The following is a 57,671-nucleotide window of genomic DNA, read 5'->3' as shown; positions in this document are numbered from 1 at the left end:
GTTGACGTACAGCCCCGAGTCGCCGTCCTGCACCGAGTGGAACAGCATGCCCTGCTGCATCGGCGACAGTGGATAAACGTCGTCCACCTCGTCTGCCGTCAATGCCAGCGCCTGATATTGCGCTGCGCTCAGCTCGATTTTCAGCGCCGGCGCAGCAACTACCGGCGCGGCTTCCTCGGCTTCCACAGCCTGGGCGACGGTCGCCAGTTCGGCGATGGTCGGGTGACTGAACACGTGCTTCGGCGAAATGCTCAGGCCGGCCTTGCGCGCACGGCTGACCGCCTGGATCGACACGATGGAGTCACCGCCCAGCTCGAAGAAGTTGTCCTGAATCCCGACCGGCACTTCGAACAGCGCCTGCCAGACCTCTTGCAACGTCGCCTCCACGGCATTGCGCGGCGCGATGTATTCACGAACCTGCTGATCGGGTTGCGGCAACGCGCGGCGATCCAGTTTGCCGTTCGGCGTCACCGGCAGTTGCTCCAGCAACATCACATGACTCGGTTGCATGTGCTCGGGCAACGCGTTGCGCAGGTGCTGTTTGATCCCGTCGAGCACCAACGACTGGCCGACCACGTAAGCCACCAGTTGCTTGGACTTGCCGACATCCAGCGCGATCACCACCGCCTCGCGCACCTGTGGATATTCCAGCAGGCAGGCTTCGATTTCACCCAGTTCGATACGCAAGCCACGGATCTTCACTTGATGGTCGATGCGGCCGACGTATTCGATCACGCCGTCATCGCGATAACGCGCCAGGTCGCCGGTGCGATACAGACGCTCGCCCCGTGTACTGAACGGGCTGGCGACGAAACGCTCGGCCGTCAGGTCCGGACGGCGATGGTAACCCCGCGCCAGACCGATGCCGCCCAAGTACAGCTCACCGACGCAGCCCGCCACTTGCGGTTGCAGGCTGTCGTCGAGGATGTAGGTCACCAGGTTGGCAATCGGGTAGCCGATCGGCACGCTGATCGAGCCGTCATCGACGCACGTCCAGTGGGTCACGTCGATGGCGGCTTCGGTCGGCCCGTACAGGTTGTACAACCCAACGCCGGGCAGCACGCGGAACAGGCTGTTCTGCAAATCCGCCGACAACGCTTCGCCGCTGCACATGATCTGCCGCAGGCTGGCGCAGCGTTCAAAGCCCTCGCCCTGAACAAATGCCTGCAACATCGACGGCACGAAATGCAGGGTGCTGACCTGATACTGCTCGATCAAACGCACCAGCTGCGCCGGGTCGCGATGGGCGCCCGGTTCGGCCACCGCAAGGCGCGCACCGACCATCAGCGGCCAGAAGAACTCCCACACCGACACGTCAAAACTGAACGGTGTCTTTTGCAGTACGGTGTCGCGACGGTCCAGCGGGTACGCGCCCTGCATCCACTCGATGCGGTTGAACAACGCATCGTGACGGTTGGCCGCACCCTTCGGTTTACCGGTGGAGCCGGAGGTGTAAATCATGTAGGCCAGCGATTGCAGCTCAACCACGCACGGCAGGTTTTCGTCACTCAAGCCTTCGACTAACTGAGCGCTGTCGTCCAGGCAGATCGCCGTGGTCCCGGCGGGAATCGGCAATTGCGCCAGCAGATGACGCTGGGTCAACAGCACGTGCACGCCGCTGTCCTCGAACATGTGCTCCAGGCGCTCGCGCGGGTAATCCGGGTCCAGCGGCACATAGGCGCCACCGGCCTTCATGATCGCGAGCAGACCGATCACCAGTTCCAGCGAACGCTCGGCGGCAATCCCCACCAGCACTTCGGCGCCGACACCTTGGGCGCGCAGGTAGTGCGCCAGTCGATTGGCCTGCTGGTTGAGTTGACGATACGTCAGGCTCTGACCGGCAAACACCAAAGCCTGGGCGTCCGGGGTTTTCAGCACCTGGGCTTCGAAGCACAGGTGGACCGGGCGCACGTCGGGCCAGGTCACGGCGGTGTCGTTGAAGACTTGCACTTGCTGTGCGGTCTGCGCGGCGTCGAGCAGGCTCAGGCGGCCCAAGGCTTGCTGCGGTTCGCGCACCATGGCATCGAGCAACGCCACCAGACGATTGCTCAGGCCGTCGATGGCCTCGGCGGTAAACAGCGCGGTGTCGTAATTGAAACGCAGGTCCAGGCACTCGCCCAGCTCGGCGGCGATGGCCAGCGGGAAACTGGTCTGATCGTGATTGCTGATGCCGGAGAACTTCAGCGCACTCGGATTACCGCCCTCCAGCGCCTCGGTGACCGGGTAGTTTTCGAACACCAGCAGCGTGTCGAACAATGCCTCGCCGGAATGCCCGGCCCAACGCTGCACATCCGCCAGCGGCGTGTATTCGACATCGCGCAGTTTGAGATTGAGCGCCTGCACCTCGGCCACCCATTGGCTGACCGTGCGCTCAGGATGCGGCGTGGCGATCACCGGCAAGGTGTTGATGAACAGGCCGACTTGCTGCTCGATCCCCTGCAACTCGCTCGGACGCCCCGACACCGTGGCGCCGAACGCGACGGTGCGCTGGCCGGTGTAGCGCTGCAACAGCAACAGCCACGCCGCTTGCAGCAAGGTGTTCGGCGTCACGCGGGCCTGCCGGGCAAACCCGCTCAGGCGTTCGCTGGCCGCCCGGTCCAGGCTCAGGTGAACGGTGCGATGACCGTCGCCCTGCCCTGCGACCGGTCCCGGCATCGCGCCGGCCAAACGTGTCGGCTCGTTGAACGCCTGCAATTGCTCCAGCCAGAACGCTTCGCACGCAGCGCGATCACGCCCGCCCAGCCACGTCATGTAATCACGATAACGACCGCCGCTCGCCACCGGCATCACGCCGGAGTAACGCTGCAACACTTCGCCGAACAGCTGCGAGGTGCTCCAGCCGTCCAGCAGAATGTGGTGGTTGGTGAAGATCAGGTGATGGGTGTCGTTTGCGGTCTGTACCAGGGTCAGGCGCAGCAACGGCGCGGCTGTCAGGTCGAAACCGCGCAGGCGATCGTCTTCGGCCAGACGTTCCAGGGCGCGTGCCTGATCCGCTTCATTGCGCCAATCAAGCACGGTCACCGGCAACGTGGCGTTGGCCAGAATCACTTGCAGCGGCTGCGAGCCAAGGCTCTCGCTGAAGAACGCGGCGCGCAGCACTTCATGGTTTTCCAGCGTCTGCTGCCAGGCGCCGCGGAACGCTTCGACGTCAATGCCCTGCACGTCCACGCGCATTTGCGGGATGTAGGCGCCGGCATCCGGGGCAAACAGGCTGTGGAACAACATGCCTTCCTGCATCGGTGACAGCGGGAAGATGTTTTCGATCTCACGCGCCGCCAGCGGCAGTGCATCGAGCTGCGCCTGATCGACGCTGACCAGCGGCACATCACTCGGCGTCAAGCCACCGGCACCGCTCAGGCAGTGTTCGATCAGCTGTTGCAGTTCGCCAGCGTAGGCCTCGGCCAGACGCAGCACGGTATCCTCGGCAAACACGTCGCGGCTGAAGGTCCAGCTCAGGCGCAATTGCCCGGCGTAAACCTGACCGTTAATGCTCAGGCCACGGTCCAGCGTGGCCGAAGCGCCCTGCTCGGCGCCCCCGCTTTCACGGGCCGGGCGCCACGGTGCCTGTTCATCGAAGCTGGCATCGAACTGACCCATGTAGTTGAAGGTGACTTGCGGTTGCGGCAAATCCTCAAGACCGGCCTGCGCCAGATACCGCAGGATGCCGAAACCGATGCCTTTATCCGGCACGGCGCGCAGCTGTTCCTTGACCGCCTTGATACTCCCGGCCAGATCGCTGGCCGGGGTCAACTTGACCGGGAAAATCGAGGTGAACCAGCCCACGGTGCGGGTCAGGTCGATGTCGTCGAACAGGTCTTCACGACCATGCCCCTCCAGTTTGACCAGGGTCGAAGGCTGGCCGGTCCAGTCCCCCAGCACCCGCGCCAACGCCGTCAGCAACAGGTCGTTGACCTGCGTGCGGTACGCCGCTGGGGCGTCTTGCAGCAGTTGGCGGGTGAATGTGCTGTCGAGCACGGTTTCCACGCTCACGGCGTGTTGGCTGGCGAGGCTGCCTTGGGGGTTATCGGCGGGCAGGTCCACTACCACGTCGTGGTATTGGCGCTGCCAGTAAGCGGCCTGACTCGCCAGTTCGGGACTTTGCGCATGGGTTTGCAAACGCGCCGCCCACGCTTGATAGGCGCTGGATTTGGCCGGCAGGCGCACAGGTTGAGCCTGACGCGCCTGGTCGTAGGCCGTTTGCAAATCTTCGAGCAACAGACGCCAGGACACGCCGTCCACCGCCAAATGATGCACCACCAGCAGCAAGCGCTGACCGCCCGCGCCCATGTCCACCAGCAAGGTGCGCAACAATGGGCCATCGTGCAAGTTCAGGCTGGCCTGTGCGGCGTTGCAGTGCTCAAGCAGCTCGTCGGCATTCGCAGCCTGACGCTGCCACAGCAGTTCGGCGTTGCTCCAGTGCTCGGCCTGAGCCTGTTGCCACACGCCATTCACCTGATGCAAACGCAGGCGCAACGCGTCGTGATGTTCCAGCAACGCGGCCAATGCCTGTTGCAGGCACGCGCTGTCGAGCGGCTCGCGAAGTTCCAGCAGCACCGATTGGTTCCAGTGGTCCCGGGCCTCGATGGACTGCTCGAAAAACCAATGCTGGATCGGTGTCAGCAGCACATCACCGCGCACCGGGCCCTGATCGATGACCAGACCGGCGCTGCGCTGCGCGACCTTCGCCAGACTCTGCACGGTCTGGTGTTGAAACAGGTCACGCGGGGTGATGCGAATCCCGGCCTGACGCGCACGGCTGACCACCTGAATCGAGATGATCGAATCGCCGCCCAGCTCGAAGAAGTTGTCGTCGATCCCCACGCGCTCAAGCTTGAGCACGTCTTGCCAGATCACCGCCAACTCGGCTTGCAGATCGTCCACCGGCGCCGTGTAAACCTGCTGCGCCAGGGCAGCATCTGGCTTGGGCAACGCGTTGCGGTCGAGCTTGCCGTTGCTGGTCAGCGGCCACTGATCAAGCTTGAGCAAATGCGCCGGCACCATGTAATCCGGCAGACCGGCCTGCAAATGTTCACGCAGCGACTGACGCAAATCGGCGACGTCCTGGGTGACGGTGAACCAGGCGACCAGTTGCTGGCTGCCATTGATCTCGGGCGCCAGCACCAGCGCTTGTTCAATGGCCGGGTGACTTTGCAGACGGTCCTGGATTTCCCCCAGTTCAATGCGGAAGCCACGAATCTTCACTTGATGGTCGATGCGTCCGGCGTACTCGATGCTGCCATCGGCGCAATAGCGCGCCAGATCGCCGGTGCGATACAGGCGTGCACCCGCCTCGGCGGCGAACAGGTCCGGGACAAACCGCGTGGCGGTCAGATCGGCGCGCTGGTGATAACCCCGCGCCAGACCGGCACCGCCGACGTACAGCTCGCCGACGCAGCCCTTGGCCACCGGGTTCAGGCGTGGGTCGAGCACGTACCAGCGCAGGTCGGCAATCGGCTCGCCCAGTGGCGAGCTGTTGGCGCCGTCGAGGTCGGCGCGGGACAACGGCCGGTACGTCACGTGCACCGTGGTTTCGGTAATGCCGTACATGTTGATCAGCAACGGCTGTTGCTCATCGAACGCGTCGTACCACGGACGCAGGCTCGCGACGTCCAGTGCCTCGCCGCCGAACACCACATAACGCAGGGCCATGCCCTGGGCATTGGCGCAGGCAAACGGCATCAGCTGACGGAACGCAGACGGGGTCTGGTTGAGCACCGTGACCTGCTCATCACACAGCAGGCGGGCGAACTCTTCCGGGGAACGGCTGATGGCGTGCGGCACCACCACCAACTTGCCGCCGTAGAACAACGCGCCAAAGATTTCCCACACCGAGAAGTCGAAGGCGTAGGAATGGAACAGGCTCCAGACATCGTCCGCGTTGAAACCGAACCAGTGTTCGGTGGCGCTGAACAGGCGGGTCAGGTTGCTGTGCGGCAACAAGGTGCCTTTGGGTTTACCGGTGGAACCGGAGGTGTAGATGACGTACGCGAGGTTTTCCGGGCAGGTCAGGTTCGGCAGATTCTCGACGGACGCCTCATTCAGCCAGTCGCTGGCGTGGTCGAGGCAAATCACTTCGATGCCTTCGGACAACGGCAGGCGCGGCAGCAGCGCGGAGTCGGTCAGCAGCAATCGCGTGCGGCTGTCGGCCAGCATGTAGGCCAGACGATCCTGCGGGTATTCCGGGTCCAGCGGCACGTACGCGCCGCCGGCCTTGAGGATCGCCAGCACGCTGACGATCATTTCCAGCGACCGCTCCAGCGCGATCCCCACCAACACGTCCGGCCCGACACCGCGCTCGCGCAGACGCTGGGCGATGCGGTTGGCCTGTTGGTTCAGTTGCGCGTAGCTGAGGGTCGCGCCGTCGCAGGTCACCGCGATGTTGTGCGGGTGCGCGGCGGCCTGGGCTTCGATCAGTTGATGCGCGCACAGCGTGTTCGTGGCTTGCGAAGCGGCGCTGCGGTTCCAGTCCAGCAACGTGGCGTGCTGCTCGGTTGCGGCGAGCATGTTCAGGTCGGCCAAGGCGACCGAGCCGTCGGCACAGATCGCCTGCAACAAGTTCAGCCAATGCTGGCCGAGACGCTCGATGGTCGAAGCGTCGAACAATTCGGTGGCGTACACGAACGAGGCGTGGATGCCGTCGTCGCTCTCCACGGTGTCGAGCATCAGCTCGAACTTGGTGGTCTTTTCATCCCAGATCAACGGCTCGACGCTCAGGCCCGGCAAGTCCCAGCGCTGTTCGCCGCCGGCTTCGCGCTGGTGGTTGAACATCACCTGGAACAACGGCGTGTGGCTCAGGCTGCGCTCAACATCCAGGCCATCGACCAACTGTTCAAAAGGCAAATCCTGATGCGCCTGCGCGCCCAGTGCCGCCACCTTGACCTCGGCCAGCAACTGCAAAAATGGCTGGTCGGCATGGGGTTGGGTACGCAGCACCTGGGTGTTGACGAAAAAGCCCAGCAGGTTTTCCACGTCCTGACGGGTACGGTTGGCAATCGGCACGCCGACGCGAATGTCCCGTTCGCCGCTGTAGCGATGCAACAGGGTTTGCAACGACGCCATCAACACCATGAACAGCGTGCAGCCTTCGCGACGGGCGAGATCTTTCAGAGCCGACGCCAGGGCCGCCGGCACGTTCAGCTCGACGCTGGCGCCCTGCTGGCTCGGGATCGCCGGGCGACGACGGTCGGCCGGCAGGTTCAGTGGCGGGTGCTCGCGACCCAATTGTTCACGCCAGTAAGCAAGCTGACGCTCGGCCTCGCCGGCCTCAAGCCACAGGCGCTGCCAACGGGCGAAATCGGCGTACTGAATGCCCAGCTCCGGTAGCTGCGGCGCTTGCCCGGCACTGAGTTGCGCGTAGAGCTGGGTGAATTCCTGCAACAGAATCGGCAGCGAACCGCCGTCGGTGACGATGTGGTGGAACGTCAGCACCAGCACATGCTGCTGCGCGTCGAGGCGGATCAACCGGCAGCGCATGAGCGGGCCGTGCTGCAAGTCGAATGGCTGCTCGGCGTTGAGGCCTACCTGGCGATGCAGTTCGGCCTCGTCGGCGGCGTTTGCCTCGACCAGCGGCGCGTCCATCTGCGGGTGAATTTTTTGCAGCACTTGCTGCTCATCGAACACGAAAGTGGTGCGCAGCACTTCATGACGCTGCACCAGCGCAGCGAGGGTTTGCGCCAGCGCGGCGCGGTTGAGTTCACCGCTCAGGCGAAAGGCACCGGTCAGGTTGTACGCGGTCGCCTGTGGCTGCATCTGCCACAAAAACCACAAGCGCTGCTGCGCGTACGACGCCGGCAGCGTGTCGACCGCCGGGTCCCTTGGCGGGATCGGCAGCAGCTCAAGGGTCAGGCCTTGCGCGTGCATCTTTTCTTGCAAGGCACGCCGCGCATCCAGGCTCAAGCCGCAGAAACGCTGGGCCAGGGTCATCATTCTGTCCGGTGCAGCACTCATCGCGTGTGTTCCTCATCCACTTCGTCGAACAACGCTTCCAGCGCGTCTACATCGTTTTCTTTGTGTTCACTGTGCTGACGGAACTGCTCGATTTCCGCCGCCAGGCGCTCCAGGGTGTCGCCTTCAAAGAACAGCTTCAGCGGGATCGCCAGGTTCAGTTCCTCCTGAATCCGCGCACGAATCCGCGTTGCCAACAGCGAGTGGCCGCCGAGTTCGAAGAAACTGTCGTGCACGCCGACCCGCTCCACGTGCAGCGCTTCGGCCCAGATCGCCGCCAGGACTTTTTCCAGGTCGGTGCGCGGGGCGACGAAGGCACTGCGGCGCACGTCGAGGTCGAGCAAGGCCTGGCGGTTGAGTTTGCCGTTGGGCATCAGCGGGAAACGTTCCAGCACCTGCAAGCGTGCCGGCTGCATGTGTTCCGGCAGCGCTTCGCTGAGGTGGCTGCGTAATTCGTTGAGGCGGATGTCGGCGGTGTCGGCCGGGGAAATCACGAAGCCCAGCAGTTGCGGACCGGTCGGCGTTTCACGGGCGATGACGGCGGCGTCTTCGATACCGGGGGCGCTGCGCATGGCGGATTCGATCTCGCCCAGTTCGATGCGGAAACCACGGATTTTCACTTGATGATCGACCCGACCGAGGTACTCCAGCACACCATCGGCGCGGTAGCGTGCGAGGTCGCCGGTGCGGTACAGGCGTTGACCGGCCTGCTTCGCAAACAGATCGGGAACAAAACGTTCGGCGGTGAGCGTGGCACGCTTGAGATAGCCTCGGGCAATGCCCGCGCCGCCGACATACAGCTCACCTTCGACACCCACGGCCACCGGCATCAAGTCCGGGCCCAGCACATGAATGCGCATCCCCGGAATCGGCTGGCCAATCGGGATGGTGTCGTCATCCTGACCGAGCGGCAGTTCCCACGCCGAGCACCAGACCGTGCCTTCGGTCGGGCCGTATTCGTTGACCAGTGCCACTTGCGGCAAGGCCTCGCGATGGCGTGCGACCAGGGCGTTGCTGCACGCTTCGCCGGCCACGATCACGCACGCCAGGGCATGGCTGTCGAGGTGCTCCAGAATCTGTGCGTGGTAAGACGGCAAGGTCAGGTAGTGGGAAACCTCCTCACGCTGGATCAGCGCCGCCAGCAGCGCCGGGTCCTTGTAGCTGCCTTCGTCCGGCAGGCACAGGGTCGCGCCCTGCCCCAACGCCCAGAAAACCCCGGCCACCGAGCTGTCGAAGGAGAACGACGAGAGCATCAGGAACGCGCGCAACGGCTGACGATAGAACGCGCTGCGTGCAAGGGTCGAGGCCACCGCGTTGGCATGACTGATCATCACGCCCTTGGGCTTGCCCGTGGAGCCGGAGGTGTAAATCACGTACGCGAGATTGGCGCTGTCGCCCAGCGGGGCTGGCTGTTCCTGCGATGCGGACCAGACTTCGGCCTGCGGCATCAGCGAAATCACCCGCTCGCCGTGCAACGCTTCCGGCAGCGGCTGACAGGCCAGCACCTGACGCGCAGCGGCGTCCTGCAACATGAACGCCAGACGCTCGATCGGGTAGTTCGGATCGAGCGGCAGGTAAGCGGCGCCGGCCTTGAGTGTGCCGAGCAGTGCGATGACGATTTCCAGCGAACGCTGACCGTAGACCGCAACGATTTCATCCGGCGCCACGCCTTGGGCGCGCAGGGTATTGGCGACTTGGTTGGAGCGTGCATCCAGTTCGGCGTAGCTCAGGCGTTGACCATTGACGCTGACGGCGATGCGCTGCGGATGCAGGCGTGCCTGTTCGGTGAACAGGTCTTGCAGGTAGCGATGCGGCAGTGCCTGCTCGGCGGCCAGCGGGTTGAAGTCTTCGATCAAGCGGGTCAGTTGCACCGCGTTGACCTGAGTGGCCTGGCCCAGGGTCAGCTCGGGCGAGGTCAGCAACTGGCGGCTGAATTCGACAAACTGTTCCAGCCACGCCGCCAGCATCGACTCGGGCACCGCGCCGGCCAGGCACGACAACTGCAACTGTTCGCCTTGAACCCGCAGGCGCAGGACTTCTGGATTGGCATCGTCCACTTCGATGTTCACGTCGGCATCGGCCTGATACACCAGGCCATAACGCAGCGGCGTTGCGACTTCAGCGCTCAGTTCGAACTCGTTGAGGCAGTCGAGCCAGGACAGCGATTGCTCGACGTTGCCAGCAAACGAGGCCAGCGCTTGCGCCAGGGTTTCGTGGCTGCGGTGATCAAACGCTACTGGCAAACGGCGGGCGAAACGCCCAAGGGTCGCTTCGGTCTGCTCGTTGCGCCCGGCCACTTCCCAGCCCATCAGCAACTTTTCCTGATTGCCGATGCGTGCCACAAACGCGCTCCACAACAGCAACGCCACGCGCTGCGCTTCGACGCCCTGAGCGGCGGCCAGCCGTTGCACATCAGCCAGCCATGCCCCGTCGTCGAGCGTCGCCTGATGGCGAGCCAGCGTCACTCCAACGGCCTTTTCGAAAGGCAGATGATGGGCCTGCGCGAACTGCTGTTGCAGGTTGCGCCAGAACGCAGCGCCTTGATGGCCGATGTCTTCTTCGCGCAGTTCTTCCTGCCATGCGGTGTAATCCAGGTACTGCAAGTCTTCCTGATTGTCGGCCAGTGTTTCGCCGCGCAACAGGCTCGCCAGCTCCGCCGACAGCACCCGCAGCGACGCTGCATCGAGGCTGCTGGCCAGCGCCAGCAAGGTGACGAAACGCTGACCGTCCGTGGTTTCCACTGACGCCACCACCAGCACCCGATCCGACGCCTTAGCCAGGGTTTCGCGGCTGCGACTCAGCGCTTCATCCAGGGAAGACACGCGCCCCAACAACGCGACCGGCAACTCATCGCACAAGCTCTGTACCGGCCATTTCATCCCCGGCAAACGGCGATAGACCGTGCGCAGGGTTTCATGGCGCAGGCCCAGTTCATCCAGTGCCGCACGCAATGCCGGCGCCTCCACAGCCTGGGCGACCGGCACGGTCAGGGCGGCGAACAGCGGCTGTCCGCCCAGCTCCTGAGCGCGCAAATAAAAGGCCTGCTGAGCCGAAGTCTGGAAAACGTCTACCGAAGGTTCGAGGGCGGTGGTGTTCATGTCGAGGGTCCTTATTCCTGATCCAGGTCGGCGCTTTTCTGCGCGATGGCCATGGCCGTGAGGATTTTTCTGTAGCCAGTGAATTCGTTGCGCGCATGCACGCTGAGGATGTTGTCCAGCAGGACCACGTCGCCCTTCTCCCAGGCGAACTCGACCATCACGTCGCGATAGATGCCTTGCAGGTGGCGGATGACGTCGTCGGGGATGGCCGAGCCGTCGCCGAAGAAGGTGTTTTGCGGCAGGTCCAGCGGGCCGAATTCACGCAGCAGGTTGTCGCGGATGCTGTCCGGCAGGGTCAGCGCGTTGAAGAAGGTGCCGTGGTTGAACCAGATGCGCTCGCCCGTCAGCGGATGGCGCACGATGGCCGGGCCGTTTTGCCGGGTGCGCAGGCGATTGCCGGACTTCCACTCGGCCTGAATGCCGATCTTGGCGCAGTAGGCTTCGACTTCGCCGCGATCTTCGCTCTGGAACACGGTCTGCCATGGCAGCCCCATGCCGTCGCCGTAGTTGCGCACGTACATGATGCGTTTACGCTGAAACTCCTCGCGCACGGCCGGGTCGATTCGCGCGAGGATTTCGCGGGTGTCGCCGAACGGTGTTTCGCCGCCGGTGGTCGAGGGCGTGTCGCAGTAGAAGTACAGGTGACGCGGGAACACCGGCGAATAGGAATGCTCGTTGTGCGGGAAGATTTTCTCCGCCGCCGGGTAATCGGTGGAGCTGTAGATCTTGAACTGACCGGTGATCTGGGTCCGTGGCGAGGCGCGGAACAGGTACTCCAGGGCGCCGTCGGAAATCGCCGCCACACAGCGATTGAATTCGGCGATGTCGGCCACCTGGAAGCCACGGAACAGAATCACCGCGTGATCAAGCAGCTTGCTTTCGATCAGGGCGCGATTCTCCGTCGCCCATTCCACCAGGCTCACACCAGGCACTGCCGGGCGGCACACCAGCGGCATGCTGGCGCCGTCGAACATCGGCGCAAAACTCACCAGCCGGGTCGGGTCGGTGGACAGGCTCTTGCGCGCACCGCGGCCGATTTTGGGAATGGACTTGGTGGTTGAAACAGTCATAAACCCCTCCAGAAAATGATGACGGCGGCGCCCGGTTGGCACCGCCGCAATGAATCAGTCCGCCGCGCCTTGCGTTGCCGGCGTGCCGCGACGACGCTTGATCGCCATGGGCCCGCCCAGCAACGCCTTGCGCTGCTCGTTCAATCGCGCATCGGCACGGCGCTGCACCTCGGTGGCCAGTTCCAGCAGATCGCTGACCGTCAGCTCGTCGGCGCGCAACAACGCTTGCAGTACCGCCTCGATTTGTTCGAACAGGCTTTGCAGCGTGCTCGGCAAGTACTGCCCGGCGGGTGTTTCGAAACTCAGGTGAATGTGTTCGGCCTCGTTGTAGAACGCAGCGACCATGCCGATCTCGGCAGCTTGCCGGCCCGACGGGAAGTCCTCGACCAACAAGCCGTCCATGGAGGGCAAGCGACCGACGCCTTCCTGATAGATCAACTTGATGTCGAACAACGGCGAACGCCCGGCCCGACGCGGCAAGCGCAACGCTTCCACCAGTCGCTCGAACGGCAAGTCCTGATGGTCCGAAGCCTCCAGAACCGCACGGCGACAGGCTTGCAAAAGTTGCCCGGCAGCCTGGTCGGCATCGACCTCCACTTGCAGCACTAATTGGTTAACGAAGAAGCCGACCATTTGTTCAAGCTCAACTTGATTTCGGTTGGCGATATCGGTGCCGATGCGCACGCGGCTGACCTCGGTGCGCTGGCGCAACACCAGGGTGAAGCCGGCCAATAGCACCATGAACAGCGACAATCCACGCTGTTGGGCGAAGTCGCGCAACTGCTGACTCAAGGTCGAATTCAAGGTGAAATGTTGGCTGGCGCCTTCCTGCGCCTGACGCTGATCGCCGTCGCTCGGCAGCTCCAGCACGGCTTGCGGCTGACCGAGGCGCGCCTGCCAGTAATCGAGCTGACGTTGCAGCTCGCCGCCCTGCTCCAGCCACTGACGCTGCCATTTGGCGAAGTCTGCGTATTGCACGCTGTGCTCCGGCAACTGCGCGACACCACCCCGGTTGAGGGTCGGGTACAGCGTGACGAATTCATTGATCAGAATCCGGAACGACCAGTCATCCGCCGCGATGTGGTGCACCGTCAGCAGCAGCACATGCTCCTGATCCGCAACCTGCAACACCCGCACCCGCAGCAAAGGCCCGTTGCGCAGATCGAACGGCCGGGCGACTTCTTCACGGGCCAACTGCGCGGCTTCGACGTCCGGGGCCGGCAAATGCCGCAGGTCGCTGATGGCGAAATCCAGCGGCAGTTCGGCGTGTACCCGCTGCCAGGCCTGGCCGTCTTCCTCATAGAACGTGGTGCGCAACACGGCGTGGCGTTGCACCAGGGTTTCGAAGGTTTGCTGCAACGCCGACAGGTTCAACGCGCCGCGCAACCGCAAGGCGCCGGGCATGTTGTACATCGAGCTGTCGGGTTCGAGGTTCCACAGGAACCACAACCGCTGCTGGGCAAAGGACAACGGCTGGCGTTCGCCGGAGTGGTCCGCCACCAGCGCCGGGCGTTCGCAGACATTGGCGGCGTGCCGCAGGCCTTGCACCTGCGCCGCGAAATCCTGCAGGCGCGGGTGCTCGAACAGGCTGCGCAAACTCACCGACAGGCCCAGACGCTGACGAATCTGCGAAACGATCTGCGTGGCCAGCAACGAATGACCGCCCAATTCGAAGAAGCTGTTTTCGCGATCGACGCGGGCCACCTGCAACACCTGCTGCCAGATCTGCGCCAGCTCGATTTCCAGCTCACCTTGCGGTGCGGTGCCGGCCACGGCTTCCCAGACTTCGGGTGCCGGCAGCGCCGCACGGTCAAGTTTGCCGTTGCGGTTGAGCGGCAATGCGCTCATCACCACCAGTTGCGCCGGGAGCATGTAGTCCGGCAGACGCTCGCCCAACGCCTGGCGCACGGTTTCAGTGAGTTGCCGGGACTCGGCGCTCGGCAACACCGGCACCACATAACCGATCAATTGCTTGCCACCGACACCTTCGTGCACCAGCACCGCAGCTTCGCTGATCATCGGCAAGCCTTGCAGGTGCGCTTCCAGTTCACCGAGTTCAACGCGGAAACCGCGAATTTTCACCTGATGGTCGATGCGTCCCAGGTACTCCAGCGCGCCGTCCTCGCGATACCGCGCCAGGTCGCCGCTGCGGTACAAACGTGCGCCCGGCATGGTGGAGAACGGATCGGCGATAAAGCGTTCGGCACTCAAACCCGGACGCTGGTGATAGTGCTGGGCAATGCCGGCATCACCGCCGATGCACAACTCGCCCACGCAACCGGTTGGCAACAGATGGCCCTCGGTGTCCAGCACGTACAACGCCCGGCCGGGCAAGGCGCGGCCAATCGGCACGCCGATCAGGTTTTGCGTGTCGGCCAGGGTGCACAGGTGGGTGCTGGAAACCACCGTGGCTTCGGTCGGCCCATAGGTGTTGAGCAGGCGTACGTCGCCGAGACCGGCGGCATGCCAGAGCTTCAAGCCCTCCAGCGACATGGCTTCGCCACCGACGTGAACCTGCCGCAACCGACCTTTGTCGCGCTGAGGCTGCGCGGCCCATTCCTGGGCCAGCAAATACCAGTAGGCCGCCGGCAAGTCCGCCAGGGTCACGCCCTGTTCGATGATCTGCCGGTACAAGGTGTCGGTGTCCCACAGCTCATCGCCGCGCAACACCAGCGCCGCGCCTACGCACAGTGGCGGGTAGCACTGCTCGACAAAGCCGTCGAAGCTGAACGTAGCGAATTGCAGCACGCGGTCGTCGGCGCTGAGTTGCGAATAGTCCGCCGCAATCACGCAAAACTCGCGCAGTGCGGCGTGGGCCAGGCACACGCCTTTCGGCCGCCCGGTGGAACCGGAGGTGTAAATCAGGTACGCGAGGTCTTCGGCACAGGCGAGGTTGACCGGGTTGGCCGTGGAATAGCCGACCAGCGACGCCGTCGTCAGCGCCAGGCGCGGCAAGCCTTCGGGCAGCGCGACATCGTTCAGCAGCTCCGGTTGCGCCAGCAGCAGGTCCATGCCGCTGTCTTCGATCATGTAGGCCAGGCGTTCGACCGGGTAGTCCGGGTCCAGCGGCACATAACCGGCACCGGATTTGATAATGGCCATGAGGCTGACGATCATCTGTGCATTGCGCCGCACCGACAGGCCGACCCGTTGTCCCGGCGCCACACCGTGTTCGCGCAGGCGATGGGCGAGCTGGTTGGCCTGGGCGTTGAGCTGTGCATAAGTCAGTCGCTCGTCGCCGACGATCACGGCCCATGCATCGGGCGTGCGGGCCGCTTGCTGCTCGAAACGCTGATGCGCCAACAGCGGACTGTCCAGCAACGGCGCGGCGGGACGTGAGCCCAACAACACCTGGGCTTTTTGCTTCGCATCCAACAGACTGACGGCGCCCAACACCTGCTGCGGCTGCGCAACGAATTGCTCCAACACATGCAGTAGGTTCGCACTCAAACGCTCGATCTGCGCAGCGCTGAACAAGGCCCGGTCGAAACTGAATTCCAGACGCAGGCTGGCGCCGACTTCGATGCCGAGGGTCAGCGGGTAGCTGGTGATTTCGTGATTGCGCATTGCGCCGAAGGTCAGTCCCGCTGGCGCCCCTTGCTTCAGCGCTTCGGCCACCGGGAAGTTTTCGAACACCAGCAAGCTGTCGAACAGCGCGTTGCCCTGCTGCCCGGCCCAGCCCTGAATGTCGTAGAGCGGCACATGCTCGAACTCGCGCAGGCTCAGGTTCAGCGCTTGCAGTTCATTGAGCCATTGGCTGACCGGTTGCGCGGACGAAGGCGTGGCAATGATCGGCAAGGTATTGATGAACAGCCCCAACTGTTGCTCGATACCCGGCAACGGTGCGGATCGCCCGGCAATCGTCGCGCCGAACGCCACGCACGATTGGCCGGTGTAGCGCTGCAACAGCAGGCCCCACGCGCCCTGCAAAAAGGTGTTGAGGGTGATTTTCTGCTGCCGGGCAAACTCTGTCAGACGCTGCATCGCGGCGCTTTCGAGCGTCAGGTGATGCTCGCCCATGCCGCGCCCTTCGATCGGCGCCGGCAAGGCTTGCGCCAATAAAGTCGGCGTTTCGAGCGCGGCCAGCGCCTGTTTCCAGAACTGTTCGCCCGCCGCCGGTGGCTGCTGCTGAATCCAGCCGAGGTAGTCGCGGTATTGCCCCAAAGGTTTCGCCAGTGTCTGCCCGGCGTAATGCTGAATCACCTCGCCAAGCAACTGCGCGTTGCTCCAACCGTCCATGAGGATGTGATGACTGGTGTAGATCAAGTGCCAGGCGTCGCTGCCCTGGCGCACCAGCATCAGGCGGAACAGCGGCGCGGCACTGAGTTCGAAACCACGGCTGCGCTCTTCGGCGGCCAGTGCATCGAGGTCGATATCAGCCGCTTCGATCACCTGCAATTGCAGGTCGATCTGGCGATGAATCACCTGATGCGCAGCTTCCAGGCCCAACCAGTGGAAGCTGCTGCGCAGAATGTCGTGACGGTTGATCGCCGCCTGCCACGCCCGACCGAAGGCCGCCAGTTCCAGCCCCTGAATCTCCAGGCGCAGTTGGTTGATGTAGGCCTCGGCCTGCGGCTCATACAAGGTATGGAACAGCATGCCCTGCTGCATCGGCGTCAACGGATAAATGTCTTCGATGGTCGGGGCTGCGACGGGCAAGGCGTCCAGCTGCGTCTGGTCGATGCGAGCCAGCGGGAAGTCCGACGGTGTGACCTGGCCCGCCGGCGTTACGCAGCAGTGTTCGATCAGTGCGGTGAGTTCTTCGGTGTAGGCGTCGGCCAGTTTTTGAACGGTGCTGTCGGCGAACATGTCGCGACTGAAGCCCCATTGCAGGGAGAGTTGACCGCCATAGACCTGGCTTTCCAGCGTCAGCCAGTTGGCCAGCGGCGCATCGTCACCCTGGGCCTGGCCGCCGCTTTCCGCTGCGGGTACAAACAGTGCGTCTTCATCGAACTGGCGGTCGAACTGGCCGAGGTAGTTGAAGGTGATGCGGGGCGCCGGCAACCCTTGCAACGCGTCACGCTGGGCCGGTTCGCCGAGGTAACGCAGCAGGCCATATCCCAGGCCTTTGTCGGGGATGGCGCGCAGTTGTTCCTTGATCGCCTTGATCGTGTTCGCCGTTTGCGCACTAGGTTGCAGGCGCACCGGGAACAGGCTGGTGAACCAGCCCACGGTGCGCGTCAGGTCGAGGTCGTCGAACAAGTCTTCACGGCCATGACCTTCGAGCTGGATCAGCGTCGAGTTATGCCCGGTCCAGCGGCAGATCACCCGCGCCAGCGCGGTCAGCAGGAGGTCGTTAACCTGAGTGCGATAGGCTGCCGGCGCCGTTTGCAACAATTGCCGCGTCAACCCGGCGTCGAGCTTCGATTCGATTTTTTGGCCATGGCGATGCTGCAAGCTGCCCAGCGGATTTTCACACGGCAGGTCGCGGGCATCGGCGTGTTGTGCCTGCCAGTACGGCAGTTGCTGATCCAGCGTGCGGGCATGCGCTTGCAGGTGTTTGGCCCAGTGTTGATAAGCGCTGGTTTTGTCCGGCAACGTCGCGGCGCTGCCATCCGCCAATTGCGCGTAGGCCTGCTGCAGGTCTTCGAGCAGCACCCGCCAGGAAACGCCGTCCACCGCCAGATGGTGGACCGCCAGCAGCAGGCGTTGCGTGCCATCGTCGAGGCTGACCAGCAGCGCGCGCAGCAACGGCCCTTCGGCCAGATCGAGGCTGCGTTGCGCTTCGTCGCACAGGGCCGTCAACGCCTCGGTCGACGCCGCGTGCCGCTGCCACAACCCGGCCGTTTCGACCTGTGGTCCATGAGACTGCTGCCAGCCATCGACACTCGCGGCAAACCGCAGGCGCAAGGCATCGTGATGGTTAATCAGCGCAACCAGCGCGGCTTCCAGTGCTTGCGGGTTCAGCGCCTCGCGCGGCGTCAACAGCAAGGACTGGTTCCAGTGTTGCGGTTGCGCGATGGCCTGTTCGAAGAAGTAGTGTTGCGCCGGGGTCAGGATGACCTCACCGCTGACCGGTCCTTGGTCGATGGCACTGCGGTTGTCGAATGCCGCTACCAGCGCCAGGCTGCGCACGGTCTGGTACTGAAACAGGTCGCGCGGGCTGAGACGGATGCCGGCCTGACGGGCGCGGCTGACCACTTGAATGGAGATGATCGAGTCACCGCCCAGCTCGAAGAAGTTGTCTTCGAGGCCCACACGTTCCAGGCCCAGGACGTCCTGCCAGATCTGCGCCAATGCCATCTGCATCGCATCTTGCGGCGCGACGAACGCCTGTTGTGGCGCCGCGTCCGGTTGCGGCAGGGCCTTGCGGTCCAGTTTGCCGTTGGCGGTAACTGGCAACGCGTCCAGCGGCATCAGGTAAGTGGGCACCATGTATTCCGGCAGGCTATTGAGCAGCCAGCCCTTGAGGGTTTCCGGCCACTGCGCCTCGGCGTTTTCCAGCACCAGGTACGCCACCAGATGTTTGCCGCCCTGCACCAGGACCACCGCCTCGCGCACCAGCGGATGCTGCATCAGGCGGGTTTCGATTTCCCCCAGTTCGATACGCAGGCCGCGCAGTTTCACTTGATGGTCGAGGCGGCCGAGGTACTCGATCACCCCGTCGGCACGCTGGCGCACGCGGTCGCCGGTGCGGTACAAGCGTGCGCCGTCATGGAACGGGCACGGCACAAACCGCTCGGCCGTCAGCCCCGGACGCCGGTGATAACTGCGCGCCAGGCCGGCGCCGCCCAGGTACAACTCCCCCGCCACGCCTGCCGGCACCGGCAGCAACTGCGCGTCCAGAACGTGGGTGCGCAGGTTGGCAATCGGCCGGCCGATGGGCACGCTGTCGGCGCCCTCGTCAACGCACGTCCAGTGGGTCACGTCGATGGCCGCTTCGGTCGGTCCGTACAGATTGAACAATCCGGCGCCCGGCAGCTTGGCGAACACTTGAAGCTGGGCATCCAGCGGCAGGGCTTCACCGCTGCACGCGATGCGTTTGAGGCTGGTGCAGGCTTCAACGCCCGGTTCGTGGATAAACGCCTGAAGCATCGACGGCACGAAGTGCAAGGTGCTGATGCCGAACTCGCCGATGAGGCCGATCAACCGCGCCGGCTCGCGATGCGCGCCCGGCGGCGCCACCACCAGACGAGCACCGGTCATCAATGGCCAGAAGAACTCCCAGACCGACACGTCAAAACTGAACGGGGTTTTCTGCAACACCGAGTCGCTGCCGTCCAGCCCGTACGCCTGTTGCATCCAGCACAAACGGTTGACCAGCGCCGCATGGCTGTTGCCGGCGCCCTTGGGTTTGCCGGTGGAACCGGAGGTGTAAATCACATAGGCCAGGTTCAGCGGATTTACCGACACCTGCGGGCAATTTTCGCTGTAACCCGCCAGCCAGTCCTCGTCCTGATCCAGTGCGATGACCTTGATGCCCTCGGTCGGCAGCGTGTCAACCAAGGAGCTTTGGGTCAGCAACACGCCAATTGCACTGTCTTCGATCATGTAGGCCAGGCGTTCCGCCGGGTATTCCGGATCGAGCGGCACGTAAGCACCGCCGGCCTTGAGAATCGCCAATAGGCCAATGACCATTTCCAGCGAACGCTCAACGGCAATCCCCACCAGCACATCGGGACCGACACCCTGCTCGCGCAGGTAATGCGCCAATTGACTGGTGCGCGCATCGAGCTGTGCATAAGTCAGCTGACGGTCGCCAAACACCAGCGCCGGCGCCTCGGGTGTGCGCAGGGCCTGGGCGTGGATCAGTTCATGAATGCATTGCTCGACGGGATAGGTTTCGGCGGTGCGGTTCCAGTCATGCACCAGCACCTGTTGTTCATCCGCCGCCAGCATCGGCAGCTCGCCGACCCGCTGATGTGTGTCGATCACCATCGCCTGCAACAGCCGCGTCCAGTGCTGCGCCATGCGCGTGATGGTCGGTGCGTCGAACAGGTCGCTGGCGTAGGTCAGCGCGGCGTGCAGCTTGCCGCTCTTTTCATAGGTGTCGAGGGTCAGGTCGAACTGCGTGGTGCGCCCTTCCCACTCGATCGCGCCCAGCACCAGGCCGGACGCGGTACTGATGCTGGACATGTCCGCAACCTGCGGCTGGTGGTTGTACATCACTTGGAACAACGGCGTGTGGCTGAGGCTGCGCTCCAGTTTCAGCGCTTCGACCAGACGCTCGAACGGCAAATCCTGATGGGCCTGGGCACCGAGCGCAGTCTCCTTGATGGCACGCAGCAGATCGTCAACGCGGGTGTGGCCATCGAGCCGGGTGCGCAGCACTTGGGTGTTGACGAAGAAGCCGATCAGGCCTTCGATTTCCGCTCGGTTGCGGTTGGCAATCGGCACCCCGACACGGATGTCGGTCTGTCCGGTGTAGCGATGCAACAATGCGTTGAACGCCCCGAGCAACAGCATGAACAGGGTGATGTTGTGTTTCTGCGCGGTGGCGCGCAGTTGCTCGGCCAGTTGCGTGTCGACGGCGAATTCGTAGCGCGTGCCGCGATAGCTCGGCATCGCCGGGCGCGAGTGGTCGGTGGGCAACTCCAGCACCGGGTGCTCATCGCCGAGTTGCACTTGCCAGTAATCGAGTTGGCGCGCTTGCTCGCCCGCCTCCAGCCAGCGGCGTTGCCACAAGGCGTAGTCGCTGTACTGGATCGGCAGCGGCGCGAGTTGCGGTTGTGCACCGGCCTCGAAGGCGTCGTAGCAGCGGATGAACTCGTCGATCAGCACGTTCATCGACCAGCCATCGGAGACGATGTGGTGCAGGGTCAGCAGCAGGACGTGTTCCTGCTCGGCGAGTTTGAGCAAGGTCACCCGCAGCAGCGGGCCGATGGACAGATCGAAAGGCAGTACGGATTGCTGTTCGGCCGCTTGGGCGACGGCACGTTCGCGCTCCGTTTCCGGCAAGGCGCTGAAGTCCACGTGCTTGATGATCAGCGGCGCGCTGGCCGGCACTTGCAGCAAGGTGTCGTCGGCCTGGCGCTGGAACACCGTGCGCAGGGTTTCGTGACGCTCCACGAGGCTGACGAAGGCTTGTTCCAGCGCCGACAGGTTCAACGCACCAGTCAAACGCACCGCGCCCGGCAGGTTGTAGGCGCCACTTTGCGCGTCCAGTTGCCAGAGAAACCACATGCGTTGCTGGGCATACGACAGCGCCTGGCGATCCTCGGCCTCGACGCCGGCAGGAATGGGGAACCGGGCGAAATCAATGCCTTCCTTTTGCAAGGCCGCAAGGAACATCTGGCGCTTTTCCAGGGGCAACCCGATAAACCGGCGAGCAAGTTTCAAGGAGTCATCAGCATTCATTTCTAAGCATCCGGATCAGTGGCGGGAAGCACAAAGGCACGTCGTCCCTATAAAACGAATGCAGACCGGAAAAATTAGCGAATGAGAATAAGTGTCAGCGGGGAGATGGATCGAGGTCTGTGGACCGCCAAAAATCATTGTGGGAGCGAGCCTGCTCGCGATTGCGGTCCATCATTCAACATTGATGTTGACTGAACCACCGCAATCGCGAGCAGGCTCGCTCCCACAGGGGGATAGGTGATCTTGAGATTGTATTAGGCAGTGGCGGCCATGGCGTGCCGGCGATGGTGGACGTCGAGCTGGTCCTTGATCACGCGCAGCACCTTGGCTTCGTGCTCATGGATGAAGAAGTGACCGCCGGCCAGCATGTCCACGGAAAAACTGCCGTGGGTCTCCTTGCTCCAGCCGATCAACTGTTCGGTGGTTGCGCGATCCTCTTTGCCGCCGAGCACGTGCACCGGGCATTTCAGCAGCGGACGCTGGATCGGCTCGAAACGGCCGCACAGCAGGAAGTCTGCGCGCAGGATCGGCAGTGTCAGGCTCATCAGTTCTTCATTGGCCAGCACTTCTTCGCTGGTGCCATTGAGGGTGCGCAGTTGCTCGATCAGCTCGGCATCGGTTTTCGGATCGGCGAAACCCTGATCGTAATCAGCCCGCATCGTCGGTGCAGCGGTGCCCGAGGCGAACAGCGCCACCGGTTCCGGGCAACCCAGCGAGCGCAAGGCATGGGCCATTTCACAGGCCAGCAACGCACCGAGACTGTGGCCGAACAGCGCGTACGGCGCCTTGAGCGTGGCTTTCTGTTCCTGGGCGAGTTGCAGCGCCAGGCGCCGCATGTCGGTGTGCAACGGTTCGCCGAACCGCGCGCCACGGCCCGGCAGTTCCACCGGCTGCAGCTTGAGCCACTCCGGCAGCTTGCGCCGCCAGCGGCTGTAAACCATGGCGCTCGCGCCTGAATAGGGCAGGCACAGCAATGTCAGCTGGGTCACCGGGCTTACCTCGAAAAGTTGTCTGTAAAGAGAACGGATGAGGTCCGCCGGGAATTAGTACAGAGCCCCCTGTAGGAGCCGGCTTGCTGGCGATGGCGGCGTATCAATCGACATTGATGTGACTGACACACCGCTATCGCCAGCAAGCCGGCTCCTACACAGGTAAAACATCATTTCAAATGGCGATAGGTTGGGACCGCGGAACCAAGCACCACCGCCCCCGCCGCAATCGCCACCCAAAACCCGCTGCGCGCGCCAAACGCATCCACCAGCCAACCCGAGCTGGCCGCGCCAATCGCCACGCCGATGCTCATCCCCGTCACCAGCCAGGTCAGGCCTTCGGTGAGTTTGGCCGGCGGCACGATGCGTTCCACCAACGCCATGGCGACAATCAGCGTCGGCGCAAAAGACAGACCCGCGACGAACACGGCCAGCGCCAACCCGACAATATTGGTCGCCAGCAGCAACGGCAACGTGGTCACCGCCGTCGCCACCCCGCCGTACAGAAACAGTCGCGGCAGCGGCACTTTCGAGCGCAACGCGCCGAACGCCAAACCGGCCAGGCATGAACCGATGGCATACACCGACAACACAATGCTCGCCGCCGCCGGTTGCCCTTGATGCTGGGCGAAGGCCACGCTGACCACATCCACCACGCCGACAATGGTGCCCATGGCGACCATCAACAGCATCAGCAACTGAATTTCGCTGGAACGAATGATCGAGCCCTGATGGTGTTCTTCATGGGGATGTATCGCCGGTTCGGTGTCCCGTTGCAGAACGAACGCCGTGACGCCAATCGCCAGCATCAACAGTGCCGCCAATGGCCCCGCTTCGGGGAACACCACCACGCACAAGCCCACCGACAGCGGCGGCCCGACAATAAAACAGACTTCGTCGAGCACAGATTCCAGGGCGTACGCGGTTTGCAATTGCGGCTGGCCGCGATAGACCTCGGTCCAGCGCGCCCGCACCATCGCCGACATGCTCGGCATGCAACCGGCCAGCGCGGCGAACACAAACAGCGTCCATTGCGGCGCCTGCAAACGCGTGCACAACAACACCAGCAACAACGCGCCGCCACCGATCAGTGCCGACACCGGCAAAATCCGACGCTGCCCGAAACGGTCCACCAGCCGCGAAACCTGCGGCGCGCAAAACGCCGTGGCCAAGGCAAACGTCGCTGCCACCGCACCGGCCAATCCGTAGCCGCCCTGCAATTGCGAGAGCATGGTGATCAGGCCGATGCCGGTCATGGAAATCGGCATGCGCGCGATCATCCCGGCCAGCACAAAGGCTCGGCTGCCCGGGGCTTTGAACAGTTCGCGGTAGGGGTTGGCCATGGCTCGGCTCTCGACAAGGGCCTGCAAGTTGCCATAAGGCTGGTTGAGGGGAAAGCGGGTAATTGTTGGTTGAATGTGAAGGCCCCATCGCCGGCAAGCCGGCTCCTACAGTGGACCGCGATCAATTGTAGGAGCCGGCTTGCCGGCGATCGAACGTTAACGCGGTCCACCTGCTTAAACACCCAGGCCCCGTAGGCCAAACACCTACAAGCACCAAACAAAACCGCACCGCCCCCGAAAAATCGTTTGTTGCCGATCATTACATCCCCACCTAACATCCCTCCTCAACGGGTACAGCGGAGCTGTCCAACAAAACCCGAATTCAAGGAACCTGAATGAGCCAGCGCATCTACCGCAGCATCGACACCCCACTCCGATCCGGCCTGAACCGCGATGAACTGTGGGAAGGCCCCGACAAAGGCCTGATCAAATGCTGGGAAATCGGCCGCCAACGCGCCGCCCGCTTTCCCGAAATGGCCCGACAATGCCTGGCCAGTGAACTGCCGGTGCTGGGCTGGAAAGGGGGCGTCAGCCGCAGCCTGAAGAAACTCGAAAAGTACGGATCCCTCAAATACCTCGCCCAGTGGCAAGGTTTGCGCGGGGAAGACCTGGACGTTGACCTGGCTGAAGAACGGGCATTGACCTGCTCGCGAACCGGGATGGTGGTGACGTTTACGCCGGATCGGGCGAAGTACTTCAATCAGGTCATGGAAACGGAGGTCTGATCTGCCTCGGAACTCACTGAAAACCGCTCGCGATAGGCTTGCGGCGTCACGCCCATCGCCCGCAGGAAGCTGCGCCGCAACGTCTCTTCGCTGCCAAACCCGCACTGCACCGCGACCCGTTTGATCGGCACGCCGGTATCGCTGAGTAACCGCCGCGCCGTTTCGACCCGAATCAGTTCGATGGCCCGCGCGGGCGTCTGGCCGGTGTCGGCGCGGTAGTGACGGACGAAGCTGCGTTCGCTCATGCCAGCCTGCAAGGCGAGGGTCGGAACGCCCAGGTCCATGGTGAGGTTTTCGCTGATCCAGGCGTGAAGATCGTCGAAACGGTTGCCTTCCTTTTGCAACGACAGGGTCACGCTGAATTGTGATTGACCGCCCGGACGCTTCAAAAACACCACCAACTGCTGCGCCACTTCCAGCGCCATGGTGCGACCGAGGTCCTCTTCGACCATGGCCAGCGCGAGGTCGATACCGGCAGTGACCCCGGCCGAGGTCCAGACCGGGCCGTCATTGATGAAGATCGGATTGGGTTCGACACGCAAGCGCGGGTGTTTTTGCGCCAACTGCTCGCAACGGGTCCAGTGAGTGACCACCCGCCGGCCATCGAGCCAACCGCTGGCCGCCAGCAAAAATGCCCCGGTGCACACCGATGACACCCGCCGACACCCCGCCGCATGCTCACGCACCCAAGCCACCAGCGCCTCATCCTCAGCCGCCGCATAAACGCCCCAGCCGCCGGCAATGATCAGGGTGTCGCTGCCCTGCCCGGGCAACGGTTCCGTCACCAGCGCCAAGCCCGCCGACGACGTCACCGCCCCGCCGCCGCTGGCAATCACCGTCGGCGCGTAAGGCGGCGGCAAGCCTTTCTGGCGGGCAATGTCATTGGCCGAGGCGAATACCTGCAGCGGCCCGGTGACGTCGAGCAGTTGCACGTTGGTGAAGGCGAGCACATGGATAGTCTTGGGCATGCTTGGCGTAATTCGTGGGGTAATTGGCGTATACGCCAAATCCTACGAGCCTACAGTGAAGCCGTCCACTCACTTCACGAGAAAAACACCATGACGTTGCAGATCGGTTTTCTGTTGTTCCCGCAGGTTCAGCAACTGGACCTGACCGGCCCTTACGACGTACTCGCCTCGCTGCCGGACGTGAAGGTGCATTTGATCTGGAAAGACCTGATGCCTGTCACCGCGAGCACCGGCCTGGTGCTGAAGCCCACTGTCACCTTCGACGATTGCCCGGCGCTGGATGTGATCTGCGTTCCCGGCGGCAGCGGTGTCGGGCCGTTGATGGAGGATGAGCAGACGTTGGCGTTCATCAAGGCGCAGGCGGCCAATGCGCGGTATGTCACTTCGGTGTGCACCGGCGCGCTGGTACTCGGCGCGGCAGGTTTGCTCAAGGGTAAGCGCGCCACGACTCACTGGGCGTATCACGAGTTGCTTGGACCGTTGGGTGCAATCCCGGTGAAGGATCGGGTGGTGCGCGATGGCAATCTGCTGACCGGTGGCGGGATCACCGCCGGGATCGACTTTGCCCTGACCCTGGCGGCTGAATTGTTCGATAAGGACACGGCGCAATTGGTGCAATTGCAGCTGGAGTACGCGCCGGCGCCACCGTTTGAATCTGGCAGCCCGGAATCAGCGCCTCAGAGTGTTTTGGCAGAGGCTCATCGGCGTACGGCGCCATCGTTGCAGCAGCGGACGCTGATCACTGAACGGGCCGCAGCAAATCTCGGCTTGTAGGTAATCAACTGTAGGAGCCGGCTTGCTGGCGATGGCGGTGGGTCAGTCAACAGATTTATCGCCTGAACACACGCCATCGCCAGCAAGCCGGCTCCTACAGTTGATGTGTGTGTGATGGTTGAATCACTTTTCTACGGGCGAAAAAAAACCCGCCAGAGGCGGGTTTTTCCCAAGACCATTGTCGACTCCCTGTCGGTAGCGAATCCTTGCTGATGGTCGATCATCCGTGATCCTGAAGCGCTTCCTGTGCTTCAGTTGATGTGGCTAGATTACGCATCGGATCCAATGTGCAATAGAAGACATAGCTACCATCGCGTGTAAGACATTCGCTATACCAGCCCTTCCGAAAACCCTTAGACGCCTCAGGTATCGAGCGCTCAAGCCGCGAGTTTCGCGGCCTGCAGCGGAGCTACGACGGGTAGGGTCTGCGCCATGGTGATCATTCTTCCTGTCTCACCCGGGCTTTGGCGGTTTCAGCCAAAAACTGTTCAATGTTGTTCATCTGTTCCTCCCAGCCCCGGCTGTCCATGCGGAAAGCCTTTTCGCGGCGTGTCTGGGGGATGTGATCGAAACCGGACTCGAACACCTTGAGCAACGTACCTTCAGGGTGGTCCTCCAGCTCGAACTTCACCAGCGTGGTGGGTTCCTGGGAATAGTCGACATCCGCGCGCACCGCGTAGGGGTGCCAGCGAAACGAAAACACTCGCTCCGGCTCGACCCGCTCCACCAGCACATTCCACAAAACGTGCTCATAACCGGGGTACGTGACCTGCCCCTGAGTCCACTCACCGGCGACAAAACGCTTGCCTTCCAATGCCACGCCAAACCATTGCCCGAACGCTTCGGCATGGGCCAGCACACGCCAGACCTGCGAGCGCGGGGCTTTAAGCAGGATCTTCCTTTCGATGCGATCTGATGCTGGGTTCATAAGTCACCTCCTGTACTGAACAGTAGGCCTGTGTGACCACAAGTCCAACCCTAAAGTTGTACCAATCGGGCCTCTCAATCAACCTGCCTGAAATATTCGGCCGCACATCCGGGCCAAAGTTCGGCGCTGCGAACAAGAGTCATCAGGCGGGAGCTGCTACCGTTTGCAGGGACGACATTGACCGGACAAGGAAGATTCATGCAGCCCTCACTCATGGAACGTTATCGCGGCGCCCTGCTGGGCCTGGCCTGCGGTGATGCCGTCGGCACCACGGTCGAGTTTCAGCCACGCGGCTCGTTCAGGCCCCTGACCGACATGGTGGGCGGCGGCCCATTCAACCTGAAACCCGGGCAATGGACCGATGACACCTCAATGGCGTTGTGCCTGGCCGAAAGCCTGCTGAGCAAAAACGGCTTCGATGCCGCCGACCAGATGGGCCGCTACCTCAATTGGTGGCAACGGGGTTACATGAGTTCGACCGGGGAATGCTTCGACATCGGCATGACCGTGAGCGAGGCTTTGGCCCGGTATCAGCAAACCGGCGAACCCTTCGCGGGTTCAACCGATCCCTACACGGCGGGAAATGGCTCGTTGATGCGGCTGGTGCCGGTGGTTCTGAATTACTTCCCCGACCGCGACCGGATCAGGGCGTTTTCCGCAAACAGTTCCCGCACGACCCACGCCGCGCCTGAAGCCGTTGAGTGCTGCCAATTGCTCGCCGAGCTGATAGGTCACGCGTTACAGGGCGCGGCCAAAGCGGATTTACTCCGCTTGCCGGCCACGACCTTCCTGGAGCCAAAAGTCGCCGCCATCGCACGCGGCGATTATTTCGACAAACCTGAAAGCGCTATCCGTGGCAGCGGTTACTGCGTCGCCTCGCTGGAAGCCGCGCTGTGGTGTTTTCATCACACCGACAGCTTCGAAGCCGCCATCCTGACGGCCGCCAACCTGGGCGATGACGCCGATACCACCGCCGCCATCGTTGGTCAGTTGGCCGGCGCTTTCTACGGTGTCCAGGCCATTCCCGAACGTTGGCTGGCGAAGTTATACCTGCGCGAAGACATCGAGGCTTGCGCGGATCAATTGCTCAAGGCTTCCGGCGCTGACACCGCAAGTGAATGAGGCTTCGCTACACTGCACCTCTTCTTTTCCTGTCACAGCGAGTTTCCCATGAACCCACGCGTGCTCCTGGCGCTGACGCCGTTGCTGTTCACCACCGTTGCCCATGCCGTCGATTGCGACAACGCCACCGACCAGGCCACGATGAATCAATGCGCGGCGCAGCAGAACAAGGCGGCGGACAAGGAGTTGAATGCGCTTTACCAGCAGATCACCGCGCGTTTGAAGGACAGCCCCGAGAGCAAGAAGCAGTTGATTGGCGCGCAACGGGCGTGGATCGGGTTCCGGGATGCCGAGTGCAGGTTTTCGGCGTCCGGGGTTGAGGGCGGGAGTGTTTATCCGTTGATCTACGGTGACTGCATCACCGAGTTAACCAAGGCGCGGGTGGAGACCTTCAAGAATTATCTGAAGTGCCAGGAGGGAGACATGAGTTGCCCGGTGCCTGGGCAGTAAGTTCTCGATTGGATTCATTGGCCTCATCGCCGGCAAGCCGGCTCCTACAGGGATTTTCAGTGTGACCGCGATTGCGTGAACACCGCTGAACCCTGTAGGAGCCGGCTTGCCGGCGATGGCGTCAGATCAGACGCCGCAACTACCGGACAAATATCTGCGCCGTGGTAATCGCCATATCCCCACCCGGCAACTTGATGCTGCCCACCTGTTTCAGGCTGTCGGCATCAAAAATCGCCACATCGTTAAACGTCCCCGCCAGGTAAATCTTGCTGCCGTCCTTGTTGAAGGAAATGCAGTAGTAGGAATGATCCAGCGTCGCCGCCTGGAGCATTTTCTTTTCCTTGATGTCGTACTTCGCCAGGCGATTGAGCACGCCGAACATCAGGTTCGGGTCCTTCGGCGAGCGCATGCCGCTGAAGTAGATTTCCGTCAACGGGCCGAAGTCGGTGGTTTCGGTCTTGCCGGTTTTCAGGTCGATGCTGAACAGCCCGTACAGGTACTCGGCGGTCAACGGATCCTGCTTCTTGTCCTTGAACTTTGCCGCGGTGTAGAGCAGCGAGAAGTCATGGCGATAGGTCTGCTGGTTCCACACATAAAGCACGTCCGGCGCGCTGTAGTTCGCCCGTTTCCAGTGACGGCTGGGGATCAGCACGTCGAATTTTCCGGTTTTCACATCGACCTTGTAGACGTCCGCCCCGGCCACATACAGCGTGCCGTCGTCGCCACTCTGCATGATGGTCAGCTGCCGTGGCGCCGGGAAACTGCGCACGGGTTTGGCATCCATGCCGGCGTCGGTGGCGTAGACATCCAGTCGTGGCTGCTGAACTTCATAGCGGTCATTGAGCATCAACGTCGGGTTGGCAACGGTGAACAGCTCCTTGCCGTCATGACTGAGGGTGAAGGCGAACATCGACTTCGCTTTCTCCCCCGGCTTCTGGGTGATGCTGGCGTGGAACACCTGTTTGCAGCTGTCCAGTTCGACGCCGTAGATGTCCGCGTAGTGGTTGTTCAGCACGTAGGCGGTCTTGCGATCCGGCGACAGCTGCACGGTGCCGGGGCCAAAGGCGTCGGGCATCTTGCAGGTCTTGAACAGGGTGTCCGTCGCCAGGTCGATGACGTGCAGGTTGTTCGGATAATTGGTGGTCAACATGTACTCGTGACCGTCTTGCAGTGCGGTGTTTTCATCGGCCAGAACGTTGAACGAACAGGCACTCAGGACGGCAAACGCGGCCAGGCCGCAGGCTTTGATGCTAGGCATGCTGGAATCCTTCTTGTCTGTCCGATCACTTGTCTTTAGGGAAGACAGTGCCAAGGTTGCGCCAGTTGTCGTTGGACGCCTGGGCATCCTTGTTCCAGTCCGGGTAGGTGCTCATCATGTCCGGCACCTGGGCCGGCCACCAGCAAGGGTCGGAGCAGCCATAAAGGTCGGCTTCCATCGGCTGGCACAGCGACGACACACCGCCAAACGCATCGATTTCCCAGCCCGGGTCGGTGGTCGAGGCGCAGCCCGCGACAGAGCTCATCGCCACCACTTCTTCGATGCGGTTATCGGCCGCGGCTTCATCGAGTTTCAACGCTTTGTTATTGATTGCCTTGAGATGTTTCATATCAGTGAGCCTTGCGCGGAGTGATGTAGCTGCTGATAAACGCAGGGTTGTTGGCCATGATCCGGGTGTAGACCTCGATGCCGAAGTCGACCCAGTCACGCATCAGTTCGCAGTAGTGATAGGTCGGGTGGGTCGGGTCGCCATAACGGGCGTAACTCTCGTGGTAGCAGCCGCCGGAGCAGAGGTTGCGGATCTGGCAGTCTTCGCAGCCGGTGTTGGTACGGTCGAGACGCTGGGACAGGAAGTCGTTCAACTCCACCTGTTTCACCCCGCTGTGCACGTTGCCGAAGGTCGGCAAGGACGAGCCGGTGAAACGGTGGCACAGGTTCAGTTCGCCCTTGTGATCCACCGCCAGCATCTTCAGGCCCGCGCCGCACGGCAGGGCTTTTTTGTGGCCTTCGTGGATGTCTGTGATCAACTGGTGAAGGTTGGAGAAGCCGATGTTGCGGTGCTCCAGCGCCGCTTCCAGATAACGCCGACCGAGCGCCTTCATGTTGGCGAACACCTGCACCAGTTCATCACTGGTGAGGTTGAAGCTGCTGATGTCGCCGGAAGTCACCGGAGCAAAGCCGACTTCGGCAAACCCCAGCTCGTTGAACAAGTGATCCCAGATGGTTTCGACGTCGGTAACGCCGGTGGTCAACGTCACTCGCGCGCCCACCGGACGACTGTTGTAGCGCGACAGCAGCATCTCGGCCTTGCGCCGCACCACGTCGTACGTGCCCTGCCCGCCCACGGTGATGCGGTTGCGGTCGTGCACGGTTTTCGGCCCGTCGATACTGACGGAGAGCCCGAAACGGTGGGCGTTGAGGTAGTCCACGGTTTCTTCGGTGAGCAGCGTGGCGTTGGTGGTCATCACGAACTCGACGAACTTGCCGGCTTCGCGAAAACGCTTCTCACAGTAATCGACCATGTACTCGATCAGCTTGCGATTGCTCAACGGTTCGCCGCCGAAGAACACCACGGTGAAGCGCTCTTCGTCCGGGGATTCGCGCAGCAGCATTTCCACTGAAGCGATGGCCGTTTCAACGTCCATTTTCTTGCCCGCCGACGGCTTGTCGAGGTCTTCCTTGTAGCAGTAGGTGCAGCTCAGGTTGCAGCCGGTGTTGACGTTGAGCACCACGGTATTGATCGCGGTGCGCTCGACCCGTTTGGTGCCAATGTCCGGGGTCAACGGCGAACCGTCGCTGACCAGTTCCAGCGAGATCAGCTCGCGCAGGGTCTCGGTGATTTCTTCGCCGTTGAAACGTGCGGCCAGGCGCTGGATCAGGTCGTCCGACGAACAGCCTGGACCGCGCAAGGTGTCGATGATGGTGCCCGTCAGCTCATCGCTGGCGAACAGCGAACTGCTGGGAATGTGGAACAGCATGCGGTCGGCATCGACGTGCACTTCGTGCAGATTCCGCTCGACCAGATTCAAAATAGCGCCCATTGCAACCTCCTGTGCAGACCTCCTTCACGAGGCCTGCGGTCATTCCAAAAAGTGTCTGAAACGGTTAACGGTCAGCCAACTCATGGAATGGGTGGATTGTTCCAGCGTTGCACGGTGACGATCATGTGGCCCTCGCCGGTCAGGGATTTCCCCGCGTCGTCGACGGCGGCGATCACCTTGAGGTTGCCGGCATTGTTGGTGGACATTTTGCGTTGCGGGTTCGGCCCGGCATCGCCCGGTGTGAACACGCCGCTGTCAGCCTGCATGGTGCCGGCGAACTTGACGTCTTCGTCTTCCTTGGCGCGGTCGTCGAAGGCTTCGACTTTCCATTGCGCCGGGAACACGCCGATGCGATACGGTTTGCCGTCAGCGCCCTTGCCCCAGGCTTCGGCGTCAAAACGGCCCTGGACTTTCGGCGTCGAACCACCGCCCTCGCCGATCCGCGCCACCGAGAACTCGGGCACGACTTTGACTTCGGCGATTTTGCTGTAGACCGACAGGGTCGGGCCTTTCAGCGTGCCGACGGTGACGTTGCGCAGCCCCGGCTGGGCATTGGCGGCTGCCTTGAGCTTGACGCGCATACGCTGCGGACTTTGCTCCAGCACTTCGACCACTTCCACGCCTTTGCCGAAGTTCGGCTTACCGCTGAGACCGCTGCCGACCAGGGTCACTTCTGACACGCTGCCGGCCTTCAGGTAACCCGGCTGCACGGCGAGCAAACGACTGCTGCCCTGCTTGGCCGCGACGAAGTCCAGACCCCGTTCATCGTGCTCGGCCTCGAACATCCGGCCTTGCATCGCATTGCCCTGGGCGGCGAACACCTGGCGCATGGTCACGCCGTCGATGGTCACGTTGCCGCGCCATTCGTAGCCGGTGTAGAGAATCGCGCTGCCGTCGCCATTGAACGGCGTACCGTCGGCGTATTGGCCTTTGACGCTGACCTTGAAGGTGTCGTCGCCAGCGGCGGTCACGCTCATCACCCCGGCCAGTTCACCTTTGCCCGGCAAGTGGCCGCTGAAGCTCCAGTCACCGGCAAACGCTTCGGCTTTGGGTGCTGCGCTCAGCCATTTTTTCCAGGCCGGGTTGTCCAGCGGATAACGCTTGGCCAACAGCGGCACCATGTCTTTGCGGGCAATGTCGAACCAGTCGCGGTCGCGGGCCAACGCCTGGTATTCGAGGGACGGCCATTGGCCGAGGTGGAAATTCACCAGACGCTCCCATTCCTGGGCCGGACGCCGTTGCAAGGCGACCCGCGCACCGGAGTGGCAGCGACCGCACATCTGGCTGGTCTGGTCGTCGAACTTCTCGACGGTATTGAGTCGACGCTCCAGCGCGTAACGCACGCCGTCCGTCTCGCTCGGCGCCAGGCCCTGGGTGTCGGCCAGGTATTTGACCAGGGTACGGCGGTCGTCATCGCTGATCTGCAAACCGTGCATGGTCTGCATCCGGGCGATGCTCATCAGCCAGCCTTCCGGGGTTTTGCGCTGGTGGCTGATGCGGCTCAGGGTGTTTTCGGCTTCAGGGGTGTGACAGCCCTGACAGGTTTCCTTGAGGATGGTCTGGGCGTCGCGGGCTGCCAGGCTGTCAGGCGAATGCAGCGCCACACACGCGGCCACGGCCAGCAGACTGACGCTCAGGCCTGATCGGAGTTTTCTCTTCATCAACGTCGAACCTCGCACGGTGCTTTCTTATTTTTGTGGCTTATCGTTTTTATGGTTTCTGCCGCCGGCGGCGCACCGCAGACGGAGGCAAGAGAAACGTCTGCGATGAGCAATACACGGAGCGTGCCAGCTTGCCGATTACCTTTTTTATCAAGCGTTTGCGTGAAGTTGAATGCGATTGGCCATGCTTGATCGAGAGCGCGTGCGTCTAATATCGCGACAGTTGTTGCAGTCTGAGACAAGCATAGATGCCTTAACCGGGACAGCTCATCGCACGACGATTGACGACAGGCCCGTGCGGGGGCGAAATGGTTGTTCACCAATTGCCGTTCAGGGGATAACGAAATGGCAAACATCACTGTCCTGGCGGGGGACTTTCTGCAGGGTGACGGAGAGTACAGAGACGGCGTTTTCACCTTGAGAACGTCGCTTCACCCGTGGCCCGGCATCACCCTGCCACTCTCCTCGTTCAAAAGCGTGGAAGTCGCCAACGAAGAGTCGATCAACAACATCAAGGACGCCATCGGCTTCGGCGTCGCCGGCGCCATGCTGCTGGGGCCCATCGGCGCGATTGCCGGTTTCATGCTGGCCGGAAAAGAAACCGAAGTGACCTTTCTGGCAACGCTGAAAGACGACAAAAAGCTGCTGGCTGCCGTTGATAGCAACACGTTCGATGAGATTTCCCGGAAAATAGCAGCTTGATTGCCTGACGCGAGCCGCACCGGCCTTCAACGGTGCGGCTTGTCGCCGGTTCAGATGGAATAGGTGGGATGAATGCTCTTGTGCGCCTCGATTTCCTGGCGCATGTCCGCCACCAGCGTGGCGATGGCATGGGGACTGTCCAGTGTCCACACCGGAACGTGGGTGGCGATCAGGTCCACTTTGCCCGTCATGCAGTCACAGACCCGGATCGTCATGGACTGGTCCGCTTCCATGTTGCAGGTGCAGACGGCGGGTAGAAAACTGTGTTCGATGATGCTTTGAATTTCCAGGGTTGAAAGGAACATCGCAACCTCCCTTACGCCAGATGTATAGCAGGGGAAATGCTCCGTCATTTCACCACCGAGCCTGAAAATTCTATTCCCCAAAGGTGGGGGGCTCAAGGGCGCAACCCGGTTGCTCGTCGTCTCGACGGGTGGTCATCGGCGCTCAAGGTATCGCGCTTTGCGCCGATAACCTGCTACACCAAACGTTAAGGGAATGACGACATGGCAATTTCTTTAAATGCAGCCTTGATCCAGCCATCGGCCGCTCAGCTCAGCCAGTCCAGCCAACCACTGACCGCGAAAACGCTGACTGAAGACCTGCAGAAAACAGCGGTCAACATCAATCCGGCAGCGATTTACCATCCAGGCGATGAAACCCCGGCATCCAGTCCGGCCATGGAATCGATCGAGACCTGGATCGGCCGCACCCAGTCACCCGACTTCCCGCAGGTTGCCGAGCGGCACAAAAATGCCCATCAATCGCTGAAATACTCCTTCGAAGAGTTCCAGTCAGCGTTGGCCCATGCCTACCCGGATCTCGCCGACAAAAAATTTGGCTTCACCATTCAAGCGGATGGAAGCCTCAAAGCCCTCAACAGTTCAGGCCAGCTCAGTTCTTCCGATATGAACCGGCTGAACAATCTGCTGAATGCTTCCAGTTCGCTGAAATCGGCAGCGAGCAGTTACCGCGACGCCTCCATCGACCTGGTGGCCGCCGACTCCGTATGGGGCGGCAGCTACGTGGGCGGGTACAACCTGAACAAGGAAAACTTCGCCAACACCATCGATCTGGGCGCCCTGTTCTTGAAGAAAGGCTCGGTGCCAAACGCTGAAACCCTGAACGGCTTCTTCTCTTCCCAGTTGTGGAGTAAAGGCGAGCGGATGACGCGGGAGACGGAAACGGTGATGCTGGCCGAGCGCAACAAGATCGACGTGACGGCCTGATTCCGACAACAGGCGCGGAGTGCCCGAATCAGCTCAGGCCGCATCGTTGGCCTGAGCTGAAAAAACCGTCTCTTGAATCTCAGCTGCCGTCGCGATTTGCGACAACACAGCGGAACCCGACGGCCCCGAATTTCATCCCACGCCCGCCACCAAAGGGCTATCCGGCCCTTCCGGACAGTTGGCACAGCCATTGCGAAAGCCTCGTTCTCACGAACAACAAGAGGCCTCGCCATGACGCTCCCCTACCTGCTTCCCGCCACCTCGGCGTTCATCCAGCGCGCCCCGCGCATGCTTATCGGCGGCGACTGGGTCGAGGCTGCCGACGGCCAGACCATGCCACTGCACAACCCGGCCACCGGCGATGTGCTGTGCGTGGTGCCGCGGGCCACGCCCGAAGACGTTGACCGTGCGGTACTCGCGGCGCGTCAGGCGTTCGATGATTCCGCCTGGACCCGCACCCGCCCCCGCGAGCGGCAGAATTTGCTGTGGAAACTCGCCGATCTGATGGAACGCGACGCCGAACTGCTGGCGCAGCTGGAATGCCTGAACAACGGCAAGAGCGCGGCGGTGGCTCAGGTGATGGACGTGCAACTGTCCATCGACTTCCTGCGCTACATGGCCGGTTGGGCGACCAAGATCGAAGGCTCCAGCGTGGAAGTGTCGTTGCCGCTGATGCCAAACGATCAGTTCCACAGTTTTATTCGTCGCGAAGCGGTGGGCGTGGTCGGCGCCATCGTCGCCTGGAACTTCCCGCTGCTGCTGGCCTGCTGGAAACTCGGCCCGGCCCTGGCCACCGGTTGCACCGTGGTGCTCAAACCCGCCGACGAAACCCCGCTGACTGCCTTGAAACTCGCTGAGCTGGTGCTGGAAGCCGGTTACCCCGAAGGCGTGTTCAACGTGGTCACCGGCACCGGCATCACCGCCGGTTCGGCGCTGACCCACAACCCGCTGGTGGACAAGCTGACCTTCACCGGCTCCACCGCCGTCGGCAAGCAGATCGGCAAGATCGCCATGGATTCCATGACCCGCGTCACCCTGGAACTGGGCGGCAAATCGCCGACCATCGTCATGGCCGACGCTGACCTGAAGACCGCCGCCGCAGGCGCTGCCAGCGCGATTTTCTTCAACCAGGGCCAGGTCTGCTGTGCCGGTTCGAGGCTGTATGTGCAGCGCAAGCATTTCGACAATGTGGTGGCGGACATCGCCGACATTGCCAATGCCATGAAGCTCGGCAACGGGCTGGACCCGAGTGTCGAGATGGGGCCGCTGATCTCGGCGCGCCAGCAGGAACGGGTTTACGGGTACATCGAAAAGGGTCGGGAAAGCGGTGCGACGATTGCCTGCGGCGGTGAACAATTCGGGCCGGGATTCTTCGTCAAACCGACAGTGATCGTTGATGTCAACCAGAAGCACTCGCTGGTGCAGGAGGAGATCTTCGGGCCGGTGCTGGTGGCGATCCCGTTTGATGATGAGGCCGATGCGTTGCGCATGGCCAACGACAGTCCCTATGGGCTCGGCGCGAGCATCTGGTCGAATGATCTGGCGGCGGTGCACCGGATGATTCCGCGGATCAAATCCGGTTCGGTGTGGGTCAATTGCCACAGCGCCCTGGACCCGGCGCTGCCGTTTGGCGGGTACAAGATGTCGGGGGTCGGGCGGGAGATGGGGTATGCGGCGATTGAGCATTACACCGAGTTGAAGTCGGTGTTGATCAAGCTGTAGTAGCGGCGCCCTCCAGGCCCCCATCGCTAGCAGGCTAGCTCCCACAGGGAAATACATTCCAATGTGGGAGCTAGCCTGCTAGCGATAGGGCCAGACCAATCGCTACAAATATCAGGGCTTGAACCCCTGCCCCAACAACCAACTCCTGACCATCCTCCCCTGCTCCACCGTCAACCCCGCCAACGCCTGCCCGGCCGGTTCAGTCCGCAACCTGCGCACCAACGGCGCCAACTCAACCCCCTGCACATGCCAGATCCCCAACGGCTGATCCGCTGTAATCACCACCTCGGCCTCATCCACAAACCCATCCTTCAACACCGGCGCCCGCTCGATCCGCAGCGCGGCAAAATCCGCCTCGGCATGCGCCACCTCTGCATCCGGCCACTGCCGCCGCGCCTGCCAGAATGGTTGATCCAGCCAACGCTGCTCATCGGCATAAAAGTCCCGCCCGATCCGCGCAAAACGCAAAAACAACTGCTCCACCCGTTGCTGATGAAAGCGCTGGGCCAACGCCGACCGCTCAGGTTTTCGCAACAACGTGTTGATCACCGTCGGCGCCTGCAACGCCGAGGACAAGGACTGAAAGATGCCATTGCCCGACAGCGGGTCCACCGCCATCGCCGCATCGCCGACCCGAATCCAGTTTTCTCCGCACACCTGCGGGCTCAAAATCGCGGTGCTGCTGCGGGCGTGCAGCTGTAGATCGACCTCATATTCGGCACCAAAAAACTCACGCGCCAACGAGGAACCCTGGCGCTGCTGGCGACAATAATCGAGCAACTGCGCCTTGCCCGGCAGCTCGGCGCTGGCGACGTCCACCGTCCATTGCCAATAACACTGACCGTCCGCCCGCCGCGCCATCCACGCCCAGCCGTCCGCAAGACTTTCCACGGCACTGGCGGTGTTGCCCGGCGCGCCTTGCCAGCGATTGAGCAGGCTGACCGTCTCCGGCCCGCGCAGCCCCTTGCCGAGTGCGGGTGCCTGGCGTCCGCGCGCCTCCACCAGAAAATCGGCAACCAGCGCTTCGTGCCCTTCAATCTCGACCCGATGTCCCTCCGCCGAGGTCTGAACGCTCAGCACCCGACCTTCAATCAGCTCAACGCCCGCCAGGCGCAGGTCCTCGCGCAGTCCTCGATCAAAGCTCGGGCGGTCCAGCAGGAATTCGATGTTTTGCGCATGCTGCTGACCGTTCCACGACACCTGCCGCTGCGACGGCAACGCCGCATCCGCCAGCGCCTGATGCAGACCGGCACCGCGCAAGGCCTCCAGCACCCGCAGCGAAACGCCTTCCAGCGCAGCGAACCGGCGCCACTCGCTGACCAGCGTCACGGGGTAACCGAGCCGCCGCAAGCCCAAGGCAACCGCCGCCCCCGCTGGCCCCGCGCCCAGAATCAGGATCATGCTCCGAAGCGCCGTTCAGGACCGCGATAACGGGCATTCTTGCGCAGCCAGTCGATGATCTGTTCGTTGCTCGCCTCGGGCTGTGAAACCAGGAAACCGGCAATGTGCCCGCTCAACGCCGCGCAGCCCAGACTGGCACCGGACTGCCCCGGATACGTCCCGTGCACGCACGCCGCGAAATCCGCCTGAGCGCTGTTGAGCCATGACCATTCCTGTTCGGCGCAACGTGCATCGCCGGTCACCCGCAGCACCTGTGGATAATTCGCCGGGAACACGCCATCGCCCTGCGCCGGGCTCGACGCACACAGCAGAATGCCTTGCGCTACCGCTGCCGCGCAGGCTTCGCGCAATAGACTGCGGTCCTGGCGCAAACCGAGGCTCAGATTGATCAGCCGTACGTCCTGCGCCACCAGCCAGTCAATCGCCGTGGCGATCTGCAAGGCGCTGGTGACGCCGCGCTGGTCGAACACCTGAGCCACGCAGAACACCGCCGAAGGAGCCCGATGACTGATGGCTTCGATCACCGCACTGCCGTGGCCGAGCGGGTCGTCGCGCAAGTCACTTTCGGCCAGACCGTCCGCCAGCAACGAGAACCGTCGCCCGGCGATCACCTGCACCCGCTGCGCCGCCGAATGGCCGCTGTCCACTACACCGATCCGCAGTTCAGACTTCATGCTGCACCGTTTTCGACGTGAGCACGCCGTCGAGCAATTCGAAACGCAGGTCGGCATCGGCCAGGGTTGAGGGGCGATGACTGATGAGGATGCGCGTGCGTCCGGCAAACAGTCGGTCGATGGCCTCGATCACTTCGCGCTCGGTGGCTTCATCCACCGCCGAAGTGGCTTCGTCGAGCACCAGAATCAGCGGATCCTGCAACAGTGCCCGGGCGATGGCGATGCGCTGTTTCTGCCCGCCGGACAACTGCTGACCGCGTTCGCCCAGCGGACTGTCGAGGCCTTCGGGCAATGAGGCGATCAGGCTGTCGAGTTGCGCCAGCCGCGCCACGTCGGCGATTGCTTCACGGCTGGCGTCGGGCACCGCGTAGGCCAGGTTATCGGCGAGGCTGCCGCGAAACAGCACGATGTCCTGACTGACCACGGCAATCCGCCGGCGCAACTGGAACAGGTCCAGTTCCCGCAGGTCGACTTCGCCGAGCAGCACCCGCCCGGACTGTGGATCGTGATGCCGTTGCAGCAAATCGATCAGCGTTGATTTGCCGACGCCGGAGCCGCCGCTCAGGGCGACTTTCAAACCGTAGGGAATCCGCGCTTCGATGCCGCGCAAGGTGCTCGGCCGACCGGGATGGCTGAAGTGCACATCGTCGAAACGCAGTTCGCCGGAAGTTGGCATGGGCCGGGGTTCAACGGGGCTCAGCACGGTCGGTTCTTCACCGCGCAATTCCATGACCCGCCCCAGACTGACCGTCATCCGCTGAATCGCCACGTAGAGCCCAAGCAGACTTTGAACCGGTCCGACCGCCATCCCCAAGTACGTGGAAAACGCAATCAACGCGCCCAGTTGCCACGTCCCTTGCACCACCCAATAACCGCCAATCAAAAACGCACAGGCACGGGACAGCGAGGTCAGCGTGCCCGGCACCGCCTGGGTGAAAAACTCGGTGACTTGCAGGCGCAGCAATTGACTCATGTAGCCCTGCCCCAACGCCTCCAGACGCCGCGACTCACGTTGCTGCTGACCGGCCGACTGAATGAATTTCATCACCGGCAGGGTTTCGACCATGAACGACGACATGTCCGCCGAACGCTCGCGCAACTGGCGCACATCGCGCTCGACCTTGCGCCGCATCCAGCGCAGCCAGAGCACGTCGAGGGGAATCAGCACCAGCGCCAGCAGCGACAACTTCCACGACAACGTCAGCAGCATCGCCACGGCGACCACCAGACCGATCACGCTCGACACTGCCGAGAACAGCGAATCCACGGCGAAGCGCTGGATCTCCGCAACATCGCCATCGAGTCGCGACATCAGGTCGCCGATGCGCCGTTGCCCGTAGAAGCTCGGTGACAGGGTTTGCAAATGCCGATAAAGGTCGTCGCGCAACGAGAACAGAATCCGCCCGGACAGCCGCGTGTGCAGGTAACGATTGATCCCCGAGAGCGCCGTGCCGAGCAGCCCGGCGACGATCATCAACCCGGCGATCAGCACCAGCATGGGGAAGTTGCGGGCCAGCAAGCCATCGTCGATCAGCAGCTTGGTCAGCCAGGGTTGCACCAGCACCAGCGACGAGGCGCAGACCGATAAACCGAGCAGTCCGGCAATCGCCAGACGATGCGGGCGCACAAAGCTGTAGAGCCAGCGCAACGCCGCTTGCAGGGCTTCGGGATTCTGGCTGTCGATCAGCCGAACGATCAGGCGCTGCATCACGAACGCAACTGTTTGAGCTTGCGGTACAAGGTTGCGCGGCTGATGCCCAAGGCGTCGGCGGCGGCCGAGACGTTGCCCTGATGGCTGTCCAGGGACTGGCGAATCAGCTCCAGTTCGTTTTCGCGAATGCTCCCGGACGCCGGCCGCTCGCTGGCGTTCAGTTCGTCGAGCATGCTGTCGGGCAAGTGATCGAGGGTGAGGACGGTGTCCCCCGGTTCGCGCATGGCCAGCGCCGTGCGCAAGACCATTTCCAGTTGGCGGATGTTGCCCGGCCAGTGGTAACCCGCGAGCAAGCGGTTCAAGTCGTCATGCAGGAGCATGGCCGGTGCATCTAGCCTGGCCAGCAGACGACCGACCAGCGCGTTGAAATCGTCGCGTTCGCGCAGGGCCGGCAACATCACGCTGATACCGTTGACCCGATAGAACAGGTCTTCGCGGAAGTGTTTTTCTTCGACCAGACGCTTGAGGTCGCGGTGGGTCGCGCAGATCAGGGCGACGTCGATGTCCTGTTCTTCACCGGCGCCCAAAGGCGCGACTTTACGGTCCTGCAACACGCGCAGCAGACGCGCCTGCAAGGCCAGCGGCATGTCGCCGATTTCGTCGAGAAACAACGTGCCGCCATGGGCCTGTTGCAGACGCCCGACCATGCCGCCGCGCCGGGAACCGGTGAACGCGCCTTCACGGTAGCCGAACAGTTCCGACTCGATCAGGCCTTCGGGAATCGCCGCGCAGTTCACCGCGACAAAGGGTTTGTCGCAGCGGCTGCCGGCCATGTGCAAGGCGCGCGCGATCATTTCCTTGCCGGTGCCGGTTTCGCCGAGCAGCAACACCGGCAACTCGTTGGCCAGCCCCTGACGGGCCATGCGCAAGGCGCGGGCATAACGGACGTTGCTGCCGGCCAGGGCGTCGAGATCCGGTTGAGGTTTGGCGGTTTTGGCGGTGCTGCGCGGCGGCGTGCTGACGTTGATCGAGCGCTGCGGTGCGCGCAGGGTTTTATAGAAAAATTCGCCTTTGGCGGTCTGCAAACTGCCGACGCCGCCCTGATGCAAACGCGACAACAGTTGCAAGCCGTCGACACCGAGAAACTCTTCGCAACGGCGACCGACCAGCGCCGAGCGTTCGGCATGGAGCAACTGACACGCCTGGGCGCTGACCGCAAGAATCTGCCCGCCAAGGCTCACCGCCAGCAAGCCCTGCCAAGGGGATTCGAGGTACTGCCGGCGGCTGTGGAACGCCAGCACGATCTGGTCGGGGAAACTGGCGTTGAACACCCGGCTTTCAATCTGGCTGACCGCCATGGCCAACAGCGCGGTGCTGTCGTGAACGCGGCCGAGCGGGCCTTCGCGGGTCAGGTCGAGGACGCCGAGGATGTCGCCTTGCGGGCAATAAATCGGCACTGAGGTGCAGGAGAAATCGGTCAGGCGATCGAGGTAATGCTCGCCGCAATCGATCATCGTCGGCCGGGCTTCCACCAGCGCGGTGCCCAGTGCGTTGGTGCCGCGAGCGGCTTCGCTCCAGCAGGCGCCAAGGGTGATGTCTTGCAGGCCGCTGCCCTTGAGGCGATCGGCACGGCCTTCGACCGCGAGGATGGTGGCGTCGGAGTTGGCGAGGATGATCAGGCCTTCCTTGCCCTGGCGGTCGGCCAGGTAATCGATCGCCGGCAATGCCGCGTCGATCAGCAGGCGATTGTTCGCCAGCAGCACGTCGAGGCTCGCGCTCGATTCCAGCGCCAGTTCATGCTTGCTGTTGAAATGCACGCCATGGCTGAGGCTGCGTCGCCACGATGCATCGATTTCCGCCCGCAACACGCCATCGGGGACTTCACCCTCAAGATGGAGTTTTTCCCGGGCCAGCCGGGCTTCACGGTGCAGCTTGGGGGAAGTTGTTTTTATTAGCGTCATCAAGCGCTCCGGATCGGTCCGCCCTGCGCTTTTTTAAGTTCAGCGCCCTGCCGCAATCTTTACGTTAACGTCAGGGCGATGGCAAGTGTGTTTCATCCGTTGTACCGCGTTATCGTTCATCGCCGGCAAGCCAGCTCCTACAGGTTCAGCGTTAACCACAATTTAGCGTTCACACCAATCCATTGTAGGAGCTGGCTTGCCAGCGATGGCGGCCTCCCAGTCCACAAAGAATCAGATCCGCCACACCTCGGGCCCGACAAAAAACGCCCGTGCATTGTCCTCAAGACTCTCCAGGTGATACCCACCCTCCTGCACAATCAGGCACGGCAACCCAAGGCTGCGAATCCGCTCACCCAGCCGCGCAAACCCTTCCCGCGTCACCGCTACTTTGCTCTGCGGGTCCAGTTCGAAAATGTCGAAACCCAGGGACAGCACCAACGCCTCGGCAGCGAAATCCTTCACCGCCGCCAGCGCAACCTCCAGTTGCCCGAGGAAGTCCGCCTCACTCGAACCATGGGCCATCGGCAAGTTCAGGTTGTACCCCTCGCCCGCCCCGACACCGCGCTCATCCGCAAACCCGGCAACCCCCGGATAGAAGTTGGTCGGATCGCCATGCACCGAGACATACAGCACGTCATCGCGGTCGTAGAAAATCTCCTGAATCCCCTGACCGTGGTGCATGTCGGTGTCGAGCACCGCGACGCGTTCAAACCCGCCGCGCAACACCTGCGCCGCCACCGCCGCGTTGTTCACATAGCAGAAACCACCGGCCGCTTCGGCCCGGGCGTGATGCCCCGGTGGACGGCACAACGCGTAAGCCGCCGGCTCGCCATCAAGCAACGCCTGCGCCCCGGCCACTGCGCTTTGCGCCGACCAATAGGCCGAACGCCAGGTCTGTTCGCCCACCGGGCAACTGCCATCCGCGAGATAACGTGCGGCCTGAGCCAGGATTCCGCGCAGAGCGTTTGGCTCACGGACGAAGATGTTCGACATCACTTCGTCGCCCCAATCTTCCGGGACTTCCTTCCAGCGCTGATGCGCTTCCTGGAGAAACGCCAGGTACGGCGCACCGTGCACCGCCAGCAGCGGATCAAGTCCGGCATCCACCGGCTGCTCGACTTTGAAACCCAGCGAGCGAGACGCCTGCACCAGTCGCTGCGCACGCTCCGGCACTTCCTGCGGCGTGCGCATCTGTCCGCGGGAGTAATAGCTGCGTGGATGGTGAAGCAATTGTTCGGGATGGAAAAAACTGCGCATGGGCCTGATTCCTGTCAGTTAACGTAATTCTCGAATCCGAGTGCACCCTCCTGTAGGAGCGAGGCTTGCCCGCGAAGGCGTTGTGTCAGTCAAACGTCGATGTTGTGCTGACGCCTTCGCGGGCAAGCCTCGCTCCTACAGGGATCGGGTTTATTCAGTTCTGCCGGCGCGGGACAGCACGGCGTTGAGCAGCACGTCGGTGCCTTGCCGCACGTCTTCCGGCAGCACGTCTTCGGCTTCGTTATGACTCAAGCCGCCGATGCACGGGATGAACACCATCGCCGTCGGGCAGAACCGCGCCAGGTGAATCGCGTCATGCCCGGCACCGCTGACAATCGATTGCTGAGCGTAGCCCAGGGCATCCACAGCGTGCTGCACCGCCGCCACGCAGTCCGCGTCGAACGGTGTCGCCGGGCTGATCCAGTGCGGGGTGATCGTCAGGTTGAGGCCGCGACCGTCGGCAATCGCCTGCAGCCGCGCGCGCACTTGCTGCTCCATCGCATCGATGGCGTCGTCGCGGTGATGACGCAGGTCGACGGTAAAATTCACCAACCCGGGAATGGTGTTGCGCGACGACTTGTTGATGCTCAACTCACCAACGGTGGTCAGGCCCTCCGGGGCGAAATCGGTGGCCAGACTTTCAATCGCCTGAATCATCCGCGCCACGCCGTACAGTGCATCCTTGCGCAGGGGCATCGGCGTGGTGCCGGCGTGAGCGGCCATGCCTTCGACCCGCACGTCGAGCCAGCGAATCGCCTGGCCGCCGCTGACCACGCCGATGCTCTTGGCGTTGTCTTCAAGGATCGGGCCTTGTTCGATGTGGGCTTCAAAATACGCATCCACCGCGCCGCCCAACGGACGCTCGCCGGCATAACCGGTACGCTTCAGCTCATCACCGACGCTGATGCCATCGGCATCCCGCACCGCCAGCGCCGCCTCCAATTGCATGATGCCGGTGAACACTGCGGAGCCAAACATCGCCGGGGTGAAGCGCGCGCCTTCTTCGTTGGTCCACACCGCCACTTCCAGCGGCTTGCGGGTCTGGATGCCGAGGTCGTTGAGGCAGCGCACCACTTCGAGGCCGGCGAGCACGCCGTACACGCCGTCGAAGCGTCCGCCTTCAGGCTGAGTGTCGAGATGGCTGCCCATCATCACGGGCGCAGCGTCCGGGTCAGTGCCGGCGCGGCGGGCGAACAGGTTGCCGATGGCGTCCACGCTCAAGGTCATGCCAGCTTCGCGGCACCAGTGGGCAAACAGTTCGCGACCGGCCTTGTCTTCATCGCTCAAGGCCAGTCGGCAACTGCCGCCACGGGCGGTGGCGCCGATTTCGGCCATCGCCATCAGACTGGCCCACAGGCGTTCGCCATTAATCTTCAACATAAGATCCTCCAAGACAATTCAAATCCCTGTAGGAGCCGGCTTGCCGGCGATGGGTCCTTCAAGACATGCACTAATCTTTCGGACGCCATCGCCGGCAAGCCGGCTCCTACAGGTTCGGTTGTGCGTAATTGATCGGTGTCAGGCGTTGGCTAACTCAACGCGTTCAGCGCTGGCATGGCGACGGGCGAGGGACAGCACGCAGACCAGCGAAGTCGCCGCAATCAGGCTGTAGAACAGCGCCATCGGCCACCATTGACCGGCGAATTTATGCGCCAGCAGCGTGCCGATCAGTGGCGTCAAACCACCGGCCACGGCGCCGCAGATCTGATACGCCAGCGAAATCGCCGTGTAGCGCACGCGGGTCTCGAACATGCCGCTGACGTACCCGGCGATCACTGCGTAGAACGACGCCATGCACACCACCGCCAGCGCGATGCCAAGGATGATCAGCGGTGCCTGGGCCGAGCTGACCAGCACGAACATCGGGTACGGCGAAGCCATTGCCAACAACGACACCAGGCACAGGAAACGCGTGGCGCCGATTTTTTCCGCGAGCCACGCCGCCAGCGGCTGAATGCAGAACTGAATGATCGCCACCACAAACAGGCACTCGAGGATCAGCGAGCGCGGCAACTGCAGTTGCTGGGTGGTGTAGGCGATCATGAAGGTGTTGGTGAAATACACCCCGGCAATCCCCAGGGTGTTGGCGCCGATGCACAGCAACAGCGGACGCCACGCGGTGCGCAGGACTTCCATGACCGGCGCCTGCTCTTTACGCGTGCTCTTGGCGGCGAGTTCGCGACTGGCGAGGAACTCCGGTGACTCGTTCACGCCCAGTCGAATCGCCAGCCCCACCAGCAGCAGCAACGAACTGGCGAGGAACGGCAGGCGCCAGCCCCAGCTCATCAGGTCTTCTTCCGGCAAACGGGTGACTGCGCTGAATGCCAGCAGCGACAGGATCAAACCGGCCGGGCTGCCAAGTTGCGCAAAGGACGCGAAGAAATTGCGACGACCTTTCGGCGCATGCTCGCCGGCCATCAAGACCGCCCCGCCCCACTCGCCACCCACGGCAATGCCCTGGACGATGCGCAGCAGAATCAGCAGTACCGGCGCTGCGGCGCCGATCTGTGCATAAGTCGGCAGCAAACCGATGCAGACCGTGACCACGCCCATCATCAGCAAGGTGATGATCAGCGATTTCTTGCGCCCGATGCGGTCACCGATGTGGCCGAAGATGATCCCGCCCAACGGCCGCGCAAAGAAGCCCACGGCGAAGGTGCCGAACGCGGCCATGGTGCTGAACAGTTTGTCGTCGGAGGGGAAGAACAGCGCACCGAACACCAGCGCGGCGGCGGTGGCGTAAATGTAAAAGTCGTACCACTCGATCATGGTGCCGATGAAGGCTGCGGCTGCCGCACGGCGTGGCTGGGAAGAAGCTGGGGGCTTCATGGTTCGGACTCCATTGATTGTTTTTTTGGCAGGAGAAAAGCAGTAAATCCAAGGCACTCTGACGGCGCCTGTCTGGGAGTGATTTATCGTCCCGAGGCTATGATTAGTCAATTTTCTATTTATTATGCGCAGTATTACTACAGCTTATAATCGAGAGCCACATGGTCGAACGCGATGTGCAACGCCTGCTCAATGACCGACTGGACTGGAACCTGCTGCGCACCTTTCGGGTGATCGGCCAGGAGCTGAGCATCAGCCGCGCCGCCGCCCGCCTGCACCTGACGCAACCCGCCGTGAGCCAGGCATTGAAGCGTCTGGAAGAACAACTCGGCCGCCAACTGATCGCCCGTCGCGGGCCACGTTTTGCCTTGACTGAAGTCGGCGAGCAGATCTTCGCACTGGCCGGGGAAATCTATGGGCAGATGTCCCAGGTCAGCAGCGTGCTGGAGCAACCGGCCGACGAAGTGATCGGCAAGGTGCGCCTGTTGATCATCAGCCGGATCTACTCGGAACGCTTCGATGACTTCCTCGCGGACTTCCATCGGCAGCACCCGCGGGTCGATCTGGAGGTGGATGTGATGCGCAGCTCCGACATCGTCAGTGCGCTTCAGGAAAAAACCGCGACGCTGGGGCTGAGCCTCAATCGCCGTCCGCAACCGCGCCTGGAGCAACGGTTGTTCCTGCGTCAGCGCTATGCGTTTTTCTGCGGCAAGCATCATGCGATGTTCGGCCAGCAGAACGTCGATCAAGGGGATTTGCAGCGGGAGAATTTCGTCAGTTTTACCAGCGACCAGATCGGCGGCATGCTCTCGCCGCTGACGATTTTTCGCGATCAGCAGGGCTTCAGCGGACGCATCGTGGCGTCGTCACCGAGCCTGGAAGAAGTGCGGCGACTGGTGATCGCCGGGTTCGGAATCGGCTGTTTGCCCGAGCACGTGGTGGCGGCGGACGTCGACGCCGGATTGCTCTGGCGCCTGCCGCCCCACGAAGGGATCGCCGACGTGGACATTCATTTGCTGTGGAACCGCGAGCAGCGCATGAGCCGGGCCGAGACGATATTTATCGAGAGCCTGCAACGCTGCCTGACGGCTTAGACGCGCAACACCTGCGCGACCGGTTCACCGGCGCGCAAGCGTTCGAGCAAGCGCGGTTCGGCATGATCGGACGCCAGTGCCTGCTCGATGACACCGGCCGCGGTGTGCCAATCGAGAAACAGCACGCCGTTGTCGTCCGCCAGCACCAGATCACCCGGCTGCACGGTGACGCCTGCGCAGTGAATCGGCTGGTTGATCTGGCTGTCGCCGCGACCGTGCAGCTTGGTGGTCAGCAAGCTGGTGCCGCGAGCGAAGACCGGCAATCCGCCCTCTCGCAGCTCCAGCAAATCAGTCACGGCGCCGTCCACCACGATGCCCGCCGCCCCGGCACAACTCGCGGCACAACTGGTCACCGCGCCGACCGGTGCGTGTTGCCAGTCGCCGTCGGTGTCGATCACCAACACGTCGCCCGGCTTTATCAGCGCCAACGCCCGGTTGACGGCAATGGCATCGGCACCCACCAATTTCAGGGTTAGCGCACGGCCCACCAGTTTCACATTGGGCACCATCGCCCGTAGTTGCGAGTCGGCAAAACCCGCCTCCAGAAAATGGCCGAGGGTTGGAAAGCTCACCGCTTTGAACTGCTCGATCAACTGTGACTCATCCATTCTGCGGCTCCCTGGCAATCACCTCGGCCACACAGTCGATCTCCAGCGACACGCCCCACAGTGCCACGCACACCGTGGTTCGCGCCGGCGGCGCATGGCCGAGAAACTCGCGATACACCGCGTTGAACGGCTCCAGTTGCGCCGGATCGGTGAGGTACGCGTTGACCTTGATCACGTGGCTGAAACCCGAGCCGGCTTCAATCAGGATCGCCTCGAGATTGCGCAAGGTTTGCCGCACTTGCTCGGTGAAATCGGCGGGCTGCTCATCGAGTGTGCTTTGGGCCGGAATCTGCCCGGCGGTGAACACCAGATGGCCGCTGACCACCGCTTGAGAGTAAGGCCCGACGGGGGCGATGAAACCCGGAGCGGATTGAATTCTGCGCATGCTGTTGAGCTCCATTAATCAGGCCGCAGCCGATTTGAAAGGTTTGCGAACGGGTTGATCGGCAGCCGGGCCCGCCGCCGGGATTTCGCTGATGTCGCGCTTGAACGTCTCGGTCAGCAGCAACAGCGCCAGCAAGGAAATCAGCGCCGCGCCGATCATGTACCAGGCCACCGACGAGCCTTTGCCGGTCGCTGCGAGCAACGCAGTGGTGACGATGGGCGTTGCGGCGCTGCCGAGCAGGCCGGACAGCATGTAGCTGATCGACAGTCCCGAATAACGCACGCGGGTGCCGAACAACTCCGCCAGGAAGGTCGCGATAGGCCCGTAGTTGGCGGCGAATGCGGTCATCAACAGCAAGTAGCCGAAGATCACCAGCGACAGCTCCTTGGTGTCCATCAGCCAGAACATCGGGAACGCGACCAACGCCTCGGCAACGATGCCGGCAACAATGATCGGCTTGCGGCCGAAACGGTCCGACAACGCGCCGAACACCGGCAGCATGACGATGCACCAGGCGCAGGACAGCAGCACCACGCCCAGCATCACGCTGCGACTGAAACCGAGATTCTGCGTGCCGTACGTCAGGCCGAACGCGACGATGATGTTGAACGACGCGCCGGTCGACATCGTCGCAATACCGCCGAGCACCACTTGCTTCCAGTACTTGCGGAAGACTTCGGCCAGCGGCATTTTCACCTGCACTTCCGCTTCCTTGACCTTGTTGAAGGCCGGGGTTTCGGCGATGTTCAGGCGGATGTACAAACCGACGGCAATCAGCAAGACGCTGGCCAGAAACGGAATGCGCCAGCCCCAGGCCAACAGGTCTTCAGGCGACAGCCACGCGGCGATCACCAGGAACGCCAGGTTGGCAATCATGGTCCCGGCCGGGACGCCGATCTGCACCCAGGAACCGTACAGGCCGCGCTTGTTGGCCGGCGCATGTTCCACCGCCATCAACACCGCCCCGCCCCACTCACCGCCCAGCGCCAGGCCTTGAATCACCCTCAGCAATAACAACAGGATCGGCGCCCATATCCCGATGGCCGCGTAATTGGGTAACAAGCCGATCGCGAACGTGGCGGCGCCCATGGTCAACAGCGAAATCAACAACATTGACTTGCGACCCAAGCGATCACCGAAGTGCCCGAACAACGCCGCACCGACAATCCGCGCCAGATAAGCCGAAGCGAAGGTGCCGAATGCCAGCAATGTGCCGATCAGCGGCACGAAGTCCGGGAAGAACACCTTGTTGAAGACCAGCGCCGACGCGGTGGCAAACACAAACAGGTCGTACCATTCCACCGTGGTGCCGATGACACTGGCCACGGCAACTTTTTTCATGCTGATTGCAACTTCCGGCGGGGCACCGGACTTTTCTGCGGACGATAGATCGCTCATCACTGACTCCAGGAATTCTTCAGAACTCGTTTATTTAATTGTTTTGACTGGCAGTAAATCGTTTGAGAGTGAGGGATTGTTGTTATGTATCGCCCAACTGAGTGGGCGAGTTTTTATATTCAGTAACCCAGTAATCGGTCCGCGTTATTCAATAAAGGTTCGCCGGCATTTAAACGGCGAAAGTTCTCCGCAACTTGTTCGGCAATGCAGTCGTGGGAGGCTGCCGAAGCCATGTGCGGCGTAATCGTCACACCGGGCATAGTCCAGAGACGGTGATCAACCGGCAGTGGTTCTTGCTCGAAAACATCCAGCAGCGCGCCGCGCAGTTTTCCTCGTTTCAGGGCGTGTTCAAGGTCGTCGATATTGAGATGACCGCCCCGGCCGCAATTCACCAGCGCAGCGCCATTGGGTAATTGTTCGAAAGTTGAATGACCAAGAATGCCGCGAGTTTCGCGGGTCAGCGGCAACAAGTTGATCAGCAACTCCACACCCTCAAGAAACGGTTTCAGGTTTGCCGCACCGGCGAAGGTCTGCACGCCGCTTATCGTCTTGCCACTGCGCGCCCAGCCACGAACGTCGTAACCGGAAGCGGCCAGATCCTGCGCGATGGCGCTGCCCAGCGATCCCAGCCCCATCACACCCACCTTGAATTGCCCCGCTGCCCGTTGCAGCGGCCGCTCCCAGCGCTGCTCCTGTTGCTGCAACAGCACTTGATCGAAACCACGGTGATAGTGGATCACCGCCCAGCGTACGTATTCGGTCATGCCCTGACGGTGGCCGGGATCGACCACCCGGCACACCGGCAGATCCGGGCACGACGGGTCGTGATCGAGGTGATCGATGCCGGCCGCCACCGAGTGAATCACCTGAAGGTTCGGTAACGCGGCGAGGCTGCCCGGCAAAGGGAACCAGCACGCGGCGATCTGCGCATTTTTGGCCAGCGGATCATCCGCCAGCACGGTGGTGAGCTGCGGCGCGCTCCGGGCGAACGCGGCTTGCAGTTGCTTGAGCAGCAAGGTGTCGCGGGAAAGTAAAACCACGGTGCTCATGACAGATAGGACTCACGCTGGGATTCGATCAGGGTCAGTGCGGCCTCCCAGGCCAGGTCGATGATGTTGTCCTGCTCATCGCGGTCAAACTGCTCGGCGGTGTGTGCACACACTTCCGGCGACGGGTAATGCAACGCGGAACCGCCGGCCAGCGCCGCCACCTGCGCCTGGCAGGCCCGCTCCAGAAAGTGGATCTCCTGGAACGCCTGAGCCACGCCGGAGCCACCGACCAGCAAACCGTGATTGCGCAGGATCATTGCCCGGTGCGGCCCCAGATCAGCAATCAACCGCTCGCGCTCATCCAGCGACAACGCGATGCCTTCATAGGTGTGATACGCCAATTTGCCGTAGAACTTCAGCGCGTGCTGACTGATCGGCAACAAGCCCTGTTTCTGCGCCGCAACGGCCATGCCGGCGGCGGTGTGGGTATGGATCACGCAATTCAGGTCCGGACGGGCCATGTGGATCGCCGAATGAATGACGAACCCTGCGGCGTTGACCCGATGACCTTCGTAATGCGGATCGACGACGCGCCCTTCCTGATCGATGCGCACCAGATCCGAGGCGCGCATGCGGTCGAAAATCACCCCATAGCGGTTGATCAGAAAGTGATGCTCAGGCCCTGGAATCCGCAGGGTGATGTGGGTGTCGATCAAATCGGTCATGCGAAAGTGCGCGACCAGCCGATACAGCGCAGCCAGTTCGCAACGGGCCTTCCATTCAACCGGGCCGATGTGTTCAGGTTTACTCACGAATACACCTCTTTAGCAGCGTGGGTGACGACCGGGTTGGCGCGCAGTCGGGCCAGCCCGCAAACACCGATCAGGGACAGGGCCGAAAGCAAGGTGAAGAACACCGCCAACGGCAGCCATTGTCCGGAAAACTTGCTCGCCAGCAGCGTGCCGATCAGCGGCGTGGTGCCGCCAGCCAATGCACAACTCAACTGGTAAGCGATGGAAATGCCCGAGTAGCGCAGGTGCACCGGGAACGCCTGGGTCATGTAACCGGCGATCACCGCGTACAGCGCCGAAAGGATCACTACCGCGAGGGCGATGCCGAGGGTCATCAACAGAATGTTTTGCGTGCCCACCAGCAAGAACATCGGGTACGGCGTGACCATGCACAGCAGCGCAACGAGCTTGAGAAAACGACCTTCGCCGATGCGCTCGGCGAGCAGTGCGCTGAGCGGTTGCGAGAGCAACTGAATGACGGTCACCAGGAACAGGCAATCGAGAATCGTCGAGCGTGCGATGCCCTGATACTGGGTGACGTAGGTGATCATGAAGGTGTTGGTGAAGAAGAACCCGGCCGAGCCGATGGTCACTGCGGCGGCAGCGAACAGGATCTGCCGCCAGCACGTGCGAATCACGTCTTTCACCGGGTATTTGGCGGTCTCGTTGTTGTCCCGCGCCTTGGCGAATTCCGGCGACTCATGAACGCCGGAGCGGATCATCAGGCCGACCATCATCAGCACACCACTGGCGAGGAACGGCAGACGCCAGCCCCAGGCCAGGAAGTCTTCGGGTTCGAGTGATGTCACCAGGCGAAAAGCAATCAACGCCAACAACAAACCGGCTGGGCTGCCGAGTTGGGCGAATGATGCGTAGAAGGTTTTGCGCTTGGCCGGCGCGTGTTCGCTGGCCATCAACACGGCCCCGCCCCACTCGCCTCCGACGGAAATGCCCTGGATCAAACGCAGCACGATCAGGCCGATCGGTGCCCAGATACCGGCGCTGGCGTAACTCGGTAACAGACCGATGCCGGCAGTTGCCACGCCCATCAGCGCCATCGTCACCAGCAACATTTTCTTGCGGCCCAGACGGTCGCCCAGATGTCCGAAAACCATGCCGGCCATGGGACGGGCGATGAAGCCGACGGCGAAACTGCCAAAAGCCGCCAGGGTACTCATCACCGGGTCGCTGCTGGGAAAGAACACTTGCCCAAGCACCAACGCTGCCGCTGTGGCGTAAATGTAAAAGTCGTAGAACTCGATGGTCGTGCCAATGAAGGCAGCGGCCGCCGCTCGACGCGGCTGTGCGGTGGTGTGCATGCAAGGACCCTGTGTATTTATAGTTTTGGGCAGGTACTGAAGGCTGTTTACGGTTGCGCTCTGTGGCGCTTGTGGGCTTTATCGCTTCCATGCCAGGATTAGTCAATTTTCATATTCTTATCTTTACTATTAGCGCTGCTACTACATGGGATTGTCATGACTTCCACTAACCCCTGGGTGGGCCGACGTTTTCTGAATGATCGTCTCGACTGGAACCTGCTGCGCACCTACCTTGTGATCGGCCAGGAAGGCAGCATGAGCCGTGCCGCAGCGCGGTTGCACATCACGCAGTCAGCCGTCAGCCAGGCGTTGAAACGGCTGGAAGAACAACTGGAATGCGTGTTGATTGCCCGTAGCGGGAGACGGTTTGACCTGACGGAAACCGGGGAAGAAGTCCTGCGCATTGCGACGGATATCTACGGCGATATTTCGCGATTGGGCACTGTGGTGGAGAGTCGTCACGATGACGTGGTGGGCAAGATCCGCATCCTCACCGTCAGCGGCGTACAAGCGCGGCATTACGACGAGTTCCTCGCCGATTTCCATGAAACCCACCCGAAAATCGAGCTGGAAGTCGAGGTGATGGGCAGCTCGAACATCATCAGTTCGTTGCTGCAGAAGACCGCGACCATTGGCGTCGGCCTGTGTCGTTTACCGCAGCCGCGGCTGGAACAGCGGGTGCTGTTCCGAGAGCGTTATGCGTATTTTTGCGGGCAGCGTCATCGGCTGTTCGGACAAGAGAATCTGACGCTGGAACAGCTCGCCGCAGAAAACTTCGTCAGTTTCACCAGCGACCAGCTCGGCGGAAATCTTTCGCCGCTGACGCTGTTTCGCGACCAGCAGGGTTTTACCGGCAAGATCGTTGCTTCATCGACGAGCTTCGAAGAGATTTACCGATTGATTTGCGCAGGTTACGGGATTGGCTGCCTACCGACGCATTTGGTGAAAAGGGATGTCGAGCAAGGGTTGCTGTGGCGGTTGCCGCCGGAGGATGGGGTGGTGGATTTTGATATTCAGCTGCTGTGGAATCGTGAGCAGAAGATGAGTCAGGCGGAAACCGTGTTCCTCGAAAGCTTCCAGCACATGCTCAGCATTCGTGAGCCTGTGCTGTGAAGCCTTGATCGGTTAAACGTGAGGATCGCCAGGCGCTTTGCTCGGCGTGGCGTATTGCGGTTTCAGGTGGCCGTCCTGATCGAGTAACCAGGCGTCCATGATCTGTCGCACCACAGGCCCGGCGACGCGACCGCCGGCCTCGCCGTTTTCGATCATCACCGAGATGACAATCTTCGGGTGCTCGGCTGGCGCGAAGCCGACAAACAAGGCGTTGTCGCGGTTCCGCTCCAGGGTTTTCGCCCGGTTGTAGCGCTCACCCTGTTTGATCGCGACCACTTGCGCGGTACCACTTTTCCCGGCGATGCGATATTGCGCACCTTGGGCCGCCGCTCGGGCGATCCCGCGAGCGTCGTGCATCACCATTTGCATGCCGTGGTTGACCTGCTCCCAGTCACGCGGGTCTTTCAACAGGATGTTTGGCATCGGATGCTCATCCACTGGCGTCACACCGTCCACGGTCTTGGCCAGGTGCGGACGGTTCCAGACACCTTTGTTGGCGATCAGCGCAGTGGCTTGAGCCAGCTGCAGCGGCGTGACCTGCATGTAACCCTGGCCGATGCCGAGGATCACCGTTTCGCCGGGGAACCACGCCTGACGGCGCGTGGCGCGCTTCCAGGCCTGAGACGGCATCAAGCCGGCAGACTCTTCGAACATATCCAGCGAGACCTTCTCGCCGAGCCCGAACATCGCCATGTAGTCGTGCAGGCGATCGATGCCCAGCTTGTGCGCCAGGTCGTAGAAGTAGGTGTCGTTGGAGCGCATGATCGCCGCGTCCATGTCCACCCAACCGTCGCCGCTGTGGTTCCAGTTACGGTACTTGTGATCGAAGTCCGGGAGCTGGTAATAACCCGGGTCGAAGACGCGGGTCTGCGGGGTCACGACACCCGCATCCAGGCCGGCAATCGCCACTTCAGGCTTGATGGTCGAACCGGGCGCATAAAGACCGCGCAGTACGCGATTGAACAGCGGCCGATCGATGGAGTCATGCAGTGCCGCGTACTCCTTGAAGCTGATCCCGGTCACGAACAGGTTCGGGTCAAAGCTTGGCTTGCTGACCATGGCCAGCACTTCACCGGTCGATGGATCGAGCGCGACCACTGAACCGCGACGATCCCCCAAGGCTTCTTCGGCGGCTTCCTGAAGTTTGACGTCGAGGCTCAGGACGATGTTTTTACCGGGTACTGGATCGGTGTGTTTGAGCACTCGCAGCACGCGACCCTGGGCGTTGGTTTCGACTTCTTCGTAACCGACGTGGCCGTGCAATTCTGATTCATAAAACTTTTCAATCCCGGTTTTGCCGATGGATTGGGTTCCGCGGTATTCGACAGTGTCCAGGGCCTTGGATTCTTTCTCGTTGATTCGACCGACATAGCCGATGGAATGGGCGAAGTGCGCGCCCATCGGGTAATGGCGGACGAACTGCGGCTCTACGTCGATTCCTGGCAGGCGGAATTCGTTGACGGCGAGTACAGCGATTTGCTCTTCACTGAGTTCGTAGAACAGCGTGACGGGCACAAAGGGGTGGCGCGCCTGCTTCATCGCCTTGTCGAACAGCGTCCGGTCTTCAGCGGGCAGGTGCAGGAGATTGACCACCTCGTCCAGCTCTTCTTTGACGTCAGCGGCGCGTTCGCGGGTGATGGTCAGGTTGAAGCTGGGGCGGTTGTCGGCGAGGACCACGCCGTTGCGGTCGTAGATCAATCCGCGCGTGGGGGTGATCGGCAATACGTGGACGCGATTGTTTTCGGAGATGGTCGAGTGATAGTCAAACTCGACGACTTGCAGCACGTACATGCGCACCACCAGTGCGCAGGTGATAGCGACAACGAACAAGGCGCAAGCCATCAGTCTTTTGTTGACCAGGCGCGTCTCTTTTTCGTGGTCCTTGATCGGTATCGGTTGGGGCATTTCTGCAGCTGCTCTTTAACTAAAAAGGGGCGCCGATCCGTAGGCTTGAAATCAGTCCGTTAAAAAAACGAGCTGCACCATACCAAAAACCGTGCGGTCACTTTAGTGCGATTTCCTCTAACGGTTGTCCTTGAGGGCCAAAACGACGGTTGGTTTTTTCTGACTCGTGCGGTTTGTTCAAAATTGATATTCCGATTCATGCATTTTTCTTGCAGATAGGCCTGTGGATACTGGGTGCATGTCATTCCCTGTTTGGAGTCATTTCATGCACCCACGATTTACACGATTACTCGGCTCGAACGGTTTTTCCATTGGGCTGGAGCTGCCACTGGATAACGATTGGTCCAGCGACGGCCAGCGCCGACGAATTGCCGAAGACCGCCCTTTCGGTGTTCCGGATCTGAAGCAACATGCAGCGATGGCGAGGCTGGCGGACAAGGCTGGGTTCCGTGCTCTGTGGGTCCGCGATGTACCGGTTTACGACCCGAATTTCGGCGATGCCGCACAGGTTTTCGAAACCTTTTCCTACCTTGGGTACCTGGCCGGAATCACCGACAACATCATGTTGGGTACGGCGGCGGTTGTACTTCCATTGCGTCAGCCTTGGCTCACCTTGAAGTCAGCAAACAGTGTTGATGAGTTGAGCGATGGGCGTTTACTGCTTGGCGTGGCCAGTGGTGACCGACCGATGGAATATCCGTTGTTCGGCGTGGATTACGATCAGAGGGGAGAGATTTTTCGCGACACGGTGGAGTTGTTGCGCGACCAGGGTGAAGGCCGCCTGCCTGAAGGTGCGCACTTGCTTCCGCAGCGAGATGAAGCGGCTCCATTGTTGGTGGCAGGTCTTGGTCAACAATCACCCGCATGGATTGGTGAGCACATGGATGGCTGGCTCGCCTACCCGGGTACGCCAGATGAACATCGGCGCCGGGTCGGGTTGTGGCGCGAGGTGGGTGGGGATAAACCTTACATCAGCTTTGTCCACCTTGATCTGGCAGCCAATCCTCACGCCCCGATGCGACGTGTGCGTTTCGGCGGCATTTGCGGGCGGTTGGCGCTGATTGATGAGCTTCAAGCATTACGTGAAGCCGGGGTACAACATGTTGGCCTGCATGTGCGTCGTAGCGAACGCCCGGTTGCCGAGGTTATTGAAGAGATTGCTGAATACGTTCTGCCAAAGTTCCACTGACAATGCAGTGCCTTCAAGGGTCGCCAATGTGGCTGCCCTTTTTTTT

The 57,671-nt window shown here is 62.0% G+C and carries 37 protein-coding genes (1 of these 37 running past the window's edge); 10 read left to right on the top strand and 27 right to left on the bottom strand.

Annotation, left to right across the window (positions count from 1 at the left end; translation table 11 throughout):
- The 6 genes from J4E42_RS20370 to J4E42_RS20345 form a co-directional block, all read right to left on the bottom strand.
- Window positions 1-7,947, bottom strand: partial view of an amino acid adenylation domain-containing protein gene (locus J4E42_RS20370; RefSeq protein WP_207286020.1) — the 5' portion only. 3,861 nt of this gene lie to the left of the window's left edge; only the first 7,947 of its 11,808 coding nucleotides appear in the window; the start codon lies at window positions 7,945-7,947; its stop codon lies off the left edge, out of view.
- Window positions 7,944-11,042 (bottom strand): amino acid adenylation domain-containing protein, encoded by a 3,099-nt coding sequence (locus J4E42_RS20365; RefSeq protein WP_207286019.1) that lies wholly within the window; start codon window positions 11,040-11,042, stop codon window positions 7,944-7,946. The genes J4E42_RS20370 and J4E42_RS20365 overlap by 4 nt, the downstream gene beginning before the upstream one ends.
- Window positions 11,043-11,053: 11 nt before the next feature.
- Window positions 11,054-12,112, bottom strand: coding sequence for a TauD/TfdA family dioxygenase (locus J4E42_RS20360; RefSeq protein ID WP_008032309.1), 1,059 nt, complete (start codon window positions 12,110-12,112; stop codon window positions 11,054-11,056).
- Window positions 12,113-12,166: 54 nt separating this feature from the next.
- On the bottom strand, window positions 12,167-21,409 hold the full coding sequence (locus tag J4E42_RS20355) for a non-ribosomal peptide synthetase (protein WP_207286018.1): 9,243 nt from the start codon (window positions 21,407-21,409) through the stop codon (window positions 12,167-12,169).
- A gap of 254 nt (window positions 21,410-21,663) precedes the next feature.
- Window positions 21,664-22,398 carry a thioesterase II family protein gene (locus tag J4E42_RS20350; RefSeq protein ID WP_008032305.1) on the bottom strand — a complete coding sequence of 245 codons (735 nt, stop codon included), beginning with the start codon at window positions 22,396-22,398 and terminating at the stop codon, window positions 21,664-21,666.
- Between the two features lie 170 nt (window positions 22,399-22,568).
- Window positions 22,569-23,741 carry an MFS transporter gene (locus tag J4E42_RS20345; RefSeq protein ID WP_008032303.1) on the bottom strand — a complete coding sequence of 391 codons (1,173 nt, stop codon included), beginning with the start codon at window positions 23,739-23,741 and terminating at the stop codon, window positions 22,569-22,571.
- A 335-nt stretch (window positions 23,742-24,076) separates the two neighbouring features.
- Here J4E42_RS20345 and J4E42_RS20340 point away from each other — a divergent pair, with 335 nt between their 5' ends.
- The gene (locus J4E42_RS20340) at window positions 24,077-24,466 is read left to right on the top strand and encodes a hypothetical protein (protein WP_207286017.1); all 390 of its coding nucleotides are present in this window, start codon (window positions 24,077-24,079) and stop codon (window positions 24,464-24,466) included.
- Here J4E42_RS20340 and J4E42_RS20335 read toward each other — a convergent pair.
- Entirely contained in the window at window positions 24,442-25,434 is a 993-nt protein-coding gene (locus J4E42_RS20335) for a GlxA family transcriptional regulator (RefSeq protein ID WP_008039949.1), read from the bottom strand. The genes J4E42_RS20340 and J4E42_RS20335 overlap by 25 nt on opposite strands.
- Window positions 25,435-25,524: 90 nt before the next feature.
- On the opposite strand from J4E42_RS20335, the gene inhA reads away from it, so the two are divergent.
- Window positions 25,525-26,208, top strand: a complete 684-nt coding sequence (inhA, locus tag J4E42_RS20330) for an isonitrile hydratase (protein WP_207286016.1) — start codon at window positions 25,525-25,527, stop codon at window positions 26,206-26,208.
- A 439-nt stretch (window positions 26,209-26,647) separates the two neighbouring features.
- Here the strand turns inward: inhA and J4E42_RS20325 are convergent, their stop codons facing one another.
- On the bottom strand, window positions 26,648-27,136 hold the full coding sequence (locus J4E42_RS20325) for an SRPBCC family protein (RefSeq protein WP_207286015.1): 489 nt from the start codon (window positions 27,134-27,136) through the stop codon (window positions 26,648-26,650).
- A 198-nt stretch (window positions 27,137-27,334) separates the two neighbouring features.
- Between J4E42_RS20325 and J4E42_RS20320 the strand changes: the two genes are divergently transcribed.
- Window positions 27,335-28,258, top strand: coding sequence for an ADP-ribosylglycohydrolase family protein (locus J4E42_RS20320; RefSeq protein ID WP_207286014.1), 924 nt, complete (start codon window positions 27,335-27,337; stop codon window positions 28,256-28,258).
- Window positions 28,259-28,306: 48 nt separating this feature from the next.
- Window positions 28,307-28,708: a lysozyme inhibitor LprI family protein gene (locus J4E42_RS20315; RefSeq protein WP_207286013.1), complete on the top strand. Its 402-nt coding sequence runs from the start codon at window positions 28,307-28,309 to the stop codon at window positions 28,706-28,708.
- A 139-nt stretch (window positions 28,709-28,847) separates the two neighbouring features.
- Here J4E42_RS20315 and peaD read toward each other — a convergent pair whose 3' ends face one another.
- From peaD to peaA, 4 genes are all read right to left on the bottom strand, one after another.
- The gene (gene peaD / locus J4E42_RS20310) at window positions 28,848-29,966 is read right to left on the bottom strand and encodes a quinohemoprotein amine dehydrogenase subunit beta (RefSeq protein WP_207286012.1); all 1,119 of its coding nucleotides are present in this window, start codon (window positions 29,964-29,966) and stop codon (window positions 28,848-28,850) included.
- Between the two features lie 25 nt (window positions 29,967-29,991).
- Window positions 29,992-30,315, bottom strand: coding sequence for a quinohemoprotein amine dehydrogenase subunit gamma (gene qhpC, locus J4E42_RS20305; protein ID WP_207286011.1), 324 nt, complete (start codon window positions 30,313-30,315; stop codon window positions 29,992-29,994).
- Window position 30,316: 1 nt separating this feature from the next.
- Window positions 30,317-31,747 carry a quinohemoprotein amine dehydrogenase maturation protein gene (gene peaB / locus J4E42_RS20300; RefSeq protein WP_008027964.1) on the bottom strand — a complete coding sequence of 477 codons (1,431 nt, stop codon included), beginning with the start codon at window positions 31,745-31,747 and terminating at the stop codon, window positions 30,317-30,319.
- Window positions 31,748-31,827: 80 nt separating this feature from the next.
- On the bottom strand, window positions 31,828-33,408 hold the full coding sequence (peaA, locus tag J4E42_RS20295; protein WP_192228861.1) for a quinohemoprotein amine dehydrogenase subunit alpha: 1,581 nt from the start codon (window positions 33,406-33,408) through the stop codon (window positions 31,828-31,830).
- 345 nt (window positions 33,409-33,753) lie between these two features.
- On the opposite strand from peaA, the gene J4E42_RS20290 reads away from it, so the two are divergent.
- The gene (locus J4E42_RS20290) at window positions 33,754-34,110 is read left to right on the top strand and encodes a hypothetical protein (protein WP_008039921.1); all 357 of its coding nucleotides are present in this window, start codon (window positions 33,754-33,756) and stop codon (window positions 34,108-34,110) included.
- A 50-nt stretch (window positions 34,111-34,160) separates the two neighbouring features.
- Here the strand turns inward: J4E42_RS20290 and J4E42_RS20285 are convergent, their stop codons facing one another.
- Entirely contained in the window at window positions 34,161-34,415 is a 255-nt protein-coding gene (locus J4E42_RS20285; RefSeq protein WP_008027970.1) for a DUF1652 domain-containing protein, read from the bottom strand.
- A gap of 201 nt (window positions 34,416-34,616) precedes the next feature.
- Between J4E42_RS20285 and J4E42_RS20280 the strand changes: the two genes are divergently transcribed.
- On the top strand, window positions 34,617-35,339 hold the full coding sequence (locus tag J4E42_RS20280; RefSeq protein WP_207286010.1) for a hypothetical protein: 723 nt from the start codon (window positions 34,617-34,619) through the stop codon (window positions 35,337-35,339).
- A gap of 231 nt (window positions 35,340-35,570) precedes the next feature.
- Complete coding sequence (locus J4E42_RS20275; protein ID WP_207286009.1) at window positions 35,571-37,061, top strand: aldehyde dehydrogenase; 1,491 nt, start codon at window positions 35,571-35,573, stop codon at window positions 37,059-37,061.
- 111 nt (window positions 37,062-37,172) lie between these two features.
- Here the strand turns inward: J4E42_RS20275 and J4E42_RS20270 are convergent, their stop codons facing one another.
- The 7 genes from J4E42_RS20270 to J4E42_RS20240 form a co-directional block, all read right to left on the bottom strand.
- Window positions 37,173-38,462, bottom strand: a complete 1,290-nt coding sequence (locus tag J4E42_RS20270) for a tryptophan 7-halogenase (protein ID WP_207286008.1) — start codon at window positions 38,460-38,462, stop codon at window positions 37,173-37,175.
- Window positions 38,459-39,136 carry a S8 family serine peptidase gene (locus tag J4E42_RS20265; protein WP_207286007.1) on the bottom strand — a complete coding sequence of 226 codons (678 nt, stop codon included), beginning with the start codon at window positions 39,134-39,136 and terminating at the stop codon, window positions 38,459-38,461. Before J4E42_RS20265 ends, J4E42_RS20270 begins: the two co-directional genes overlap by 4 nt.
- Window positions 39,126-40,844 (bottom strand): ABC transporter ATP-binding protein, encoded by a 1,719-nt coding sequence (locus J4E42_RS20260; protein WP_207286006.1) that lies wholly within the window; start codon window positions 40,842-40,844, stop codon window positions 39,126-39,128. The genes J4E42_RS20265 and J4E42_RS20260 overlap by 11 nt, the downstream gene beginning before the upstream one ends.
- Window positions 40,844-42,748 (bottom strand): sigma-54-dependent Fis family transcriptional regulator, encoded by a 1,905-nt coding sequence (locus tag J4E42_RS20255; protein WP_207286005.1) that lies wholly within the window; start codon window positions 42,746-42,748, stop codon window positions 40,844-40,846. The genes J4E42_RS20260 and J4E42_RS20255 overlap by 1 nt, the downstream gene beginning before the upstream one ends.
- Before the next feature lie 231 nt (window positions 42,749-42,979).
- The gene (locus tag J4E42_RS20250) at window positions 42,980-44,005 is read right to left on the bottom strand and encodes a histone deacetylase family protein (protein ID WP_207286004.1); all 1,026 of its coding nucleotides are present in this window, start codon (window positions 44,003-44,005) and stop codon (window positions 42,980-42,982) included.
- 150 nt (window positions 44,006-44,155) lie between these two features.
- A complete protein-coding gene (locus tag J4E42_RS20245) occupies window positions 44,156-45,385 on the bottom strand; it encodes a Zn-dependent hydrolase (RefSeq protein WP_207286003.1) in 1,230 nt (409 codons plus the stop codon).
- 138 nt (window positions 45,386-45,523) lie between these two features.
- The gene (locus tag J4E42_RS20240; RefSeq protein ID WP_008027991.1) at window positions 45,524-46,834 is read right to left on the bottom strand and encodes an MFS transporter; all 1,311 of its coding nucleotides are present in this window, start codon (window positions 46,832-46,834) and stop codon (window positions 45,524-45,526) included.
- Between the two features lie 161 nt (window positions 46,835-46,995).
- On the opposite strand from J4E42_RS20240, the gene J4E42_RS20235 reads away from it, so the two are divergent.
- A complete protein-coding gene (locus J4E42_RS20235) occupies window positions 46,996-47,928 on the top strand; it encodes a LysR family transcriptional regulator (RefSeq protein ID WP_008027993.1) in 933 nt (310 codons plus the stop codon).
- On the opposite strand, the gene J4E42_RS20230 is transcribed toward J4E42_RS20235, so the two are convergent.
- The 6 genes from J4E42_RS20230 to J4E42_RS20205 all read right to left on the bottom strand — a co-directional run bounded on the left by J4E42_RS20230 (window position 47,925) and on the right by J4E42_RS20205 (window position 53,418).
- The gene (locus J4E42_RS20230; RefSeq protein WP_207286002.1) at window positions 47,925-48,536 is read right to left on the bottom strand and encodes an RraA family protein; all 612 of its coding nucleotides are present in this window, start codon (window positions 48,534-48,536) and stop codon (window positions 47,925-47,927) included. The two genes, J4E42_RS20235 and J4E42_RS20230, sit on opposite strands and share 4 nt — an antisense overlap.
- Window positions 48,529-48,921 (bottom strand): RidA family protein, encoded by a 393-nt coding sequence (locus J4E42_RS20225; protein WP_207286001.1) that lies wholly within the window; start codon window positions 48,919-48,921, stop codon window positions 48,529-48,531. Before J4E42_RS20225 ends, J4E42_RS20230 begins: the two co-directional genes overlap by 8 nt.
- An 18-nt stretch (window positions 48,922-48,939) precedes the next feature.
- A complete protein-coding gene (locus tag J4E42_RS20220; RefSeq protein ID WP_008028000.1) occupies window positions 48,940-50,319 on the bottom strand; it encodes an MFS transporter in 1,380 nt (459 codons plus the stop codon).
- A gap of 119 nt (window positions 50,320-50,438) precedes the next feature.
- On the bottom strand, window positions 50,439-51,368 hold the full coding sequence (locus J4E42_RS20215) for a glyoxylate/hydroxypyruvate reductase A (RefSeq protein ID WP_207286000.1): 930 nt from the start codon (window positions 51,366-51,368) through the stop codon (window positions 50,439-50,441).
- The gene (locus J4E42_RS20210; RefSeq protein ID WP_008045063.1) at window positions 51,365-52,120 is read right to left on the bottom strand and encodes a class II aldolase/adducin family protein; all 756 of its coding nucleotides are present in this window, start codon (window positions 52,118-52,120) and stop codon (window positions 51,365-51,367) included. Before J4E42_RS20210 ends, J4E42_RS20215 begins: the two co-directional genes overlap by 4 nt.
- Entirely contained in the window at window positions 52,117-53,418 is a 1,302-nt protein-coding gene (locus J4E42_RS20205; protein ID WP_008028008.1) for an MFS transporter, read from the bottom strand. The genes J4E42_RS20210 and J4E42_RS20205 overlap by 4 nt, the downstream gene beginning before the upstream one ends.
- A 156-nt stretch (window positions 53,419-53,574) precedes the next feature.
- Here J4E42_RS20205 and J4E42_RS20200 point away from each other — a divergent pair, with 156 nt between their 5' ends.
- Window positions 53,575-54,531: a LysR family transcriptional regulator gene (locus tag J4E42_RS20200; protein ID WP_008028009.1), complete on the top strand. Its 957-nt coding sequence runs from the start codon at window positions 53,575-53,577 to the stop codon at window positions 54,529-54,531.
- Window positions 54,532-54,543: 12 nt separating this feature from the next.
- Here J4E42_RS20200 and mrdA read toward each other — a convergent pair whose 3' ends face one another.
- Window positions 54,544-56,436, bottom strand: a complete 1,893-nt coding sequence (mrdA, locus tag J4E42_RS20195; RefSeq protein ID WP_207285999.1) for a penicillin-binding protein 2 — start codon at window positions 56,434-56,436, stop codon at window positions 54,544-54,546.
- A gap of 265 nt (window positions 56,437-56,701) precedes the next feature.
- Between mrdA and J4E42_RS20190 the strand changes: the two genes are divergently transcribed.
- Complete coding sequence (locus J4E42_RS20190) at window positions 56,702-57,625, top strand: TIGR03571 family LLM class oxidoreductase (RefSeq protein WP_008028013.1); 924 nt, start codon at window positions 56,702-56,704, stop codon at window positions 57,623-57,625.
- Window positions 57,626-57,671 lie beyond the last annotated feature (46 nt).

It is taken from the genome of Pseudomonas sp. FW300-N2A2, from assembly GCF_017351735.1.
In the GTDB taxonomy this organism is placed as follows: Bacteria; Pseudomonadota; Gammaproteobacteria; order Pseudomonadales; family Pseudomonadaceae; genus Aquipseudomonas; species Aquipseudomonas migulae.
This window is presented reverse-complemented; position numbering and strand designations above follow the sequence as displayed.

Bases quoted from the DNA above. Each gene is read 5' to 3' on its own strand.
- J4E42_RS20255 (WP_207286005.1), bottom strand. From the start codon at position 42,748: ATGACGCTAATAAAAACAACTTCCCCCAAGCTGCACCGTGAAGCCCGG.
- J4E42_RS20190 (WP_008028013.1), top strand. From the start codon at position 56,702: ATGCACCCACGATTTACACGATTACTCGGCTCGAACGGTTTTTCCATT.
- J4E42_RS20290 (WP_008039921.1), top strand. From the start codon at position 33,754: ATGGCAAACATCACTGTCCTGGCGGGGGACTTTCTGCAGGGTGACGGA.
- J4E42_RS20270 (WP_207286008.1), bottom strand. From the start codon at position 38,462: ATGATCCTGATTCTGGGCGCGGGGCCAGCGGGGGCGGCGGTTGCCTTG.
- J4E42_RS20220 (WP_008028000.1), bottom strand. From the start codon at position 50,319: ATGAGCGATCTATCGTCCGCAGAAAAGTCCGGTGCCCCGCCGGAAGTT.
- J4E42_RS20325 (WP_207286015.1), bottom strand. From the start codon at position 27,136: ATGAACCCAGCATCAGATCGCATCGAAAGGAAGATCCTGCTTAAAGCC.
- J4E42_RS20315 (WP_207286013.1), top strand. From the start codon at position 28,307: ATGAACCCACGCGTGCTCCTGGCGCTGACGCCGTTGCTGTTCACCACC.
- J4E42_RS20285 (WP_008027970.1), bottom strand. From the start codon at position 34,415: ATGTTCCTTTCAACCCTGGAAATTCAAAGCATCATCGAACACAGTTTT.
- J4E42_RS20230 (WP_207286002.1), bottom strand. From the start codon at position 48,536: ATGGATGAGTCACAGTTGATCGAGCAGTTCAAAGCGGTGAGCTTTCCA.
- peaA (WP_192228861.1), bottom strand. From the start codon at position 33,408: ATGAAGAGAAAACTCCGATCAGGCCTGAGCGTCAGTCTGCTGGCCGTG.
- J4E42_RS20360 (WP_008032309.1), bottom strand. From the start codon at position 12,112: ATGACTGTTTCAACCACCAAGTCCATTCCCAAAATCGGCCGCGGTGCG.
- J4E42_RS20205 (WP_008028008.1), bottom strand. From the start codon at position 53,418: ATGCACACCACCGCACAGCCGCGTCGAGCGGCGGCCGCTGCCTTCATT.
- J4E42_RS20260 (WP_207286006.1), bottom strand. From the start codon at position 40,844: ATGCAGCGCCTGATCGTTCGGCTGATCGACAGCCAGAATCCCGAAGCC.
- inhA (WP_207286016.1), top strand. From the start codon at position 25,525: ATGACGTTGCAGATCGGTTTTCTGTTGTTCCCGCAGGTTCAGCAACTG.
- peaD (WP_207286012.1), bottom strand. From the start codon at position 29,966: ATGCCTAGCATCAAAGCCTGCGGCCTGGCCGCGTTTGCCGTCCTGAGT.
- J4E42_RS20240 (WP_008027991.1), bottom strand. From the start codon at position 46,834: ATGAAGCCCCCAGCTTCTTCCCAGCCACGCCGTGCGGCAGCCGCAGCC.
- J4E42_RS20335 (WP_008039949.1), bottom strand. From the start codon at position 25,434: ATGCCCAAGACTATCCATGTGCTCGCCTTCACCAACGTGCAACTGCTC.
- mrdA (WP_207285999.1), bottom strand. From the start codon at position 56,436: ATGCCCCAACCGATACCGATCAAGGACCACGAAAAAGAGACGCGCCTG.
- J4E42_RS20365 (WP_207286019.1), bottom strand. From the start codon at position 11,042: ATGAACACCACCGCCCTCGAACCTTCGGTAGACGTTTTCCAGACTTCG.
- J4E42_RS20340 (WP_207286017.1), top strand. From the start codon at position 24,077: ATGAGCCAGCGCATCTACCGCAGCATCGACACCCCACTCCGATCCGGC.
- J4E42_RS20345 (WP_008032303.1), bottom strand. From the start codon at position 23,741: ATGGCCAACCCCTACCGCGAACTGTTCAAAGCCCCGGGCAGCCGAGCC.
- J4E42_RS20235 (WP_008027993.1), top strand. From the start codon at position 46,996: ATGGTCGAACGCGATGTGCAACGCCTGCTCAATGACCGACTGGACTGG.
- J4E42_RS20320 (WP_207286014.1), top strand. From the start codon at position 27,335: ATGCAGCCCTCACTCATGGAACGTTATCGCGGCGCCCTGCTGGGCCTG.
- J4E42_RS20200 (WP_008028009.1), top strand. From the start codon at position 53,575: ATGACTTCCACTAACCCCTGGGTGGGCCGACGTTTTCTGAATGATCGT.
- J4E42_RS20245 (WP_207286003.1), bottom strand. From the start codon at position 45,385: ATGTTGAAGATTAATGGCGAACGCCTGTGGGCCAGTCTGATGGCGATG.
- J4E42_RS20250 (WP_207286004.1), bottom strand. From the start codon at position 44,005: ATGCGCAGTTTTTTCCATCCCGAACAATTGCTTCACCATCCACGCAGC.
- J4E42_RS20280 (WP_207286010.1), top strand. From the start codon at position 34,617: ATGGCAATTTCTTTAAATGCAGCCTTGATCCAGCCATCGGCCGCTCAG.
- J4E42_RS20215 (WP_207286000.1), bottom strand. From the start codon at position 51,368: ATGAGCACCGTGGTTTTACTTTCCCGCGACACCTTGCTGCTCAAGCAA.
- J4E42_RS20265 (WP_207286007.1), bottom strand. From the start codon at position 39,136: ATGAAGTCTGAACTGCGGATCGGTGTAGTGGACAGCGGCCATTCGGCG.
- J4E42_RS20355 (WP_207286018.1), bottom strand. From the start codon at position 21,409: ATGAATGCTGATGACTCCTTGAAACTTGCTCGCCGGTTTATCGGGTTG.
- J4E42_RS20275 (WP_207286009.1), top strand. From the start codon at position 35,571: ATGACGCTCCCCTACCTGCTTCCCGCCACCTCGGCGTTCATCCAGCGC.
- J4E42_RS20225 (WP_207286001.1), bottom strand. From the start codon at position 48,921: ATGCGCAGAATTCAATCCGCTCCGGGTTTCATCGCCCCCGTCGGGCCT.
- qhpC (WP_207286011.1), bottom strand. From the start codon at position 30,315: ATGAAACATCTCAAGGCAATCAATAACAAAGCGTTGAAACTCGATGAA.
- peaB (WP_008027964.1), bottom strand. From the start codon at position 31,747: ATGGGCGCTATTTTGAATCTGGTCGAGCGGAATCTGCACGAAGTGCAC.